The sequence below is a fragment of the Pontibacterium sp. genome (assembly GCF_964228735.1).
In the GTDB taxonomy this organism is placed as follows: Bacteria; Pseudomonadota; Gammaproteobacteria; order Pseudomonadales; family Balneatricaceae; genus Pontibacterium.
This window is the reverse complement of sequence record NZ_CAXRBQ010000082.1, coordinates 1-55,180: the sequence shown is the minus strand read 5'-3', so window position 1 is coordinate 55,180 and position 55,180 is coordinate 1. Positions and strand designations below refer to the sequence as shown.

The following is a 55,180-nucleotide window of genomic DNA, read 5'->3' as shown; positions in this document are numbered from 1 at the left end:
AGACCTGTGTACGGATAATAAACCCGTCTTAAGTGCTGAATGTATAAATCCGGCCAGTGGATTTGGCTCAAAACACCGTTTATTAGACGCAACCTTATTTTCTTCGGGGTTTGTCCCGGCTGAATTTCGGTTATTTGTGGCCATCCAGTCCGGGATTATCCGGATTGTCATTGCTGTTGAAGTTTCTGCAGGTGTATTCTGATGACTCGGGTGTACGCCGCACAAAAATAAAAATCAGCGTCCGGTACCGGTTATGGATCTTGATACGAAATGCATACCTCTGGGTCACATCCAGACCTACTTTAATCTGAAAAAGTCGATTGAAGTCGATGCCGACTGGCTAACGAAGCGGACGGGAATCACTCCGGATAATCCGGATGATCTGATGTCTGCCATCACAGGGCTGGATCCTAAATCTATGCTTCAGAAAGCGGGGATCGATCCCGGTGATGAAGATGGGGTCGGTATGTTTGTGTCTGCCCGTCAGGTTCTGAAGCTGGTAGATCAGGTGGTGAGTGCGCTTGATATGCCCTATGTTGGATTGGCTATCGGAAACCTGATGACAGTGTCGCATCACGGAATGGCTGGCCTGGCAGCGGTGACTCAGCCAACGCTATGGGATTGCGGGCAGGCAGTGGTCCGGTTTTGCCGCGAACTGTTCCCGCCGCTTGAAATGAGTGTAACGCTGGATGGTGATACGGGCTGGTTCTGTATTGACGAAAATATTCCTCTGGCGCCCTATACACACTTCTTCGTTGAGCTGAATCTGGTCAGTTTTTATAATATTTTCCGCGATCTGGTGGCTAACGATCCTCATCTGATGCCCACGAAAGTTGAGCTGGCGTACGCAGAGCCCGAGTGGGGACATATCTATCGCCGATATTTTAAATGCCCGGTCGAGTTTGGTTGTCCGCAATCGAGAATTATCGGTAAATCCATGCTGGCAGAGCATGAACTTCCCCTGGCCAATCGCCTGATGGCCATGACGGCTGAAAAGTCGTTGTTTGAAAATATTCCGACGAAAGCAATGAAGTATCTGCCGCTCAGATTGCGACGGTTGCTGATTCGTTATTACGGCGCATTTCCTTCTCTCGAAGGTGCTGCCAGCGAGCTGGGAATGAGCGGACGTACTATGCGCCGTAAACTGAAAGACGATGGCACGTCATACCAGCAGGAACTGGATTTTGTGCGCCAGAAGTTCGCACGGGAGTATTTTGCACGCGGAGGGGATTCCATTACAGAGCTTGCTCACCTGTTGGGATTTGCTGATTCGTCGGCCTTTGCGAAAGCGTTTCGTCGTTGGACATCAATGTCCCCGAAAGAATATATGGCGTCTATTCAGGCCAGAACCTGAGAGCGCCGTTAAAAGAATTTCAGGCCTGGCCACATTCAACCGATCACTGTCCCGGAAGGGCAAGCGCCACGTTAACCTGCAGCGTTATGTTAATTAACAGGTTCGGAATCATCCGTCCGTTAATAAAAATAATGATTAAAGGTTATCACTTATGTCTGACTTCAAACTGAAGGCCAGTGCACTTGCTCTGAGCGCAGCGCTGATGGCTCCTGTGGCAGCACAGGCGGCTGTTGAAGGTCCATCCGGTATGGATTTCTACGATGTCCCATCCATTAACACAACGCAGAACGGCGACCTGATCTGGTACCGCAACGCGACAGTTAATCTGGGTGCGGGTGCTGCACTGGCTAAAGCGTACAACGTTATGTACCGCTCCACTGACTCCCTGGGTGCTCAGAACGCTGTTACCGGTACGGTTCTGCTGCCTAGCACTGACTGGACAGGTGCTGGCGATCGCCCGACTCTGAGCTATGCCGTGGGTACTCATGGTCTGGATCAGAGCTGTGCGCCATCTATGCAGCTGCAGGCGGGTACGGATTATGAAATCCGCAACATCCGCGCGGCACTCGAAAAAGGTTACGCGGTACTGGTCACTGACTATCAGGGTTACACCACGGGTGCGACACCTACCTATCTGGCAGGTGAGTCTCAGGCACACGCTGCACTGGATATTTTCCGCGCTGCGTCTCAGATCCCACACGCTGGCATCGACCTGAATGCGCCTTCTGCTGTCTGGGGCTTCTCTCAGGGCGGTCAGACGGCAGCCTGGGTTGGTCAGATTGCCGACGAATATGCGCCGCACCTTGATCTGGTTGGTGTCGCTTCTGGTGGAACGCCTGCAGACTTCCCGGTTGTGGCTGATTACCTGAACGGCAGCACCGGTGCTTCCTTCCTGCTGGGCGGTATTATCGGTCTGGCTGAGCAGTATCCTGCAGACATCCCGGTAGATCAGCTGGCCAGCGCCAACGGTAAAGCCGCGATCGCTGACTACAAGACCAAGTGTACTTTTGAGTTCCTGTTCGACTACATGAACGAGTCTCTCAGCTCTTACACTGTGGGTAATAAAGATCTGGATGAGCTGCTGCAGATCCCATCTATAGGTCAGCGTATCAATGAACAGAATCTGGGCGGTGAAGGTGCAGACGTGCCTGTGCTGTTGTACCACGGTACTGCGGATGAGTTCATTCCGATTGAGCAGAGCGTCGAGCTGAAGAAAGACTACTGCCGTCGCTTCGACAAAGTGACCTACGATGTATACCCAAGTGAGCACATCGTAACTCTGTTCCAGGCGGCACCTACAGTTCTGACCTGGCTGGATGAGCGTTTTGCTGGACAGGACCCACGTAACAGCTGTTACAGCCTGTCTGCAAACCCTGTGTCTAACGCGAATCCTGGTGGCGGTGACTTTATCGTGACTCTGGATGAGTGGAACCTGGATGCAGAACTGCACCTGGCAACACTGGATCAGACGGTTGAACTGCCGGAAGATACAACGATTACTGCCGATGCAAACATCACTGATGAGAGCTTGGTTGGTGATCTGTACGTTCCGGACTTCTACGCCAAGCTGAAAATTCTGATCAACCTCACTGTCGGTCTGTCAGTTGAGCCAGTAGGTCAGATTGAAGCGACTACTCAGCTGAGCCGTGACGGCATTCTCGCCATCAACGGTTCTACTCAGGCGAACGTACTGATCAACACCGCTGGTTTCAGCTGGCTGCCGATCCCGTTCAACTGTAAAACCATTGAACCTGCAACCTTTGACCTGAACTATCAGGGTCCTATCTCTGATTTCGGTGCCGGTGGCATCGTGTTTGAAGGTGTGACTGAGTTCTCTGAGCTTGAGTGTGGCTGGATGACCGCACTGTTTAACAGCCTTGTGGCTGGCCCTGGTCAGCAGTACAGCTTCCGCGTTGTACCGCCAGCACCAGAGCGCCTGTAAACAGTCGCTGCCAGTGGCCGGGGGATTCCCCGGCCATTTTTCCGTCACAATCACAACCCAGAGGTGGTCTATGTTTAAGCCTTTAACACTCGGTCTCTCGGTAGCTGTCGTTGCAGCGATCACAGGTGGTTATCTGTTTACGCAATCAGATGATCTGGTGAAGGTTGCAGGGCAGGGTGTCACAGACAACAGCGTGGCAATAGCAACGGAAAGCTACAGCGCAGAACAACTGTCTGTTATGAGTCCTGATACTTTGATTGACATGCAGAAAGATGCGCTCGCTGCAGCCAGGGAAGATTCGTCGCGGGAAACTGATCTCACTTCGGTGAATGGTCGTCCTGAATTTGTCTCTCCGGCAGAGTGGCTGATTCTTAACTCAGTCTCTGCTCAGAATGAAAACCCTGATACTGAATTACTCCGTCTGGTCAATCTGATCCGGTTTAATAAACGCCTGGAGTTGTGGCAGAAAGAAACTGACCCCCAGCAGCGTGAAGCCCTGGCAGACGCAGTTCTCAGTCTGATTCCCGCGCGTGTTGTGAATCAGGATATGTCGAAAGAAAAAGCACAGTCACTCCAGTACCGGGTACTGTCCTCCGTATTAAATGACCCGGCCGAGCTGAGAAAGCGGGCGGGTGAAGAAGCCGCCCGGATTGGCGTTCAGTTCGGTTTTGATCAGGCATCTTCCTGAAGTTCCCTTTTAAGGCGTGGGTCCGGCGGCCCCGCCTCTTTTTTATCCACGTCTGAATAATCCGGTTCTGTCATGCATTCGAACTGCGAATTCTCTATAATCGGCGCAGTTTGATTTTATCTGAGACTTATCATGACTGTCCGTACCCGCGTAGCGCCTTCGCCGACCGGCGATCCTCATGTAGGCACCGCCTATATTGCCTTATTCAATCTGGCTTTTGCCCGCCAGCATGGTGGTCAATTCCTCCTGCGTATTGAAGATACTGACCAGGTACGAAGCACCCCTGAATCAGAACAGGCAATTCTCGATAGCCTGCGTTGGCTGGGTGTCGAGTGGGATGAAGGCCCTGACGTCGGTGGTCAGCATGGGCCTTATCGCCAGAGTGAGCGTCGTGCGATCTACGAGGAGCATGTGCAGCAACTTCTGGATAAGGGGTTTGCGTTTAAGTGCTACCGCACAGCAGAAGAACTCGATGCACTGCGCCTGCAGAAACAGGAAAGCGGACATCAGACGGCGCTTAAGGTCTCTGATCTCGAGCTGCCAGCAGATGAGGTTGCCAGCCGCGAAGCTGCTGGTGCTCCTTATGTTGTCCGGATGAAGGTGCCAGAAGAGGGGACCTGTGTTGTCCAGGACATGCTACGTGGCGATATCGAGCTGGACTGGTCTCAGGTCGATGCGCAGATTCTTCTGAAGTCTGATGGTATGCCAACGTATCATCTGGCGAACGTGGTTGATGATCACCTGATGGAGATTACCCACGTCATCCGCGGTGAAGAGTGGATCAGCTCTGCGCCTAAGCATAAGTTGCTGTATGAATACTTTGGTTGGGAAATGCCGAAGCTCTGTCATATGCCGCTTCTGCGTAATCCTGACAAGAGTAAGCTCAGTAAGCGTAAGAACCCGACCTCGATCATGTTCTATGAGCGCATGGGCTTTATGCCAGAAGCGCTGCTGAACTATCTCGGGCGCATGGGGTGGTCCATGCCGGACGAGCGCGAGAAATTCTCCCGCAACGAGATGTTTGAGCATTTCGATATTCAGCGCGTATCACTTGGTGGCCCGGTGTTTGATGTTGAGAAGCTACGCTGGCTGAACAGTCTGTGGTTGCGTGAACTTTCGCCGGAAGCGTTTGCTGAGAAGTTTGCGGCCTGGGGACTTCGCCCTGAGCGGACACTGCCCGTGATTCCTCATATTCAGCCCCGTGTTGAAGTCTTCTCTGATGTTGCACCTCTGGCCGGGCATTTTCTCGCTGGGATGACTCCGCTGACAGTGGATGATTTTGCTCATAAGACATTGGATCAGGATAAAACAGTCGAGATCCTGCAGTATGGGCTGTGGCAGCTTGAATCTGTCCGTCACTGGTCAAAAGAAAGTATCGAAGAGGCTCTGTTCGGGCTGGCGCGTCAGATGGACGTGAAGATCCGTGACTTCCTGTCCCCATTCTTCATGGCCATTGCTGGTACCACATCGACGATTTCTGTACTGGATACCATGGCGCTGCTGGGGCCTGATATGAGCCGTTCCCGTGTTCGTCATGCGGTTGAGGTTCTTGGTGCGCCAGGCAAAAAGAAACTGAAGAAAATGGAAAAAGACTATCAGTCCATGGTGGCTGCTATCGCTGCGGCAGTAGCGGATCAGTGATCGGGTGGCAGACGGGTGGGGGATTCCCATCCGTCTGTAAGTTATTGTTTATCTGAATTATTTCCTATCTTGATGTTGACACCCATAGGGTGCGTGAGTAAGATACGCGCACGTTTTGAGACGGGGCCTTAGCTCAGCTGGGAGAGCGCAACACTGGCAGTGTTGAGGTCAGCGGTTCGATCCCGCTAGGCTCCACCAATCCTTCCTATCTACTCCTATTCTCCTTTGTTTATATCCTATATCAAGACTGTTAAGTGTCTTTGGATGTATCCTGTTATCTCTTTCTGAACTTAATTTTGTCTACTTGAGTCGTGCGTGGTCAGTATGAGTCTTTCCGCAGAATCTGACGGTAAATTGCCAGAACTAAATGCGCGTATTCGTTTGCAGTTGGGTGAAGATATCGCTCTTGGGCCGGGTAAGGTCGAGTTGTTAGAGCTGATTGAGGAGACCGGTTCGATCTCCGCCGCCGCACGCAGAATGGGTATGAGCTACCGACGTGCGTGGTTGTTGGTGGAAACGATGAACCGCTGTTTTGCTTCCCCATTGGTAGAGACCGCGCAGGGCGGCAAAGGCGGTGGTGGCGCGGGTGTTTCTGAGATGGGGCAGCAGGTATTGTCCCTGTACCACCAGTTGGAGGAAAAACTGCAAGTGTCCGAGGAGATGCAGCAAATCAGTCAGTTTGTTGCTCAGGATATTCACTTAGACTGAAAACTGTTCTCGTCTAGGGGGTGGTATGGCTAACGCTATATTCATCTGGATATAGCGATAAAGTGTACGTATAGTGGTCAATATTGAATCAACATAGAGGTGCTGTGTGTTACGGGCAGTAATTATCATCTTGGCGCTTTCGGGTTTGCTGAATGCAACTTCGGTATTTGCTGGACGTGTGACGGTGGCGGTTGCGGCGAACTTTACCGGCGTGGCTCGCGAGTTGGTGCCTCTGTTCGAGCAACAAACGGGGCATCGGGTAAAACTGAGTTACGGCTCTACCGGTAAGCTCTATGCGCAGATTCAGCATGGAGCACCCTACGAGGTTTTTCTTTCGGCAGATGTGGCGCGCCCGCAGCGTGCAATAAAGGAAGGGTTGGCCGTGAAGGGCACTGATTTCACCTATGCCAAGGGCAAGCTGGTGCTCTGGAGTGCAGATCCTGACCTGTTTGATCAGAGAACCGGGCCGGAATTTCTGGCTGCTGGATCATTTGCGCGTTTAGCTATCGCCAATCCTAAAACCGCACCCTATGGTCAGGCCGCACTTCAATACTTGCAAGCGCAGGGGTTGTGGCAACCGATAAAGAAAAAGGTCGTGCGCGGAGATTCCATTGCTCAGACCTTCCAGTTTGTTGCGACCGGCAATGCCCAGCTCGGTTTTGTTGCCTTGGCCCAGATTAAAAGCTGGCAAAGTGGTACAGGAAGTCTTTGGGAGCCGTCTGAGCAGCAGATTGCGTCAATAGAGCAGCAGGCGGTGTTGCTCACGCGTGGAAAGGAAAATCCTGCTGCGCACGCATTTGTGTCGTTTTTGAAATCAGATAAAGCTCGTGCTGTGATTCAGAGTGCGGGTTACGGTGTCTTTGAAAGAATCGCTAAGGAGTAGGTGTTGGAATTTGACTGGCAGCCGGTTTGGCTCACGTTAAAGCTGGCAGGGATTACCACATTTACCTTGATGTTTGTGGGTACGCCGATTGCCTGGTGGCTGGCCCGCACTACACATTGGCTTAAACAACCGGTTGCTGCGGTAGTTGCGCTGCCTTTGGTGCTGCCACCAACGGTACTTGGATTCTATCTCCTGTTGCTGCTGGGTCCCCAGGGTATGGTAGGTGAGATTACCCAAGCGCTTGGATTGGGCACGTTGCCGTTTACCTTCGCCGGTCTGGTGGTGGCCTCGGTGTTTTATTCCCTGCCGTTTGTTGTTCAGCCGCTACAGAATGCGTTTGAAGCGCAGGGTGTTCGTATGCTGGAGGTCGCTGCTACATTGCGTGCCTCCCCTTGGGATCGATTCTTGACGGTTGCGGTGCCTCTGGCGCGGCCGGGCTTTATGACCGCCGCGGTGTTGGCGTTTGCGCATACGGTGGGTGAGTTTGGTGTTGTACTGATGATTGGCGGCAATATCCCGGGGGAAACCAAGGTACTATCGGTTGCAATCTACGATCATGTGGAAACACTTGAGTATGACCAGGCGCACCTGCTGGCAGGTGGTATGTTGCTGTTCTCTTTTGCAGTTCTACTGGTGTTGTACATGGTCAACGGTCGCCTGAACAGGAGTGTGCGCTGATGCAGGGATCCGTGGGAGGGGCGCAAACCATCGAGGCCAAATTCAAGGCGATCCTGGGTGGATTTACATTGGACGTGGACCTGTCACTCCCAGCAAAAGGTGTTACGGCGCTATTTGGGCATTCCGGATCGGGTAAGACAACTCTGTTGCGCTGTATTGCCGGTCTGCACAAGGCGGAGGGCGATCTCAATGTGGGTGGCGAGTGTTGGCAGCACGCCGGGTATTTTCAGCCTGTGCACCAGCGCCCACTGGCCTACGTGTTTCAGGAGGCCAGTCTTTTCCCCCATCTCAGTGTAAAACGAAATCTGGAATACGGTTATAAGCGCATCCCGCCAGAGGTACGCCAGATCAGTTTTGATGAGGCGGTTCAATGGTTGGGGCTTGAGATGATGCTGGATCGAATGCCTGACAAACTGTCCGGCGGAGAGCGACAGCGTGTGGCTATTGCTCGTGCATTGCTGACCAGTCCTCGGGTACTCTTGATGGATGAACCGCTGTCCGCGCTTGATCATCGTAGCAAGCAGGAGATTCTCCCCTATCTTGAGCGGCTGCATGAGATGTTGTCGATCCCTATCCTGTACGTAACCCATTCACCGGATGAAGTAGCACGGTTGGCGGATCATCTGGTGGTGCTTGAGCAGGGTAGGGTTGTAGCATCCGGATCGTTGAGTGATACCTTATCGCGTATTGATCTTCCGGTGTTTGTGGGTGAAGAGGCAGGTGTGGTGATTCGGGCGCGTATCGCAGAGCGTGATACGCGTTGGCATCTGAGTCGTGCGGAGTTTGACGGTGGCAGTTTATGGTTGCCGGAAGAGGGGTTGGAGATTGGCAGTCGCTTGCGTCTTCGAGTGCTTGCACGTGACGTGAGCATAGCACTGGATAAGCACGAAGATCAGAGTATGTTGAACCTTATACCGGCAATGGTGACTGAGCTGGCTGAGCGAGGTCGCCCAGGTGTTGTGATGGTAAGGCTTACTGCAGGTGAGACAAAGGTTCTTGCCCGGCTTACGGCGCGTTCTGTGGATAAGCTGCAACTGGTGGTGGGGAAGCAGGTATGGGTACAGGTTAAATCTGTCGCTGTCCTCGAATAATTCGCAGAACGATGTCAAAAATATGAAAAAAGTGTTGACGTAAAATCTGCCTGGGGTATTATACGCCCCGTCTTCGGGAGACGAGCTGGCAACTAGCTCGGATTTGAATAACTTGCTGATTTATAAGTAAGTTATTTGAAAGCTGAAGCATCAAAGCTCGAAAGAGTCCTATGCGTCCCATTCGTCTAGTGGCCTAGGACACCGCCCTTTCACGGCGGTAACAGGGGTTCGAACCCCCTATGGGACGCCATTTCTTCTGCTCTTGTTCAGGGCGAAATTACCTTCAAAATATTTATCTTAGCGTGTGAATAACTCTGTCTTAGAGTGATTTTTTGCGTATGAGCACTGTTTATCCACAGAGTTTTTCTGGTCTGGATTAGCCCGGCTTTGTCTGATGTTGTACAGAATGAAAAGTGCAGGAGAGCGTGTGCTGGGCGACGGGTGGGGTGTGTCGCCCGGGCCGTGTTCTGGCGGTGTGTTAGCTGTCGTTTTTCTTGAGGAGAAGGGAATAGGTTTTATCCTTTTTCTCCTGACGGAACAGTTTTACCAACTGGAAATCCAGTGCAGGAGCAAACCAGATTAGTGTCTGGCTATCCTTGTTGTCTTTGTAAACCCGCTCAACTCGAATCGATTTGAAATTGCCTGCCGGAGTTTCAATGGTCTCTTCACCGGCCACGGCAAAACTATAGGTTTTGAGTCGGCCGCCATCGGCAACTGCGTAGGTAAACTCTTTTTTACCTGCAGCTACATCAGCCTGCAGTTGCAGTTGGTAGCTCAGCTTATCCAGTACGCCTGGTTGAATCTCCATTTTCCAGGGTTTGTTTTCTACATCGTTGGTCACGGTCTGGTTTTGCCAGTCAAAGCTCAGGTTAGCCTTGCGAGTTTTGCCGAGAACCTTGCGATTGTAGGTGTACTGGTGAGGTGTGATCTGGTTTTGATCAACAGAGAACAGACTGGACTCTTTAATGCTGGCGAAAAATGCCGATGCCTGCGACTGCAGCAGCCATTGCTGCTGTTCGTTTTGACTGAGGCTGCGCGTGCTTTCGCCTTTCAGTGAGACAGAGCCTTCCGAAACCACAGTGTAGGTGGCCTGGAAGGCTTTGATTGCACCTGAGTCTGCAGCGTAGGTTGCAGGGCTAAAGATGATCGCAGTTGCCAGTGTGGCTGTGCACAGGTGGGTGATCGTCTTTCTCATGGTGTAATCCTTATCTCTATGATGCCATTACGGCTGGAACTGAATGCCTTCAGCAGGGGCTGGCTGGCCGTCGAAGATTACGCCTTCCGGAGTCCAACTTACACGCTCTGCGCAGAACCATTCTACCGCCAGAGGGTAGATCTGGTGTTCGCGCACGTGCACCTTTTGCTGCAGGCTGTCACTTGTATCATCCAGTTCGATGCTTACTCGTCCCTGAACAAGTGATGGGCCGCCGTCCAGTTCTTCGGTTACGAAGTGGACCGTGCAGCCGTGTTCCTGATCACCCGCATCCAGCGCACGCTGATGGGTGTTCAGGCCTTTGTATTTCGGTAGAAGGGAAGGGTGGATGTTGAGCATCCGACCTTCGTAGTGGCGTACAAATTCCGGTGTCAGGATGCGCATGAAGCCCGCCAGTACAACCAGATCCGCATTGTAGCTGTCGATCAGCTCCATCATCGCTGCATCAAAGCTCTCGCGGGAATCAAAGGCTTTGTGGTCCAGTACTTCAGTTGGGATGTTGGCATTAGCTGCGCGCTCAAGGCCGAATACACCGGCCTTGTTGCTCAGAACTGCTGCCACTTCACCATCGATGCGACCGCTCTGGGTCGCGTCGATGATTGCCTGAAGGTTGGAGCCGCTGCCGGAGATCAGGACAACGATCCGCTTTGGCATGAATTACGCCTCCGTGCCGCGCAGTTCTACCTGCTCTTCGCCGTCAGCTGCGTTTTCGATAGAACCGATTACCCAAGCGTCTTCGCCCGCGGCTTTCAACACGTTCAGGGCGTTGTCCGCTTCTTCTGCAGGAACACAGATCACCATGCCCACGCCACAGTTGAAAGTGCGGTACATTTCGGTGGTTTCAACGTTGCCCTGTGCCTGCAGCCACTGGAACACGGCTGGCAGTTCCCAGGAGTTCAGATCGATAACTGCTTTAGCGCTTGCAGGCAGTACACGAGGGATGTTTTCCAGCAGACCGCCGCCAGTGATGTGAGACAGGGCGTTAACCTGGCTCTCTTTGATCAGCTTCAGCAGGGATTTAACGTAGATACGGGTTGGCTCCATCAGGGCGTCAGCTAGAGGCTTACCGTCGATGGTTTCGTTCAGGTCAGCACCACGTACTTCGATGATCTTGCGGATCAGGGAGTAACCGTTGGAGTGAGGACCGGAAGATGCCAGACCGATCAGCGTATCGCCGACTTTAACCTTGGAGCCGTCGATGATCTCGTCTTCTTCTACAACACCGGTACAGAAACCAGCCAGGTCGTAATCTTCGCCTTCGTACATGCCTGGCATTTCAGCGGTTTCGCCGCCTACCAGTGCCGCACCTGCCAGTTCACAGCCTTTGCCGATACCGGTAACAACGTCTGCTGCAGTATCAACGTTCAGTGCGCCAGTTGCGTAGTAGTCCAGGAAGAACAGTGGCTCAGCACCCGCTACAACCAGATCGTTTACACACATTGCTACCAGGTCGATACCGATAGTGTCGTGTTTCTTAAGATCCATCGCCAGGCGAAGCTTGGTTCCTACGCCGTCAGTACCGGAAACCAGTACTGGCTTGTTGTAACCCTGTGGGATACGGCACAGTGCGCCAAAACCACCCAGACCGCCCATAACTTCAGGACGTGCAGTGCTTTTAGCCACACCCTTAATACGGTCAACCAGGGCGTTACCAGCGTCGATATCAACGCCAGCATCTTTATAGCTCAGAGAAGTGTTGTCAGAACCGGTAGACATGGAGTAGTAAACCTTTCACCTACGTGAGGACAATTGGAGATAAATTTTCGCGTGTATTCTATCAGCTTGATGGTAGCCGAGCCATGTTGTGATAAAGTTTAGGGCCGAAATTAGTCGATTCGCGTGATTTGAGCCGATTCATGGATAGTATTCGTGTCGTTTTCCTCTCCGTTCTGCTCCTGATCAGTCCGTTTGCCACGGCTGGTGTAGCGGAAGATCTTTACAGTAGCGAGCAGCTGGTTGCCCAGCAATACGGCGAACCATCCACCAAGCTGGTGCGTCAGGGGCTGCAGGATGTGCTGGTCAAGGTAGCCGGCAATCGCGATATTCTCTCGCAGCCGATCATTCTGGAAGGCACGCGCAATGCCAAACAGATGTTGCAGCAGTTTGGTTACCGGGCCGCGCAACGGGCAGTTGAAGCCAATGGTCAGGCTCAAATCGCCTATGTCCTGAAACTGGATTTTGACCAGGTCGCTGTGGATAACCTGCTGGCATCGGCGGGCGAAAAGCCACTGGGGGCGGTACGTCCTTCATTGGTGGTCTGGCTGGCCGCTCAGCAGCAGGGGCAGCGTGATTACCTGTCACCCGACGGTTACATTTACGACAAGGTCAGAGCGGCCGCTGCCAAGCGTGGTTTACCGCTGCGTCTGCCGCTGCTTGATCTGGCGGATCAGCGCACACTGCCGGTCAGTGATTTGTGGGGATTGTTTGAGTCCTCTATCTCGGACGCTTCTGCCCGCTACAAGGCGGATGCGATCCTGGCAGGACGTCTGATTCAGATATCATCCGGCAACTGGAGTTACCAGTGGTTGCTGATCAGCGGTGAAAACACGCAGCGTTTTTCCGGGTCCGGCGCCATCAATCGCGAGCTGCCCGAGGTGATCGATCAGACTGCCGATAAACTGTTTTCCGCATTGACCAGCAGCGGTTACAGCTATCGCCTGGAAGGTTTGGAAGTACGTATCAGTAACGTAAACACCCTGTCAGACTATATTGATATTGTTGATTACATGCGCTCATTGCCAGCGGTGACTTCGGTGCACACGGTGGCGATGCAGCAGAACACATTGCAGTTGTCGATTGAGCTGGACGGCAATCTGGAGCAGCTCGAGCAGCTCCTGAGCCTGCAGCCGCAGCTGGTGCCGGCAGAAACCACTGGCGAAGATCTGACCGGGTTGACCCTAAACTATCGCTGGCTGAGATAACAGATCATGCTGACCGGATCGCAACGCTGGTTTTTGCTTGTTGTAACACTGATACTGTGCGGCGGTGTTTATCTGTTGGCGCCTATCCTAACGCCGTTTCTGGCAGGTGCACTGCTGGCCTACCTGACCGATCCAATGGCCGATCGGCTTGAAGCATGGGGTTGCTCCCGTACCACCGCCGTTGTGATCGTCTTTGCATTTCTGACGGTCGTGATGACCATGATCTTTCTGTTGTTCCTGCCTAACCTCGGTCGCCAGATCCAGGTGTTGGTGCAGCAGATCCCTCAAGTCTTCCATCTGGTCGAAGCGCGTTTCCTGCCATGGTTACAGGTCAACATGGGCATTGATCCAAACGCCTTTGATCTGAACATGCTGAAGCAACTGATCCTGAAAGACTGGCAGAAGACCGGTGACATCATGGCGCAGATCGCAGCGGGTATTACCCGTTCCGGACTGGCACTTGCGGGCTGGGCGGCCAATATGGTGTTGATCCCGGTTGTGACCTTTTATCTGCTGCGCGACTGGGATGTGATGATGGATAAGATCCAGCGTCTGCTGCCGCGCAACGTCGAGCCCCGTGTTTCGCTTTGGGCAAGAGAGTGTGACGAGGTACTTGGTGCCTTTATGAAGGGCCAATTACTGGTGATGTTTGCCCTTGGGGTGGTATATGCAATAGGCCTATGGATCGTAGGGCTTGATCTCGCGCTGCTTATTGGTATGCTGGCGGGCCTTGCGAGTATCGTTCCCTATATGGGATTTATTATCGGTATCGCGGCAGCGCTGATAGCCGCCCTTATCCAGTTTAACGATCCGACCGTCCTCTTATGGGTGGCTCTGGTTTTTGGCATCGGACAGATGCTGGAAGGGATGTTGCTTACCCCGCTGCTGGTTGGTGATAAAATAGGTTTGCATCCGGTTGCGGTCATCTTTGCCATCATGGCAGGGGGCCAGTTATTTGGGTTTGTGGGCGTGTTGCTGGCATTGCCGGTAGCCGCAGTGATTATGGTGTTGCTACGCCACCTGCATGAAGGTTATAAAGGAAGCAGTCTTTATGCCCATGATGAGCCCGAGGATAGTTCGATCTCTTAAATGAACAGTCATATTCCGTTTCAGATTCCTCTCAGCGTTAGCCTGCGCGATGACACGCGCTTCGAGAACTTTGGCCCGCAGGGCAATGAGCTTGCGTGTGCGACGCTGAAAGCCGCCGCCGGTGGCGATGGGGAACAATTCCTCTACATCTGGGGCGATGAAGGGGTGGGCTGCACACACCTGTTGCAGGCGTGCTACTACCAGGCACAGGACATGAAGCGCAGCGCGGCGTACCTGCCGCTGGATGAACTGGAGCTAATGGGGCCGGCTGTTCTGGCAGGGATGGAACGCCTGGATCTGGTTTGTCTGGATAACGTGCAAAAGGTTATCGGTGATGCAAAGTGGGAAGAGGGGCTGTTCCACTTCTTTAACCGCATGCGTCAGGAGAATAACTGCCTGGTGATGGCGGCAAATGCCGCACCGCAGAAGCTGGGTGTTCAACTGCCCGATCTGCTGTCTCGTATGACCTGGGGTATTACCTCGCAGATCCATCCGCTCGCAGAAGAATATAAACGTGATGTATTTGTGCGACGCGCTGCATCCCGTGGCATTGATCTGGCAGAGGACGTAGTGAAGTACCTGTTCTCCCATACCAGCCACGATATGAAAGACCTGTATGACCTGCTGGATAAGTTGGATCAGGCATCACTCAGCGCCAAGCGTAAAGTGACCATTCCGTTCGTGAAAGAGGTGACAGGGATGTAATCCCTGTCCCACATACTATCTCTGTACCGCTTTTAGCGCTTCGCAAATCCTTTCCACGTTTTTCTCGTTGATACCCGCGACATTGATGCGTCCACCCGTACCGACGTAGAGCGAATAATTTTCACGCAGTGCTGATAACTGAGCCTCGTTCAGGCCAAGATAACTGAACATGCCGCGCTGGTGGTTGAGGAAGTTATAGTGCCACGCGGTGGTACCGTTAAGAGAATCAGACAACAGTTTGCGGCATTTGGAAATGCGGTGACGTGCTTTCTCCAGTTCCTTACGCCACATCTGCCCCAGTTCTTCGCTCTCGAGTATCGTACGTACCACCGATGCGCCGTGTCCCGGCGGCATGTAGTAATTGCCGCAGATTAGATTCAGAGCTTCGCTGCGCACATCGTCGCAGATCGCTTTCTCTTTGCACTTGATCAGCAGGGCGCCGGTGCGTTCAAAATAGATGCCAAAGGTCTTTGAAGCGGAGTAGGTGAGCATCCACTCTGCGTGGCTACGCTCGATCACGCGCAAGCCGAGCAGGTCGCTTTCAAGGCCGGTGCAAAGCCCATGATAGGCCAGGTCCAGCAGCGGGGTGACGCCCAGATCGGCCAGCAGTGCAGAGAGTTGCTCCCACTGCTCGATATTCAGGTCACAACCACAAGGGTTGTGACCGGCAACCTGGATCAGCACCACATCGCCGGGAGCAGCGTCTTTCAGATCGTCTATCATACCCTCGAAATCCAGGCCTCGGGTGCTTGGATCAAAGTAGCGGTAATATCCCAGGCGTAAACCGGCTGAGCTGAAGATGGGGCGGTGGGTTACCCAGGGTGGGTTGGAGAGCCATATAGTAGCCCCCGGATTGGCGTGTGCGATTAGATCACCTGCTACACGCAGTGCGCCGGTTCCACCCGGTGTTTGCAGTGTGCATAGGTTTTGGGCCATGTCCGGTTGGTTGCGCAAGGGATCGTGCAGTAGAAGGTCGGTGATTAAGGCATTAAAGCGCTGGTCCCCGGCAGGGCCCAGGTAAGCTTTACTGGCCTCCTCCTTGAGCAGGATCGCTTCTGCCTCTTTGACCGCTTTGAGGATAGGGGTGCGTCCTTTGTTGTCGCGATAGACACCGATGCCTAAGTCAATCTTCTCAGGATTGGGATCGGCGTGGTATTGCGCCAGCATCATCAGGATAGGATCGGTAGGGCCTACTTCAATCGCTTGCAGCATAACAAAACCTCCCTTATGACTCTCTGTCAGCTTAGACCATAGGGGGGCGTTGAAAAGTTCTGTGATTTTATACCGGTCGCGAAACCCAGCTGATCCTGTATTGAATACCGATCTCCTCAAACACGTTTAACCAGCGTTTCTGGGAGTTCTGTAGCTGATCACCTGGGCCTTTAACCTCGACCAACAGGTATTCATCCGTGTGGGGATGCCAGACGAACAGGTCGGGAAATCCGGAGCGGTAGGCCTGATGGTCGAAGCAGATGCATCGCAGGATCTGCAGCAACTGGTTGGCAGGAATTCTCTCGCACAGTGCTGCCAAGTGCTGCCGGTCAAACCGTTTCCAATTTATAAACGGATTGGCGAGCCCATCGCTCTTCGCAAACTGCCTTATCGCTTCATCATAAAGATCAAGGTTTGCTAGTGCGTTCAGGCGGGCATTGAACATTGCTTCGCGCCGTTTGGCAAAATCCGGGCTGTTAAAATCCAGTGGTGCCTGTTGGTACGGATGGCTGAAAGCCCCGGGCAGTGGTGTGAAAATTTGTTGCCAGAACAGCAGTCCAAACAGGGCGTTGAACAGTTCGTTTTCACACCAGATTCCCTCGTAACCGAGTGACTGATAGTGGGTGATGACCTGCTCTTCCACCCGGTCGCCGCCATCCGGCAGGCAGAGCTGCTCACTCTGAAAGCTGGTTTTAGTTGCAGATACCGGCGGTCCACCCAATTTACGTTTTATACGCGGCGTAAAGCTTTTACAAAATGCCTCCTCTTCCGCATTGAGTGGGTGTTTAGACAGGGATTCGCAGGCATGCAGCGCAGCTGAATATTGCTCTGCCTTAAACAGGGTTCGGACATACCGCTCTCGGTTAGGTGGCAGGGTGGCGCTTCGGTAGAGGGGAATTGCAGATTCGAGATCGCTGCTGCGTTCGAGCAACTGACCGGCGGCTTTGATCAGGCGGTTACGTTTGTGCTCCAGGCGCTGGCACTCTGACGCGGCAGACATCGTTGCCAGCATATCTTCGGAAGGTTGTTCGCCTTCCTCCAGACATTCGCTGATGCGTTGCAGGTGCAGGTACTGGTCCAGTTCTTCCGGGTTGTTGAAGGCGCGGGTGGCCCGATCCAAAGGGTAAGGTTCAAACCGCATCAGGCCCAGATCGGTCACCACAAACTGGGATAGGTCCTGGTAGAGGTTGCCGAAGTAGATCAAACGAAAGCGTTCGATGCTCTCACGTCCCAGTGGTTGGTACACCTGTTCGGGTAGTAGTGTTTGCCATTGTGTCGCGTCGGCAGGCTGGCCTTCGAGTCGTGAGTCGAGAATCTCAATCAGCTCAGATTTACGTCGCGAGCCTTTCTGTTGCAGTGCTGATTTCAGTTCTTGTGCCGTCATCAAGGCGCTCAGTTCGTGGGCACTGAGTGTCGGGTTTAATACCAGTAAATTCTGGCGGTCCAGTTCATTGGCAGCCTGCTCCAGATTGGGAATCTCAGGATAGTTGAGCTTGCTAGGGCGAAAGTACATCGCTCGGCGGCATATAAGGCGGATGTACAGCTGTTGTGCGGGTTGCGATAGTTGTTGATAACGCGTCAGGAGTTGATGATCCTCTTCGTGTAGCAGGTCCAGATGTAGCTGCTCGATCGTGTCGAGGAGTTGGTTAAAGTTATGCAGATAGTAGAGCGGATCAACCTCTACAGTCGCTGGATTTCCCACTGTGTTGTTTCCTGCCAGTTATTGGCGAAAGGTTACCTGGATCAATAAATTGTACGGATAATTCCCAGGCTAGGGGAGAACGGCAGCTAAACTAAGCTCAAATAAGTATGAAAAAGCGGATTGCAATTCATACAGCGCTGCCGCAAGATCCCCACCTTTTTGAGGCCAGATCTATGTACCGCATCGTTGAGGAAAACGAAGAGTTTGTACTGATCGACAAGTTGCCGGGTTTCTCCGTACACAAAGACCAGGAAGACACAGGGCTGACGATGCAGCTCAAGGCTGACCGTGGTTATGACGAACTGATGCCCGTACACAGGCTCGATAAGGTGACCTCCGGTTTGATGTTGTTTGCCCGCAATCATGCCGCTGCCTCCGAACTCTCCCGCGCGTTCAGCGAACATCTGGTTGAGAAGTACTACCTGGCGTTGTCGGACCGAAAGCCGAAGAAAAAACAGGGCGCCATTATCGGGGATATGACCCGTGCCCGCCGTGGAGCCTGGCGTCTGGCCAAGACCCAGATCAGGCCCGCCGTTACCCAGTTTTTCAGTGCTTCTTTGAAGCCGGGCATCCGGTTGTTTTTGCTAAAGCCCCTGACCGGCAAAACTCACCAGATCCGCGTTGCTCTGAAAAGCATCGGTGCACCAATTATTGGTGATCCGCTTTATCACGAACAGACTGATAGCCCGACTGATCGCACCTATCTACACGCCTACAGCCTGAGCTTCCCCTTCAAGGGGGAAAACTACCGCTTCACGCGCCCGCCGGAGGTTGGAGAGCTGTTTGACCAGGATTGCCGTGACCTGATCGCAGAAGAGTACGCTGAGCCCTGGGCGCTGATATGGCCGCGCATTCAGCAGCACCTGCCCGACGGTGAGGATGCTGGTAGCCGCAAATAGATCACAGTATGATTGGCGTCTTCTGAAACATAGCCGGAGTTGAGCGATGAGCGAACGCATTGAGCGCGATTTTTTTGCCCGTGACGCAGAGGAGCAGAAAGCTTTTCTGGAGCAGACATGGTGCGATAACTGTATGGAAGCCAACCTCGGCATGGGTGAACCGGTTGAGTACGAACTCAACGATACCGTTTTCATCGAAGGCAAGTGCAGCAAGTGTGGCGAGGTCATTGTGACCGAGCTGACCGACGAAGACTTCTGATCGCGATTGGTTACAGAGAATAGCAATACCGTGTCCGACTTTGATAACCGCTTTGGTGGCACCCGCCGCCTGTATGGCAATGATGCCACTGAGTTGTACCGTCGCTCCCACGTCTGTGTGGTCGGCATCGGCGGTGTGGGATCTTGGGTAGCAGAGGCACTTGCCCGCACGGCGATCGGCAGGATTACCCTGATCGACCTGGATGATATCTGCATTACCAACACCAACCGTCAAATCCACGCACTGGACGGCAATATCGGCCGCTCCAAGGTGGAGGCGATGGCAGAGCGTATGCGCCTAATCAACCCGGAATGCCAGATCGATGAGGTGGAAGACTTCATCACCCGTGACAATATTCCCGAACTGATCACCAACGACTTTGATTACGTAGTGGATGCAATTGACAGCGTGAAAGAGAAAGCTGCGCTGATCGCCCACTGCAACCGCCGTAAGATTCCGATTGTCACTGTGGGTGGCGCTGGTGGTCAGACCGATCCAACCCGCGTGGAAGTGGCGGATCTGTCCAAAACCTCCCAAGATCCGTTGGCGGCCAAGGTGCGCAACTACCTGCGTCGGCATTACGGTTTCAGCAAGAGCGGCCGTCGTTTCGCGGTGGAGTGTGTGTACTCCTCCGAGCAGCTGGTTTATCCACAACCGGACGGTTCGGTGTGCCAGCAGAAAAGTATTACCGACGGTAATACCCGTCTCGACTGCTCCGGTGGTTTTGGGGCGGCAACCTGTGTCACAGCAACCTTTGGCTTTGTGGCTGTATCACGCGTTCTGAAAAAGCTCGTCGAGCGCGCTGAGCGGCAAGGCAAACTCTGATCTTTGCCGGGAACGGCACCCCGTTGCCGTTCCCAAACGTGCGTTTTAATTCCTCCCTTTCCATTCCTTTTATTGCTCAATAACTTAGCAATCTGGCCTGGGATTTGCTGCGTCACCTTTACCTGATCCGGAGGTGATGTATGCAACTCAACAGACCGATGCCCGTTTTATCCACCGAACCGTTCCGCTTTGATCCGCTGCAGCAGGACCGCGGATTTGCTCAGATGTTTCAGCAGGAGATGGCGGTGAGAAGTACCACTGAAACAGAGGCCAACGCCGTGATGGCGCTGACCGGCGCAGAAGAATCACTGTTGAGTCATTGGGAAATTCCGGACTACAAGAGGATCTTCAATGCCCCGGAAGCGGTTATGCGGGAAACGGCGGCGGACTTCGAGCGCTTTGAAGAGCGTGCCCGCCAGGTAGCCCACGAGATGATGCGCTACGACATCCAGGCGATGGTGGATATCCGCTTCGGTGTCGGCGGCATTTCCACGCGTCTGGAAGATGATTTCCTGATATCTGATCTATCGATGATGCAGCTGTGGGGCGTCGAGCAGCAGATATTTGGCTGGGGGCAGAGCAACAGCCGCTTGCTGCAAACGATTACCGGACTGGGCGTGAAACACAGTCTGGCGATGGCAGTCAGTGCACTTGAACGCGAGCAGGGCACTAACCGGCAACAGGCGTCCGCAGCCGGAATGCTGGACGACTATGTGCGTCAATTGATGCTGATGGCCGGCAGTAGCACGGGATTTAATGCTGTCATGCCTTACCAGCTAGGGACACAGGGGTGTGACCTGAGCTGTGCCTTGGGCGGAGAGTTTAACCCCCGCCAGGCTTCACCTGCAGAGCTGCGTGGGGCGGCACAGTTTCTGTTTCAGCAGGGCCGTGTGGGGATTGAAACGTTTTCTCTTATGACACACGCCCATCAGCTGTTGGGTCTGGAGCGGGATGGAGGTGCTGTAGGAAACACCAGTGAAAAAGTGGATTGGGTGCGCGCTTTTGATGATTTCTTAGCACAGGCACCGTTGTACGGTATGGCACGTACGCAGGTGCAACTGACACGAGAATCGCTGCAGAGCCTGTCTGTAAACAAACCTGTAATCTGATCCTGCTGTTTTAACTGATAGTTAAGTTAGCGCCTGGATAGATCAGCAGCAGGCGCTAATTAATAATTGAATAGGCATTCAGGTTTGTACTAGTCTAGCGCTATTATTCGAAGATTCTTAGGATGCTTGGCTGTGCAGGCGCTCAAAAAACGAGCTGATTTTTTTATCCTGATTATCAGTGCTGTGTTCGGAGCGGCCATTTTCCTTGGGTTGTTTTTTCTTATCAGTGCCGAGGCGACGGAAAAGCAAAAAACATCGGCTTCCCGTGTGCTGACCATGATCGAAGGCGTGTTTGACGACACCGTCATGGCACTCGATTCCCTCAATACAGAAACCTATTCCAGATGCACCAACGTTACGCTGTTGCGTATGCGTCAGGCGGTCTTTCGTTCACAGCTAATCAAGGACGTGGGCTATTTTGAAGGCAAAGACCTGGTGTGTACCACCGGGTTGGGTATTCTTCCTGCTCCGTTCTTTGGTTCCTATCCCACATTCAAAGCGAAGGCGTTTGATGTGTGGATCGAACACGAGTTGATACTGTTTGACGAGGCGTATCACGCAATCCTCCTAAAAAAGGGTGACTTCAACGCGGTATTGCGCCCGGAAGACCTGGAGAGTGATATCCCCTCGGAATACCAGTGGGAGATCTCCCTGTTTGGCAATAACACCTACTACCATCTGCTGGGCCAGAAACAGCTGATCGCGGATGTGGACAGCGCTCCGTCGGCGCCACTGGCCATGGTGCGGGACTATAAAGTGTGTAGCGTTATGCACCCAGTCTGTATCGCGTCACGCCTGACTCCAAGTCAGTTTATTCGTCTCTACGAATCGTCCATTGTGTTGATCAGCGCGCTGGCTTTCCTATCGTCGCTCTGTCTCTTCGTCTTTCTGAAGCGTGCGCTCGCCCGTTACCTGTCTCTCTCTGCACGGGTGCAGCGAGGATTTCGTAGTGGCTCGTTTTATGCGCAGTTCCAGCCAATTGTGGATCTGACCTCCGGACGTGTGATTGGTTGCGAAGCGTTGGCACGCTACCAGGATTCCTCTGGCCTGCTGTTCCCGGATCAGTTTTTGCCGGTAATTAAACAGCAGGGGATGACCTGGGCATTTACGAGTTTTATGCTGCGCGATGTGGCTGAACGACTACAGAGTATTGGGCCATTACCCGATCAGTTCAGGCTCAGTGTGAACCTGTTTCCCCAGGATATCACCGAACAGAACGTGAATTGCCTGATCAAGAATGATTACTTCCGTGGTATGAACGTGCAACCGATCCTTGAAATCATCGAGGATGCGGAACTGCACGATACCGAGTTTCGTTCGTTGTTTCAGAAACTGACCGATGCCGGTTACCTGATCGCCATCGATGACTTCGGTACCGGCTACTCAAGTCTGGTGCAGTTAAAGAAAACCAACTGCCATATCCTGAAGATGGATCGCAGCTTTGTGACCGACATCGAAGAGGGCAGTATCCGCTCCAGCCTGGTACCGCACATTGTGGCTATTGCTGAAGAATTGGATGCAGTGATTGTCGCTGAAGGGATCGAGAACGATATGCAACACCAAGCCCTAAAGGAGGCAGGGATCCGCTTTGGACAAGGCTGGGCGTTTGGCAAACCGATGCCTGAAGCGCAGTTGAAACAGACACTGCTTCAAACTGAGGCGGGTGAAGTTCAGGTGTCTGAGACCTGTTTACGTTAGAAAGTCAGGTGAAATCGGGGCTGGCATCTGAACCTACCCCGGTATAACCGCTTATGTGCGATGGCGTGGTAATGCCAGCGACAATCCGCTGGTGATCAGCAGGAACAGCGCCGAAACCCACAGGCAGGCTTCCAGACCGTAGGCCTGGAACATCCAGCCGGACAGCAACGTACCTATCAGGCGGCCGGCGGCGTTGGCCATATAGTAGAAGCCTACATCCATCGAAGCGCCATCTTCCTTGGCGTAACTGACGATAAGGTAGCTGTGCAGCGATGAGTTGATCGCAAACAGCACACCAAACAACACCAACCCACCCAGTAATATGAGTTGTGGGCTCCATTCTAGACCAACAGTGATCAGTGCCGGGATTGCCGTGAGCGCCAGCGCCCAGCGTAATGCGCTTATCCCATCCGGATGCTTGCCGCTGCGACGGCCGGTAATCCAGGGGGCTGCGGCTTGTACAAAGCCGTAGGCGATCACCCAGCTGGCGAGGAAGCCACCTACCGCCCAGTGATCCCAGCCAAACACGCTGCTCAGGTAAACCGGCAGGGCAACCACAAACCAGATGTCGCGGGCGCCAAACAGGAACAGGCGCGCCGCAGACAGCTTGTTCACGGCTGGGCTGGTGGAGAACACTTCGGAAAATTTCGGCTTGTTCTTCGCCTTGCCCAGATCCTCTTTCAGCTTGATCAGGCTCATCAACAGAACAAGCGACAAGCCACCGATCATAATCCAGACGGCACCGGCAAAACCCGCCAGCGTGAGCAGGGTGCCACCCAGGAAGAAACCCACCCCTTTCAGGGTGTTCTTGGAACCGGTGAGGAGTGCGACCAGCTTGTACAGATGGCCTTCCACCTGGCCGTCCACTTTGGCCTTGGCCAGCTGCTTCACCGAGCTTTTGGCGCTCATCTTGTTCAGGTCTTTGGCGATCCCCGACAGCGCCTGCGCGGCCATCACCCAGGGCACGGTGAGCATACTGGCCGGCACCGTGAGCATCAGCAAGGCAATGACCTGCAGGCTGAGGCCGATGTTCATGGTTTTGTTCAGGCCGATGCGGGCTCCCAGCCAGCCGCCAACCAGATTGGTAACAACGCCGAAGAACTCGTAAAACAGGAACAGCAGCGCGATCTCCAGCGGGCTGTAGCCAAGCTGATGGAAATGCAGCACCACCAACATGCGCAAGGCACCGTCGGTGAGGGTGAACGCCCAGTAGTTACCGGTTACCAGCAGGTACTGGCGTACCTCCGCTGATAAATTGGAGATAGCGCCGATCATCAACCCGCCGCCATGATGTGTTTCGCCAGCTCAACCGTGCGGTTTACGTAACCCCATTCGTTGTCGTACCAGGCGTAGATCTTCAGCTGGGTGTCGTTCACCACCATGGTGGACAGGGCATCTACGATGCTGGAGCGCGGATCGGTGCGGTAGTCGATCGATACCAGCGGACGCTCTTCATAACCCAGTACACCGTTCAACTCGTTTTCTGCCGCTTCCTTAAACAGCGCGTTCACCTCGTCGATGGTGGTGCTGCGTTCCAGCTCAAACACCATATCGGTCAGGGATGCGTTGGCCAGCGGGATACGCACCGCGTGACCATTCAGGCGGCCTTTCAGGTCCGGGAAGATCTCGGTGATCGCCTTGGCAGAACCGGTGGTGGTTGGAATCAGGCTCATGCCACAGGCACGGGCGCGACGCAGATCCTTGTGGGGGGCATCCAGAATGGTCTGGGTGTTGGTGATGTCGTGGATGGTGGTCATGGAGCCGTGACGGATGCCCAGCTTCTCGTGTACAACCTTGATCACCGGCGCCAGGCAGTTGGTGGTGCAGGACGCAGCAGTCACGATCCGGTGTTCAGCCGGTTCAAACAGGTCATGGTTGATACCCATCACCAGATTCAGCGCGCCTTCCTCTTTCACCGGTGCCGTCACCAGCACACGCTGTATGCCCTGATCCAGGTAGGTGTTCAGCACATCCACTTGCTTGAATTTGCCGCTGGCTTCAATCACCAGGTCACAGCCGGACCAGTCCGTATCGGCAATGGCGCTGTTGCTGCTGAAGCGCAGAGTCTGATCGCCAATCTGGATGTTGTCGCCTTCAGCAGTGGCTTCGTGCCGCCAGGTGCCGTGCACGGAGTCGAAGTTTAGCAGGTGGGCAAAGGTGGCAGCATCACCCGCCGGATCGTTGATCTGTACAAACTCAAGTTCCGGGTAGTCCCAGCCAGCGCGCAATGCCAGACGGCCCATGCGGCCAAAACCGTTAATACCTACTTTGATGCCCATGGATATTCTCCAGAAATATTGGGGTTATATATGAAATTTCACATATGTTATTTGCCATATGTTTTTCTGTCCAGCGTTGTGGTGCCGTTCATCACAAATTCATCTCAATGGTATGAATTGAATGACGGGCTCGCTGAAGTATATACGGCTTATAGAAAGGCGAATGACACGATGCCATGGGGTGTGAGTAGGGCGGTTGGAATTGGGGGCTGTAGATAAAAAGACCCCTCCCTGATGGGAGGGGTAGAATCTGTGTTAACTCTGCGAGTGGACAGAGTTGAAGATGGGATGCGGAAAGTGTTCATCGAAGAGATCACTAAACCACGATTTCAGTATGGTACGGAATGTTGCAGTGCAACACTGTACTTTGGTCTATAAAACAATAACTTTTAATTTTTCTGTCGTTGTTTGTGTTGCAAGTGCTTACTCGACGATCACATCTTCACGGTAGCGGAATGGGTGTGCGTCGTAGGTACCCATGATGCGCACTTCACGGGCAAAGAAGTCCAGCTCCTGCAGCGCGTATTGCATCGATTTCTGGTTTACGTGGCCTTCCACATCCAGGTGGAAGCTGGATACGGTCATGGTGTCGGATGCCATGTAGCTCTCCAGCTTCACCATGTTCACGCCGTTGGTACTGAAACCACCCAGCGCCTTGTACAGGGCCGCTGGAATGTTGCGTACGGTGAACATAATGGTGGTCATGTATTTGTTCTTTGGATCGAACTCCGGCACAACATTGTCGCGGGACAGGATCAGGAAGCGGGTGGTGTTACCGGCTTTATCCTGGAAGTTTTCACGCAGCACCTCCAGGCCATACAGTTCTGCCGCCAAGCTGGAGGCGATCGCTGCATACTCTTTCTTACCGGCTTTCGCCAGTGCTGCCGCAGAACCTGCGGTATCCAGGCTTGCCACCGGTTGCAGGCCCAACTCTTTGGTGTGTTCCAGACACTGTGCCAGTGCTTGTGGGTGGGAAGATACAGTTTTCAGATCTTCCAGCTTGGTGCCCGGCAGGCCCAACAGGCAGTGGTTTACCGGTTCGAAGTGCTCACCCACGATGTGCAGCTGGGTTTTTGGCATCAGGCGGTAGATCTCTTCTACACGGCCGGCAGTGGAGTTTTCCAGCGGAATCATCGCCAGCTCAGCCTTGCCGTCTTCCACCATAAACATCGCTTCTGCAAAGGTTTCGCAGGCATGTGCTTCCATCTCCGGAAAAGCACGGGTGCAGGACAGGTGGGAATACGCGCCGGGTTGGCCCTGGTAGGCGATAATTTTTGCTGAGTCGCTCATGATGTAATCCGTACAACCAAGAATAAAAAGGGGACATATTATCGCACAGGCCCCGGGATAACTGGAAAAAAATTGCCCCTTTGGTAAGGTGGCGACTCCATTCTACATCGAGTTCGTGATGACCCCTGAACGCCAGCAGAAGTTGCTGAGCACGCTGTTGCGTCGCCAGCCGGACCTGACCCTGATCGCCGATCGTGTGCATAAACCCCGCAACCTGGCGGCATTGATCCGTAATGCCGATGCGGTGGGTATCCATGAGATTCACAGTATCAATCCGAAAGAGGGTTATCCGCTCTATCGTGGCACAACACGCGGGTCCGACCGCTGGGTCAAGCTGCGCTGCCATGAGACCTTTCAGGAAGCTGCCGATACGGTACGCGCCAAGGGGATGAAGATCTACGCGGCACACTTGTCTGACAAGGCGGTGGACTACCGGGAGATCGATTACACCGAACCCTGTGCAATTCTCATGGGTGCGGAGAAATACGGTGTCAGCGCAGAGGGGCAGGAACTGGCGGATGAACATATCATCGTGCCGATGATGGGCATGGTGGAATCGCTGAACGTATCCACGGCGGCCGGGATTATTCTGGTGGAAGCCCAGCACCAGCGCATGAAAGCGGGGTTGTATGACGAGTCCCGTCTGCCGCCGGAAGAGCTCGCTTATACCCTGTTTGAATGGTCCAACCCGATTATTGTCGATTTCTGCCGAGAGCGCGGCCTGGCTTACCCGGAATACAATGGGATGGGTGAGATGGTGGATGCGGTTGGCTGGAACAAACAGGTTCAGGCCGGTGAAGCTGCGCGCTTTGAGTGGCCGAAATTCGATTGATTTCAATACAACGGACAGAGTCTGACAGCAGGATACGGAGATAAGGTTTGAAGCAACGGCAGCCACGGCCCATTTACGATTTTATGGTGATTGGCGGAGGCATCCTTGGGATGTCCACCGCGATGCAGCTGCAGGAGGCTTATGCCGGTTGCACGGTGCTGGTGCTGGAGAAGGAATCTGCACCGGCGAAACACCAGACCGGCCGCAACTCCGGTGTAATCCATGCCGGGGTGTACTACAAACCGGGCAGCCTGAAAGCCAAGTTCTGCAAAGAGGGCAACCGGGCGACCAAAGCGTTCTGTGACGCGCACGGCATCAAGTACGATGAGTGCGGCAAGCTGCTGGTGGCGACCGACGCCCTGGAGCTGGAACGGATGCAGGCGCTGATCGATCGCTGCGCGCAGAACGAGCTGGAGATCGAGGTACTGGATCAGCAACAGCTGCGGGCGCGCGAGCCCAATATCAATGGTGTCGGCGCGATCTTTGTGCCTTCCACCGGTATCGTCAATTACGCGGAAATTACCCGCAAGATGGCGGAAGTCGTACAATCCAAAGGCGGCAAGATCCTCTACGAAACCGAGGTGCAGGGGCTGGAGCAGTTTGCCGACCGCATCACCGCGTATGGCCACGATGACCGTTACCACGCCCGTTATATGGTCTCCTGTGCCGGTTTGCAGTCCGATCGCATTGTGCAGATGCTGGGTAAAGAACCGCACTTTCGCATCATCCCCTTCCGTGGCGAATACTACCTGCTGGACCAGGCCCACAATGAGATTGTGAATCACCTGATCTATCCGATTCCTGATCCGGACCTGCCGTTCCTGGGCGTACACCTGACCCGCATGATTGACGGCACGGTAACCGTTGGTCCAAACGCCGTGTTGGCGTTCAAACGCGAAGGGTACGAGCGCAATTCGTTCAGCCTGAAAGAGAGCGCCGAGATGTTGCAGTACCCGGGGCTGTTGCGCTTGCTACGCAAACACTTCCGCGCCAGCCTGAGTGAGCTGAAAAACTCCCGCAGCAAACCGGGCTACCTGAAGTTGGTGCAGAAGTACTGCCCGTCACTGAATGTGGACGACCTGAAGCCCTATCCTGCCGGTATCCGTGCCCAGGCGGTGACAAAAGACGGCAATCTGGTGGATGACTTCCTGTTCGAAAGCACCCAACGCACACTGATTGTGTGCAACGCGCCATCGCCAGCGGCGACCTCGGCAATCCCGATCGGGCAGCATATCGTCGAGCGCCTGTCGCGACAGGTAGATGATGTGTATTGAGTAAGATGTACGAAGTGTCTGTTTGGCTAAACAAGAATGTAGCTACATGCACAGACCAATGAGTCTTTGCTGAATGCAGTCACTTGATACAAAATGACGAAACACTGTTCTGTACATAAGGATTCGTCATGCAGTCGTCGTCAATCACAGACTTTCATGCCAAATATTTCGCTTTTGAACTGACTCGCCAGCGTAGAGGTGGTGATATCGGTCGGTTGGGAAGCTCTCTCTTTGATGCAACCGTTGATCTAAATCCCCACCAAATAGATGCAGCACTCTTCGCACTTCAGAACCCCTTGGTAAAAGGCGTTGTACTTGCGGATGAAGTTGGTTTGGGGAAAACCATAGAAGCGTCTTTGGTTATGGCACAGCTTTGGGCGGAAAGAAAGCGCCATATTGTGGTTATTTGCCCGGCGGCGTTACGAAAGCAGTGGGCGAATGAACTTACTGAAAAGTTTCATCTACCAACGCAGGTTTTGGACAACAAAACTTGGACGCGGCAGCGACAGCAAGGAATAGTCGATCCCTTTGACCAACCTGTTATTTCGATATTTTCCTATCAGTTTGCTAAACGTATGGAGCAGCAGCTTCGTCAGATACCATGGGATCTGGTGGTTATAGATGAAGCACACAAACTCAGAAATGCGCATCAGGACAGCAATGTTATTGGTAACTGCGTTCGTGAAACCTTTGCTGGCTGTAAGAAACTCTTACTAACAGCGACACCGTTACAAAATAGTTTGTTGGAGCTGTATGGACTCTCCACCATCATTGATGAAAACCTTTTTGGTGATAAAACCAGCTTCCGACAGCAATATATGCGCAGTGAGAGTGACCTGTTCGGGCTGAAAGGGCGACTGGAGGAGTTTGTTCATCGGACTTTGCGTAAACAGGTTTTGGAATATGTGCCATATACCGAACGTAAAGCCCATACCTGTGAGTTTGTCCCGTCAGAGGATGAGCTACGCCTGTACTACTCGGTTTCAGCTTATCTGCAGCGCGCAGACAGTTATGGTGTACCGTTACAGCAACGGCATCTTGTTACTCTGGTTGTACGAAAGCTATTGGCGTCTTCTACAGCGGCGGTGTGTAAAACATTGGATAGTTTGCTGAAACGGCTGCGAAAGCTGGAAGAAAAGAGCTGTTTGTCAGCCGCAAATGATGAATGGCCGGATGACCTGTTGGACGATGATTTTGACGATGAACTGCTAGAAGCGGCTGAGGAATCAGCGCAATACAATGTTACGCAGCCTGTTATCCCTATTGATCTGGACAAACTGCGCGGTGAAATTGCCGAACTGGAGCAGTACAGGGCTCTGGCAGGGCTGATCCATGATGATGCGAAAGCGGAAGCGTTGCTAACGGCCTTGTCTCAGGGCTTTGAACAGATGGCGCAACGTGGTGCAGAACGTAAGGCTGTGATATTTACCGAGTCCTGCCGTACCCAGGATTATCTCGCCAGTTATCTGGAGCGCCATGGTTACGGTGGAAAGGTCGCACTGTTTAGCGGCAGTAATAATACCCCAGGTTCCCGTGCAATCTATCAACGCTGGCTGGAAAAAAGCCGGGGCACCGATCAGATTACGGGCAGCCGTGCGGTGGATATGCGCACAGCGATTATCGACCATTTCCGATCTGATGCAGAAATCTTGATTGCGACGGAAGCCGCAGCTGAAGGTGTAAACCTCCAGTTCTGTAGCTTGGTAATCAACTATGACCTGCCATGGAATCCACAACGGGTTGAGCAGCGCATTGGCCGTTGTCATCGTTATGGCCAGAAACACGATGTAGTTGTTATCAACTTCCTGAACACCCGAAATGAAGCTGACCGAAGAGTGTTGGAACTGCTCAGTCACAAGTTTCAGCTTTTTGATGGTCTGTTTGGGGCGTCGGATGATGTTTTGGGCAGTATCGAATCGGGGCTCGATATCGAAAAACGTATTGCAGCCATCTACAACGAATGCCGTGATCCTGTAGAGATACAAGCCGCGTTCGATCAGTTACAGCGAGAGCTGGAAGACGATATAGCCAAGCGGATGGATGAAACCCGCGAAAAACTGTTTGAGCACTTCGACGCTAATATTCACGACAAACTCAAAATCCGTCACGAGGAAGCGCAACAGCAATTGGACCAGATGGGGCGTATGTTCTGGGAGTTAACGCGGCATGTGCTGTCTTCGCATGCGAAGTTTTCGCCTTCAAATTTGTCGTTCGACCTCGTACAGTCACCGAACAGCGTCGCTATATCCGAAGGCTTGTATCAACTGACCAGTAAGGATAAGCACCAGCCCGCATTAGAACACGCTTATACCTATCGCCTAGGGCATCCGCTGGGGGAGTGGGTCTTAGACCGTGGCAGACGACTGGATGCTGTAACTGCTCGGGTGAAATTTAACCTGTCGGCCTTTAGCAAAAAACTTTCTTCTCTGGATGGCTTAAAGGGACAGTCTGGATGGTTGGAGCTGAATCAGCTTCAGCTATCAAGCTTCCAGAATGAAGAGCACCTTGTATTTACCGCATTTACCGATGATGGGCTAATGCTGGACATGGAGCAGTGCAGTGACCTGTTTTTGCTTCCGGGGAACGCGGAATCTGTTGCTGAACAACAACCGCCGCTGATGCTTGCAGAAAATGCCACGCGTCAGCTTGACGCTAAACTGAGTAAGTTGCTGGATGAAAATAATGAATACTTCCAGCGGGAACGCGACAAGTTGGAAGCCTGGGCCGACGATCAGATGAAGTCGGCACAAAAACAGCTTGATGATACCCGTGCCGAGCTAAAACAAGCCAAGAAACTCTCCCGTCAGGCACACACCATTGGTGAACAAAAAGAAGCACAGGAAGCGATCAAGCGGCTAGAGCGTACCCAGCGCCGCCAGCGCCAGGAGATCTTCGATGTGGAAGATGCTATTGAGGCGCGTCGCGACCAGCATATTGATGCTTTAGAACAGCAGATGCACCAGAAAAGCAGTACCCAAAAGCTGTTTACCATCCGCTGGCGAATTGTGTAACCAAGAACACAGCTTCTGTGTTCAGAGGAATATGTCTGTGAGTCGATACGATGTAACAAGCAGTGAAGGCGAGTATCAACCCGGTGGCGAGGAAGGTGTACTTCGGAATCGGCTCGGCCTGACGCTTAAGCAGGACATTGACGACGCAGAAACAGAGCTACTGGACGCACTGTACTTAGTGGTGTTGGAGCAATCGTGGGCCACACTATCTATGTCTGATATCCAGCGATGGCATCGACAGTGGTTGGGCAACCTGTACGATTGGGCAGGTGAAACCCGCACCGTTAATATGAGCAAAGGAGATTTTCACTTTGCCGCTGCGGGTCAGTTGCCTGCACTTATCAAACAGTTTGATAAGCAATACCTAAGTCGTTTTGAGCAGTTACCGGATCTGGCTGATGACGAGGTCGTGAACCTGCTGGCCGAAAGCCATGTGGAATTTATTCTGATTCATCCGTTTCGCGAGGGGAACGGCAGGATATCCCGCTTGTTACTGAACGTGATGGCGCTGAAAGCAGGATTCCAACCGCTGGATTATCAGCTGTGGGAAGAAAACAAAGCGTATTACTTTAAGGCGATACAGGCCGGTGTGGGTGGTGATTACCAGCATGTAGCACGGCTTGTGCGTGATGTACTGGAGCAACAGGCTGGTGAAGACTAGTGCTCACAGAAATTATTGATTCAACAAGTATGAATTAGCTCGCCAGGGCTAACTGTGGAAAGCGGCGTTTGCCTGACTTCAGGCGGGCTTCAATTTTGGCAGAAGCTTCACCGGTTTCAATGGCACTGGAGCTGGCCACAGAACGGCGAATCTGATCCCGGTTAATCTTGCGTGAAGCCTGTTTGGGTTGGCGTGTCATAATCACCTCGCTAACGTATCTAAGTAGTATAACAAAATTGCTTGGATAAGCCTAAACCGGCTTGTTTAAGCTGCGCTAGCCATTGGGCTTCACTTCCCGCAGAATACCCCGATTTGTATCTGTATATCGCCGCGCAGTTCGCTTTCACAAAGGCGGCTAATGTGCGGCAACACGCTGTATCTATACCAAGGATCCCCGCATGACCGACTCACAACCGCTCAGTTCCAATCAAACACAGGTGATCAAGGCCAATCAGCGCCGTGAAACCTTTGCCGGATTGCTGCGCGAGATGTTTCAGCTAAACCAGCCTGAGCTGGATTTTGGCCTCTATCGCATCATGCACGCCCGCAAGGATGACATTAATCGTTTTATTGAACGTGACCTGCCACGCATCACTCAGGAAGCGTTTGCCAGCTTTGCCAGCAGTGACAAAGCCGAGCTACAAAGAGAGTTGGCCAAGGCCGTTGCTGGCGCACGGGCGCTGGAAGTAGATCCCGATAGCTTACCCAAAGTACAACAGCTAAAAGCGCAACTGAACGATGGCTTTGATCTGGCGCGGGAAGAGGGAGAAGTTTACGACGCACTGGTTACTTTCTTTAAGCGTTACTACGACGAAGGTGATTTCCTCTCCCGTCGAGTCTATAAAAACGGCACCTACGCTATCCCTTATCAAGGGGAAGAGGTGGTTTTGCACTGGGCCAATAAAGACCAGTACTACATCAAAAGTAGCGAAACCCTGCGCGATTACAGCTTCCGACTGAATACCCGTATCAGCGAAACCGATCCCAACCCAATGCGGGTGCATTTCAAGCTGGTGGACGCTGACGCCGGTGCCCAGAACAACAACAAAGAGAGCGACAGCAGCAAACGCGTCTTTATTCCGGATGCCGAACAGCCGTTCGAGCTGATCGAAGGCGAAGCCAACGAAAACGGACAAGCGTTTCAAGAGTTACAACTGCGTTTTGTATTCCGTGCTGCAACCTTGGATGACTGGCAAACCAATAACGCCACGTTGAAAGCGCTGAGCAAAGCCACAGCCGCCGCGAAGAAGAAACCGCCGGTACAGGGTGTGCTGGTATCCACCGCTGTGGAATGGTTGTTAAGCACCGAGAGCCAACTGCCTGTTGAGTGGCAGGAAAAACTGGCCCTGCCCTACACCAAAGCCAACGGCGAACAGGCAGAGTACAGCCAGCTGCAGGGCCAGCTGAACAACTACACCAAGAAAAACAGCTTTGACTACTTTATCCACAAGGATCTGGGCGGGTTCCTGACCCGCGAGCTGGACTTTTATATCAAAAATGAACTGCTCGACTGGGACGATCTGGCGAGTCTCAAGCACAATACTGCTCGCCTGGCACCGCTACTCAGCAAAATTGAAGTGATCCGGACGTTGGGTGAAAAGATCATCGCCTTTCTGGCCCAGCTGGAAAACTTTCAGAAAAAGCTCTGGCTGAAGAAAAAGTTTGTAACCGATACCCAATACTGCATTACTCTGGACCGTCTGGCGGACCATGACGAGTTGCTGGCGCTGGTATTTGACAACCGCGCTCAGCGCGACGACTGGGCCAATCTCTATGCGCTGGATCTGGAACAACTGGCGCAAGATCTTCAGGAAAAATCAGTAGCGCAGCTTCTGGAGCAGCCTAAGTATCGTTTTTTGATGCTGGATACTCGTCACTTCGATGAAGCGTTTAAAGCCCAACTATTGGCGACCATCGACGATCTGGATGAGCAATGTGATGGTCTGTTGGTGCATTCGGAGAATTTCCAGGCCCTGAACCTGCTGCAGGAGCGTTATAAGGAGCAGGTTAAGTGTATCTATATTGATCCGCCATACAACACTGGCAATGATGGGTTTTTATACAAAGACTCACTGAAGCATTCCAGTTGGGCTACGGCAGTAATGAATTCGGTCAGTGTTTCTCGTTCGTACCTCAAAGAAACGGGTATTCAGTTTGCGAGTATCGATGACAGTGAAATGGCCGCCTTCAAAGTTATGTTAGATGGAGCGTTTGGCGAGCAAAATTTTATCGCTAACATTATTTGGGAGAAGAACTTCTCCCCAAGGAATACAGCAAAGTACTTTTCTGAAAATCACGATTATTTGCTGTGTTATGCCAAGAATGCCCAGGAATTCAATATTGGTCTTCTACCTCGAAGCCAAGAAGCCATTGATCGCTATTCCAATCCCGACAGCGATCCTAGAGGTGTGTGGACATCTGGTGATCTGACAGCAAGGAATTTTTACTCTGAAGGGACTTACGAAGTAACTGCTCCAGGAGGTAATACATTTCGCCCTGCAATTGGAAACTATTGGCGAGTCTCAAAGGTTAACTTCAGTAAGCTAGATAAAGAAGGCCGCATCTATTGGGGAGAGAGCAAGAATAATATGCCTCGTCTGAAGCGATACTTATCTGAAGTAAAAGATGGTGTCACTCCAGTTACAATTTGGAATTATAAGGATGTTGGGCATACCCAAGAAGCTAAGCGGGAACTAGTTTCAGCATTTAGCTTTGAATCTAGTGGGGAAGTTTTCAACACGGTCAAGCCAACTAAATTAATTAATCGAGTCATAACAACTGCGAATCTGGGAGCAAATGACACGGTACTTGATTTTTACGCTGGCTCTGGCTCTACAGCTCATGCAGTCGTTAACTCAAACCGCTCTAGCAAAAGCCGCCGCAAATTCGTATTGGTCGAGATGGGCGAATATTTTGACCGGATACTCAAACCCCGTATCCAAAAAGTGGTTTACGCAGAAAACTGGAAAGCTGGTGCACCTGTGTCGGACGATACCGGCAGTTATAACGGCGTGTCCCACTGCTTTAAAACCATCCGTCTCGAAAGCTACGAAGATGCCCTTGGCAATCTGGCGTTGCAACGGGATAAAGGCCAGCAAACCCTGCTGGAAGCCCATGAAAACTCCGAGCTGGACAAGGCCCGCCAGAGCTATGTGATGAACTATATGCTAGAGGTGGAAACCCGGGGTTCTGCTTCTTTGCTGAATACCAAGCTGTTTACCGATCCTACCCAATATCAGCTGAATGTTCGGTCCGCCAGTGGGGATGAAACCAAGGCGATTAACGTGGATCTGCTGGAAAGCTTTAACTACCTGTTGGGCTTAACAGTGGAGCATATTGCCGCACCGCTGCACTTTGATGCCGAGATCAGCCAGACCGAGCTGGGCCGCTGGCAGGCGCAGGTGAAACGTAGCGAGCAGGGAGCCTGGTGGTTCCGTACCGTTTATGGTGTGAATCGTGCCGGGCAGAAGGTGCTGGTGGTGTGGCGCAACCTGCCGTCCGTGTTGGCGGTTCAGCAGGGCGCAAATGATGAAAAGGCGCTGCTGAAAGACAATGCGGTGCTGGACGCGGTATTGATCGAAAAGCTGAATATCCGTCTGAGTAGCAGTCAGGATGATGAGGTGGATATCCTCTACGTGAACGGTGACCACAATATCGCCATTCCAAAAAACCGCCGTGGAGAGATGATGAAGGAAGCGCGCATTCAGCTGATTGAGGAAGCCTTCCATCGCCTGATGTTTGCCAACACTGAATCCAGCGTACTGTAAGGGGGCGGTATGGCGACGGCAATAAATACCGCAAAGTCGGCGGCAAAAACCACGGGTGTGCGCGCCAAGAAAGGCAAAAAGCAGTCGCTGGAGTTTCGTCATCATCTGGTGCTTAATCAGTGGCTGTTTGGTTTGTTTGGTTTTGAGGCGGTGTCCGGGCGTTATCCGGTGGATAAGCAGGACCGGCGTGAAGCCGCTACGCTGGAAGCCTTCCGTGACCGCTTCCAGTTGATGGGCGACGTGACGGGCCGCAATGGTGATGGCGTACACAAAATCATTGAAGCGATGATTCAGCACTTTGATAACGGTCCGGGGCAGATCGCCACCGGACGTATCAAGCTGACTGAAGAGCAGTTGCTGGACTACGACCGTCATATCAAACAGATCACCGACAAGATCAATCAGGCTCGCCTGACCGCCGGTGAAATCGAGCTGGAGTGGAAATACTTCCAGTATCTGGCCCTGCTGTTTACTGAGATCTATCTCGACTACTTCTTTACCCGCCCGGAAGAACTGCTCAATGAGTTGAATGAACAGATTCAGCGCTGGAATACCCACTGGGTAGATGAACAAAAGGTGAATCACAAACCGCTGGAGCTGTTAAACCCGGATGATGATCTCTGGCCCCAGTTGGGCCGTATCGCCTTCTGGAACGCGACCGGATCGGGTAAAACCCTGTTGATGCACGCCAATATCCAGCAGTTTCGCTATTACCTGAAACGCTTTGGCAAAGCAAAAAATATCAATCAGATCATCCTGCTGACGCCCAATGAGGGGCTTACCCGACAGCATCTGCAGGAGCTGAAAACCTCGGGTATCGAGGCCACAGAGTTCAGCAACCGAGGCGGACAGAGCGATCTGTTTGCGCAGAATCCGGTGCAGGTGATTGATATCAACAAGCTACGGGAAAGCGAAAAAAGTAAAACCGTAGCGGTCGATAGCTTTGGCAGCAATAACCTGTTGCTGGTGGATGAAGGTCACCGCGGTACTGCCAGTGGCGGCGGTACCTGGCTGGACTACCGACAGCGCCTCTGCGAACAGGGTTTCTCCTTTGAGTATTCGGCGACCTTTGCGCAATCGGCCGGGCAGCACGAAAACCTGCGTCAGACCTACACCAAGTCGATTCTGTTTGATTACTCCTACCGTCACTTTTACAGCGATGGTTACGGCAAGCAGTCGCAGATTCTCAACCTGGAGAAAAACCAGGATGGCGAAGACGAATACCGCTATCTGGTGGCTTCGCTACTGAGTTACTACCAGCAGTTACGCCTGTTTGATGATCAGCCTGATCTGTTTAAGCGCTTTAATCTCAGCCGACCGCTTTGGGTGTTTGTGAGCTCTAAGGTCACCGCCAATTTGAGTAGCGGCGAAGCCTCCGACACGGTAAAAGTGCTGCAATTTGTAGATCGGGTACTGAGCCAGCGTGAAAGCACCATCAACGCGATAGATGTGTTGCTGAAACAGGGAATGGAAACCGCAGGCGGTCGCAATCTTTTGGATGGTCGTTTCAATTATCTGAAAGAGCTGAATCTCTCAGCGGCTGATCTCTATCTGGATATTCTGGAGCGGATTTTCCATTGCAGTGGCGGTCATCTGTATGTGGAAAACATTACCGGCGTGGCGGGTGAAATCGCCTTGCGCGGTGGTGTTTCGGATACTCCATTTGGTGTGATCAATGTGGGCGATGACAGCAAGCTGGTGAAGCTCTGTGAAAAGCATGATCTGGTGACGCAGGATGCCCGATTCAGCGCTTCATTGTTCAATACCATCAATCAGGACAACTCGCAGATCAACCTGCTGTTAGGCTCCAAGAAGTTTACTGAAGGGTGGAGTAGCTGGCGTGTATCCAACATGACATTGATGAACGTAGGCAAAAAAGAGGGTGCCCAGATCATTCAGCTGTTTGGCCGGGGTGTGCGCCTGAAAGGTTTCCAGACAACGCTGAAGCGCTCGGCAGAACTGGTTAATGAACTGAAACAGGTTGGGTTAGAGCGTCCAAGGCATATCGGCATCTTGGAAACTCTGAATGTGTTTGGTGTGAAGGCCGATTACATTCAGCAGTTCCGCAAAGAGTTGGAAGATGAAGAGATTCCGGTAAATCAGGGGCTGGTAGAGTATGAGTTGCCACTGAAAGCGATAGATAACCTGCCACAAAATCTACCGGTTATTCGTATTAAGCCTGAAATTGCCGGTAAAGCGATTGGTGGTTCGGGTACGGCCTTTCTTGAGCTGGCTGAGCAGGTGGAGCTGTTTTCGCCATCAGAGTTTTTGCTGAAGGGGCAGACTGAGGCGTTTAATTATTTCTGTCAGTTAGCAAGAGTGCAGCTAGACTTTTATCCGCGTGTTGGGAGCTTCGCCACAGATGAACAGGGTGAGCGACAAGCTAACCGACAGAGACAGCGATTTACTAAAACTCATCTGGCTCTTATGGATGAAGAGGCCCTCTATTTTGAACTGCTGGCGTTTAAGCGAGACAGACGCTGGTCCAATCTGACTATCTCCCAACAGCGGGTGTGCGAGATTCTTGCGGATGATAGTTGGTATGAGCTTTATGCCCCCCAATCTGTTATGGATTTGGGTGATCTCAGCAGGCTGGATCTATGGCACGAAATGGCAGGGGCGTTGCTGCGTAAATATTGCGAGAAATTTTATGGCTTCCGTCGCAAGCAGTGGGAAGCCGATAAACTTGAATATCGCCCGATTACTGAGAACAACAAGTATCTGTTTGGCATCACTGACAGCGCGCCCCAGGGTAGTTACACACTGACGCTGGACTCTGTGCGCCATGAAATGCTGATCAAACAGCTGGATAACCTCAGAGGTCATGTGTTGGCTGGAGACGTTAACCGCTGGAAAGATCAGGTACTGGAAGGGATGGAGTTTCTTTGGTGTGAGAGGCACTTCTATCAGCCACTGGTTGCCGCAACCCAGGGGTTAGATTTTCAGATTAGCCCGGTAGCACTGAATAAAGGTGAAGCGAAGTTTATAAAGGATCTGCAGGCTGCATGGGAGCAAGATGTTTTTGAAGGCTTTGAGTTGTACCTGTTACGCAATCAGACAGGGCAAGGCGCTGTAGGTGTATTTGTGGATGGTGGCTTCTACCCTGACTTTATCCTGTGGCTGGTACGTGATGGTAAACAATATGTGGTGTTTGTTGACCCCAAAGGCTTGCGTAATCACACGCCGCAAAGCCCGAAAGTGCAGTTCCATAAAACCATCAAAGAAATTGAAGGGATGCTGGCTCTGCAAAGCTCCGCTAATGCGGCAATTCAGTTGGATGCGTTTCTGATCTCCAACACTCCTAAGGCAACTTTGTTGGGGGACTGGCGTGACGATAGAGGTCAGCCGGTAACCGAGCAGCAGTTAGAGGACTGGAATATCTTGTTTGAGCAGGATGGTGTAGACGCCATTCGGACGCTGTCGGAAAAGATCACAAGCTGATTAAAGTGCAGCAGTAGCTCACTGCTGGAAAACCAAAAAAAGCGCTGAACTCAGCGCTTTTTCTTTGTTTTGCTCTTGGCGGCTTTCTTCGCCGCAGCCGATTTTTTCTTCTTCGGCTTGGTTTTCTTCACCTCTTTAGGCATCGCCCGTGTCGGCTCCAGCCCTTCGATAGTGGCTTGTGCGATCTTCTGGCCGGTATAGCGCTCGATACGGCCCAGGTTGAGCCAATCGTTGCTGTCCACCAGAGACCAGGCAAAACCCTGACCGCCATCACGGCCACTGCGGCCTGCACGGTGTACGTAGATATCACCCCGGCGTGGCAGATGCAGGTTGATGACGTGGCTGATATCCAGCAGATCAAGGCCACGGGCGGCGACATCGGTGGCAACGATCACTTTCAGGCGACCACGACGCATCCGCTTCAGGCGGGCAGTGCGTTCGCCCTGGGGCAGTTCACCGTGCAGGCCGTCACACATGATGCCCAGGCCACGAATAATCTGCACCCAGGTATCCACCTGCTTGCGGGACGCGACAAACACCAGCGCCTGCTTGATCTCGCTGCGGGTGATCAGGGATTTCAGCAGCACCTGTTTGTGATCCTCGTTGTCGGCAAGATAGACCGTCTGCTGGATGTTACCGGCGACACCACGCGGTGGTGCCAGGGTGAGGGAGCGGGATTCGTTGTTCAGCAGGTCCTGCGCCAGTGCTTCCACCTGTCCACCTTCCAGGGTGGCGGAGAACATCAGGGTCTGGCGGGTGATGGGTGTCAGGTCGGCGATCTTGCGGATGTCACCGATAAAGCCCATATCCAACATGCGGTCCGCTTCGTCGATGGTCAGCATCTGTACCACGGAGAGGTCCAGCCAGCCTTTTTCATCCATCTCCAGCAGACGGCCCGGTGTCGCCACCAGGATATCCACACCTTCGCTCAGCTCTTTCTGCTGATTACCGTACGGTACGCCGCCTACCAGCATGGCGCTGCGGATATCGGTCAGTGCGGTCTGTTTCTTGATCACCTGCAGGATCTGGTTAGCCAGTTCACGGGTTGGCGTCAGGATTACAACGCGTGGTGCATCCAGCGGTTTCTCCTGCTGATCGAGCAGGTGCTGTAGGGCAGGCAGCACAAATGCCAGTGTTTTACCGGAACCGGTCGCCGCACAGGCCAACAGGTCCACACCCTCCATGATGGCTGGAATCGCCTGCTGCTGAATCTCGGTGGCGTCGATAAACTCGTTTTCCGCGAGGGATTGCAGCAGTTCTAGATCAAGTTCGAGGTCGATAAATGACATGGTATGGACGTGTTACCTGTAGGCAGTGAGTCTGATGGCAGTTTAGCTGCCGCAAAAGCGGAGATTATACCGGTTGCAGCTCGTCTGCATACCATTGTGTTAAATGATTGAGCAGTTCGTCCCGCTGGGCGATCAACGAGGGGGCTAGCTGTTGCGCCTGGGCGTGTTTCCCTTGTGATGCCAGAACCACCATCTGCGCCGATTGGGCATGGATCGCCTTGTGGATCTTATCGACCTCCTGCCAACGCTGGGTGTGCCCAAAGTGAGCGTGGCCGTCGCCAATAAGCCACTGGCCAAAACGGCAGTTGATATGGTCCTGCACGTCGCTTGGAATCACTTCGTGGGTTTCCCGGTTCACGTAGGCCAGAATGCGGCTGACCCAGCTGCGGTGGTCCACGCTGGCGGCCAACAGGGGAAAGTTCTTGATCGGCATCGGATTGGTGACCGAACCGCTCCACTGGACTGGTGGTGTGAACTGGCGGGCCCATTCCGGAAAGAGCGTCGCAGGCATTGGTGCTGCAATGGCGTAACCTTGTGCCACCTCACACCCCAGATGCAATAGCATCAGGCCCTGTTCGATCTTTTCCACACCTTCGGCAACTGTGTTGAGGCGGAAGGCAGTGGCGAGACCAATAATGCCCTCCACAATCGCCAAGTTATCGGGGTCGTCAATGATGTCGGCTACAAAACTGCAGTCGATCTTGATTGCGTCCGCTGGCAGGCGTTTAAGGTGAGTCAGGCTGGAGTAGCCCGTGCCAAAATCATCGAGCGCAAAACCGACACCCCGTGCGCGACAGCGGCGAATGATCTCGCTGGCGCGGGTAATGTTTTCCAGTGCGGTGGTTTCCAGAATCTCCAATTCCAGCGCGGATGGGGGCAAGGTAGGATATTGCGCCAATAGTGCGGATAGCTTGTCGACAAAACCGCTCTCCTGCAGGAATTGGCCTGAGATATTTACACTCAGCGTCAGGCGCAGGTCATGCAGGTGCCATTCGTGCAGTTGTTGCATACCCTGTTGCAGCACCCACTCTTCCAGTTCAGCCATCAGTGGATCGCCGGTTAGCAGGGGCAGGAATTCGTTGGGCGACAACAAGCCACGCTCCGGATGTTGCCAGCGCAATAGCGCTTCAGCACCCAGTACCTGGCCTGTTTTCATATTGACCTTGGGTTGGTAGTAAAGCTCGAAGTCGCCATTTCGCAGTCCCAGAGCAGCTTGGCGGATCAGCTCCTGGCGCTGGTTTTGCACACAGTTCTGCTGACTATCAAACAGGTAGTAGCAGTTACGGCCCTGCTGTTTGGCGGCATACATCGCCTGGTCGGCATGGCGTAACAGCATATCGGCATCACAGTCATCATCGGGGAACAGCGTATAGCCGAGGCTGGCCGAGATCGATATCTGGTTGCCGCGCAAACGGTATGGGGCGGCAATGCGGTTCAGGATGCGTTTCAGGGACGCTTCGGCTTCCTGACGGCTTGCGTGGCCTGGTAGCAACAAGACAAATTCGTCACCGCCGAGACGGGCGATGGTGTCTTGGGCCCGTGACGCATGGCGCAGTCGGTTTGCTACCTCGATCAGCAACTGGTCTCCCACATCGTGGCCCAGCTCGTCGTTCACCGGCTTGAAGTGGTCCAGATCCAGATAACCGATCACCAGCAGTTTGCCGCTGTTACGGGTTTTCTGCAGTGCAACCTGCATCCGCTCGGACAGCAGGGTGCGGTTGGGCAGGTTGGTCAGTGGATCGTAATACGCCAGGTGTTTCAATTGCTGCTGGCTGTACTTCAGATCGGTCACATCCAGCCCTTCGACCAGAATGTAATCGACGTCGTTGTTGTCGTTCAGGATCGGCTGGAAGCGGCAATCGCAGTAGCGTACCTGCTTGCGCGAATCCAGGTGTTGGGTGTCCAGACGGCTGGTTTTACCGTTGCGAGTGGTGGCCAGTACCTGTTGCAAGCGTTCCGTTTGGCTCAGGTCGTCGCAGCGCCAAACGGTTTCCCAGATTGGACTCAGCAGCACTTCGGAGCGGCTGTATCCGCTCATTTTCAGGGCTGCTGCGTTTATCTCCAGCACGCAGCCTTGCGCGTCGAGTAACGCAAGGAAGATGTTGGTGGTATCAAAGATCGCGTGCAGTTTGTGCTCGTAGCGTTTGAGCTCGGATTCGTTCAGCTGGCGCTGGCGCCGCATCTCGCCGGCAAACTCGATCTCGATCTGATGCACAATGTCGTGTTCGGTTACCAGTCCCAGCACTTTGTTGCTCTGGTCAACCACCACCAGGTGACGGATGTTGTGTGCCTGCATCGCTTCCAGTGCGACCGGTACGGGGGTGTTGTCGGGGATGGTGTGCACCCGTTTGACCATCACCTCGTCAAGCAGCGTGCTGTTGTTGACCCGGTCACTGTTGTAGAACTTAACCGCGTCGTTCTCTGTCAGGATGCCGCAGGGGAGATCGTTGTCGGTCGCCACGACACAGGTGAAGCGGTGGGTAGCCATGGTCTGTATCGCACTGCGCAGCAACGTATTGCGAGCTACCGTGAGTGCGCTGTTGCTCATCACGCCACGGATATCTTTCAGGCGGGAGATAAAGTTGGAGCTGAGGTGGTTGCGAAAATCACTCTCGCTGATAATCCCCTGAGGATCGCCGTTGTCGTCCAGCAGAAGCAGGTGGCGGATATTGTGGAATGCCAGCAGATGGTATCCGTCGCGAAACTCCGTACTGGCTGGTGCTACAACCACCGGTTTGCTCATCACGTCGCCGATCGGCGCATCGGCGGGCATATCAGCCGCGAGGGCCTTGAGCACATCGCGCTCGGTGATGATGCCTGCGGGCTGGTCCGGATTGTTGGGATCAACTACCAACAGTGAACTGGTACCGGATTGATGCATCAGTTCGGTGGCTTCCGCCATGGTGGCTGATGTTCGCAGTTGATAGAGCGGGTGGCTCAACAGGTGCTCGAGTTTCTTCACAGTCATCGCCCAGTTCCTACTACACGGCAGCTCCGTTTTCTGACTATCGGAGCTACTTGGGTTGATCAATCTTCGTTCCATGGGAAGATCGCTGGACGTGAGACAGCGCTCGATCTGTTGGCGGTTTTTTTAACCGTTCCTTCCTTCACGACCGATTTGACTATGATCGGCCCCTTCCCTGGCATAAAGGTATACCTGAATTTCAGCGCACTGCACTGATTCTCCTCGGTTTTGGGGCGCTATCATACGAGATTGTCCTGATACGGGAAAATTCTTCCGCAATTTTGAACTAAGTTTTGTAAGGCGAGGGTGAAACGCCTATCATTGCCGCCCCTCAGATTTCACTTCAAAAAAACGGAACACAGTACTTTGGCAAACTCCCCTTATTCTTTAGGTCAGCGTTGGGTCAGTAACACAGAAGCTGAGCTGGGTCTGGGTGTTGTAACCGACACCGACGGACGCCGCGTAACATTGGCGTTTCCTGCGTCGGAAGAGGAACGCACCTACGCCGTCGATAATGCGCCCATCAGCCGTGTGGTTTACGCGCAGGGTGAAACCGTGCGGACTATCGAAGGCGTATCATTCAGCGTTGAAGACCGTCACGAAAACAACGGTGTATATCTGTATGTGGGTTCGACGGAAGAGGGAGAGTCCGTTGTTGTACCGGAAGCCGAGCTGAATGCATTTGTTCAGTTCAGCAAACCTGCCGACCGCCTGTTTGCCGGCCAGATCGACAAGTTGAAGCGCTACCGCCTGCGCCTGGATACACTGGAGCAGATGCACCGCCTGCAGCAATCCGGCGTGACAGGCCTGCTGGGCGCACGTGTGCAGCTTCTGCCACACCAGTTTTACATCGCCAGCCAGGTAGCAAACCGCCACGCACCACGTGTACTGCTGGCTGATGAAGTAGGTCTGGGTAAGACGATCGAAGCAGGCCTGATCATTTTGCATCAATTGATCACCGGCCGTGCCCAGCGTGTGCTGGTCACCGTACCCGACAGCTTGCTGTACCAGTGGTTGGTGGAGATGCTGCGTCGCTTTAATCTGCGCTTTACCGTACTGGATGAGATGCGCTGCATCACCATGGATATGTCCGGCATCGACAATCCGTTCGAAAATGCCCAGCTGATCCTCTGTAGCCAGTCCTTCCTCAGTGAGAACCCGGAGCGTCACGCTCAGGCGGTGGCGGCACAGTGGGACCTGATGGTTGTGGATGAAGCCCACCACCTGGGCTGGAGTGAGGAGGCCGCGAGCCATCTGTACTTGGCGATTGAAGCGCTGGCACAACAGATTCCGGGTGTCCTGTTGCTGACTGCGACCCCTGAACAACTGGGGCTGGAAGGTCACTTTGCCCGCCTGCGCCTGTTGGACCCGGATCGTTACAACGATCTGGCTGAGTTCCGCGAGGAGGAGACCGGCTACCGTCAGGTGAGCACACTGGTGGAACACCTGCAGGAAGAGAACGTTGCCCAGCGTCTGGAAAGCGACGAGGGGATGCAGAAGCTGGTGGCAGATTACCTGGATCAGGAGGCTGTGGATAAACTGCTGGCAGGCCTGCACAGCGAACAGCAGGATGAGGTGATCCGTGATTGCATCAACAAGCTGCTGGATCGCCATGGTACCGGCCGCGTGTTGTTCCGTAATACCCGTGCTGCCGTAGAAGGATTCCCGGACCGTGCCCTGTCCACCTACCCACTGGACGCGCCAGACGTATTTAAAGCCCATGAAGTAGGTCAGAACATCGAACACCTGCTGCACCCGGAACGTATCCTGGGGGATGACTGGCTGCAGAGCGATCCACGTGTGCCGTGGCTGGAACAGTGGCTGAAAGAGCACCGTTATGAAAAAACACTGCTGATCTGTGGTAGCAAACAGACCGCGATTGCGCTGGAAGAACACCTGCGTCTGCGCGTGGGTATCCGCTGCGCGGCGTTCCACGAAGGCCTGACGCTGGTTAACCGTGACCGTGCAGCGGCGTACTTTGCCGACGATGAAGACTCCGCTCAGGTGTTGATCTGTTCCGAGATCGGCAGTGAAGGCCGTAACTTCCAGTTTGCCCAACACCTGCTGATGTTCGACCTGCCGCTGAACCCGGACCTGCTGGAACAGCGTATCGGCCGTCTTGACCGTATCGGTCAGAAAAACACTGTGCAGATCCACGTACCGTTCTACATCGATAGCGCCCAGGAAACCCTGCTGCGTTGGTACAACGAAGGTGTGGATCTGTTCAGTCGCCCATGTGCCGCCGGTCAGCAGCTGTTCCTGAAGTTCGCGACCGAGCTCTACACCCAGATGGACGACAGCCAACGTGATGAAATTCAGCTGGAAAAACTGCTGGAAGATACCCGTCACGAAACAGGAGCGGTGTTGCAACAGCTGCAGGACGGTCGTGACCGCCTGCTGGAGCTGAACTCCTGTGACCTGCCGCGTGCCCAGGATATCCTGGCGGAAGTGGAGCAGACCGGTGACCGCCTGGCACTGAGCGACTACATGAGCAACGTCTTTGACCAGTTTGGCGTAGAGATGCAGCCCCACGGTCCGGACTCTGTTGTGCTGCACCCAACCGATCACATGTTGCACGAGCACTTCCCGGGACTGCCGGATGAAGGCATGACGGCAACTTTCAGCCGCACCGAAGCCCTATCCCGTGAAGATATGAACTTCATGACCTGGGAACACCCGATGGTGGAAGGTGTGATGGAGATGATCCTCGGCAGCGACTTCGGTAATACCGCCGTCTGTACCATGAAGCTGCCACCACTGCAGCCGGGTACTCTGCTGCTGGAAGCAGTGTTCCGTGTCAACTGCGCCGCGCCCAAAGCGATGCAGGTATCCCGCTATCTGCCAGCCGGTACCATCCGCGTGGTGATCGACAGCAATGGTAACGACCTGAGCAAGGTACTGACCCAGGCGCACTTCGATAAGCTGGGTGAGCGTGTACCACGTGCTACCGCACAGAACCTGGTGCGTCATGGCCGGGAGCAGATCCAGGAGCTGCTGGATCGCGCTGAAGCGGTGGCGAAACCACAGCGCGAGACCGCCTTGCAGGACGCAACCGATCGGGTCGAGCAGTTGTTGGGCGGCGAAGTGGAACGCCTGCAGGCTCTGGCGAAGGTGAATCCGAACATCCGCAGCGAAGAGCTGGTTCACCAACAGGCACAGAAAGACGATCTGTTGGGGTATCTGGCAGATGCTTCCCTGAACCTGGATGCGATTCGCGTGGCGCTGGTCACCAACGACTAACCACCATACAGCGGGGCCAATCGGCCCCGTTTCTTTTGGCTTTCCTCAAATCTGTAAACCTAGATTTACACATGTGTAAATTTCATGAAACAGCTGTGTAAATATTGATCTATACTGACTCGCAAGATTCATAATTGGACGTCTGGAGGCGGCTTAGTTATGGAAGAAAAGCGTAAGCACAGGCGAGTCAGAACCTGCTATCAGGTTCGTTTATCACATCCCTGCCGTGGCAGTTGGCTGGGACTCGTGACGAATATGTCGGAAGGTGGTGTGTACGTAACCGATGTTGACCCCAACGAGTTCTCTATAGGGATGGAGCTGGAAGCGATGGTCTTTGGCAAAGGGTGGGATAAAGCGATGCCAACCCTGGCCATGCGGGTGATCAGGATCGAAGATCGGGGTATTGCACTGATGTTTCTGGAGCATGAATTCCCATTGATGGACACCGGTTGTATACCTGAGCAGGATCAACCTCCCTACCTACGATAGTCTTTCTCTCTCCATAGCCGTGCCGGAGTCTGTCCCGGTACGGCCTCAATCTTTCCCAATTGATGCATAATTAAACTACTTGCCAGCGGTTCACGTAGAGCGAGAGAGTGTGTATGGAATCGGGAGAGGGATGATGTCAGTGCTGGAGGTTTCCGGTCTTTGTAAGTGTTTTGAGGTGGCTGGCACATCGCAGTCGATCCTTCAGAATCTCGATCTTCGCATGGACCGTGGCGAACTACTGATGCTGCTCGGCCCCAGTGGATCCGGCAAATCCAGTCTGCTCAACCTGATCGCCGGGGTGGATAAACCCGATGCCGGTACCATTCGCATGCTGGGGCAAGACCTCACTGCGCTGGATGAGGCCGGTCGCACCCGCTTCCGGCGTCAGCATATCGGCGTGGTGTACCAGTTCTTCAACCTGATCCCAACCCTGACGGTGTTGGAAAACATCCTGTTGCCACTCTCGCTGAACGGCCGTCTTGATGAACAACCCAAAGCAGAAGCGCAGCTTGAGGCGATGGGATTGACCCACAAACGCAACCAGTTTCCCGAACAGCTATCCGGTGGTGAGCAGCAGCGTGTGGCGATCTGCCGTGCCCTGGTGCACAAACCGGCGCTGCTGCTGGCCGACGAGCCGACCGGTAGCCTGGACAACGACACCGCCGACCTGGTGATGGCGCAGATGCTGGATACGCTGAAGCGCGAGAAGATGACCACCATTATGGTGACCCACAGCGAAGCTCTGACCCAACACGCAGACCGTGTACTGCGACTGCATCGGGGCAGGCTGGAGCAGGTGAGCTGATGATCTTCCGCGCCAGCTTACGTCACTTCCGTCATCACCCCTGGCAACTACTGCTGCTGTTACTGGGTATCTCGCTGGGTGTTGCAGTGGTGGCCGCGATTGAGATCACCACTGACAGTGCCCGCCACAGTTTCCGGGAGGCGCAGTTGCAGATCTACGGCCGTGCCACTCATCGTATCCAGGCCCAGCAAAGAATCCCCGAATCACTGTATGTGTCGCAGAGACGAGAGCAGAGCCATTGGCAAAGTGCACCGGTGATCAGCTCGGTGGTCAAAACCAGCGGCGATGAGCACCTGCTGATGCAGCTGATCGGTGTTGATCCGTTGCGGGAGCAGGGTTTCCGTAATCAGCTTGGCCGGATCTCAGGCAGCGATATTGGCTTTAGCGATTTGCAAACCTCACCCGCTGTGGTGATGGCGCGCGCCACTGCTGCAGAGGTCGGTGTGGGGCTCAACGAGCAATTAACGCTGATCACCGCCAACGGTACACAGACCGTTACCCTGGTGGGATTGCTGGAGGATGCGGGTGATCCGCGTCTGCAGCAACTGTTGCTGATGGATATTGGTCAGGCGCAGCGGATGCTTGGGATGGAAGGTTATCTGTCCCATATTGATTTGATATTGGATGCAGATGAGGTTGCTGCGGTAAAAGCCTGGTTGCCGGGCGGGGTGCAACTGGAGGTGACTGAGGCGGCGTTGTCTGAGCGGGCGCAACTTGCCAGTGCACTCTACTTCAACCTGCAGGCGCTCGGGTTGCTGGCGCTGGTGGTTGGCCTGTTTCTGGTATTCAGCAGTGTAAGTTTCTCCCTGAGTCAGCGTCGTCCAATCTTTGCCCAACTGCGCACCCTCGGCTTAACGGTGAATGAGTTATACCGTTACCTTGCGATGGAGTTGCTGCTGATTGCTACAGTGGGGACCTTGGCAGGGCTGTTGTTGGGCATCGTTTTGGCCCAGCTGTTGTTGAGCTTGATGCTGAATACCCTGTCTGATCTGTACGTGACCTCGCCACTCTCACTGCTGCTGTTGAATCCCCTGTCCCTCGGCAAACTGGTATTGATGGGTATCGGAGGCTGCATGTTGGCAGCCTGGAAACCCTGCCAGCAACTGGCGCACGTACCACCGGCATCTTTGCAGCAACGTTATCTGCAGGAGCAAACCGCGTTGCAGCAGAGTCGGCAGTTAGGCCGATACGGTGTGCCTGCGTTGGTGTTTATTGCCCTGGTGCTGATGCTCTGGCAAGGCAGTGGCCTTTGGGGAGCGTTTGCTGGTATTGCTGCGTTGCTCCTGGCGGGTGCCTGGCTGATGCCCGCGGCCCTGACAGGGTTAAGTCATCTTCTGGAACGACAGCTTGCGGGTACACAGCTGGCGCTACGAAAGCCGGTGTTGCTGATGCTGATTCGTGATAACCGGCGCAATTTGAGCCGCACCGGGATTGCTGCGATGGCCTTGATGATTGCGATCAGTGCTACCGTGGGAATAGGTGGCATGGTCAGCAGTTTCCGGGATGCGGTACAGCTGTGGCTGACGGAACGCCTGAACGCGGATCTTTATGTCTCCCAAAGCCGTGTACTGCCAGGTGTGCGCAAAGCACTTCCATCTGAATTCATCACCGATGTGGCGTCCCTGGAGGGGATTGAAGCGGTGGCTACACTACGCCGTGTTCAATTGAGTGTCGGTGGGCGGCCGGTGAACCTATATGCTTCAGAACTGCCGCAACCAATGCGTCCGGCTTATCAGTTTGTAGCCAGTGATCGGAATGCGATCTGGCAGCGTCTTGCCGAACCTGACTCTGTACTGATAAGCGAACCGCTGGCGAATCGGATGGGACTTCGGGCCGGGGATCAGTTGGTATTAACTACCAACGCCGGAGAACGCGATTTTTCGGTGGTAGGGGTGTACTACGACTACGGCAGTGACAGCGGGCGTATTCTGATGCCCGCAACTACCTTTATCCGGCACTGGTCGGAATCACCCTACGGCCTTGCTCTTTATTTGGCGGACTCAGGTCGGCTCGATGATATTGAGCAAGCTATCCGCGAACGCTGGGGCGGGGCATTGGATCTGAGGCTGCAGCGTTCTTCGCTCCTGCTGCAGCGTTCGGTGGAGGTGTTTAACCGCACTTTTGTGATTACCGATGTGCTGCGCCTGTTGGCACTGGTGGTGGCCTTTGTCGGGATTCTGAGCAGTCTGCTGGCGATCCAGCTGGAACGCCAGGAGGAGGTCTCGCTGCTGAAAGCGGTAGGGCTGAACCGGCTGGAACTGGTCTCCCTGCTATTGGGGCAATCTCTGTTGCTGGGGCTTGGCGCCGGTCTGCTGGCGATACCGGTGGGCGAGCTATTGGCGTGGGGATTAACCCATGTGGTCCAGTTGCGTGCTTTTGGCTGGAGTATTCCGTATCAGCCGGATCTGGCCAACTGGCTGACGGCGCTGTTGTTGTCGGTGTCCGCCGCAGGACTGGCCTCACTTTATCCGGCTTGGCGTTTCGCCCATCAACGGGGGATCAGGCGATGGGAGTGAGAGGAACAGATATGTTTAAGCGTGGCTTTTATCCCATTGTCGGACTGTTGATACTGGTGCTGCTGTTAGTGGTGGGTTTGTATCAGCTGTTGGATAGCTCTGATGAAAAACCTGATGCGGGAGGTGGTTTGTCGCTAACCGACTTCCTGAGTGCTGGATCGGAGAATGAGGAACGTTTTGCCAAGGCCCAGCCGGATTATGTGCTGAGCTTTCCTGAGGATCACCTGGCCCATCCGACGTTCCGCAGTGAATGGTGGTATCTCAACGGCAACCTGCAGCACCGGGATGATCCAGCGCAGCGCTTTGGTTTCCAGTTCACCATATTTCGGCAAGCGTTGACCAAGCAAGAAGGAGCTGCAGTGTCGGGTTGGTTGGCACCGCAGTTTTATATGGGCCACGCGGGCTTGGGAGTATTCGGGCAGAATAAACACCTGACGGCAGAGCGGTTCTCCCGCCGGGGACCGGGGTTGGCAGGCACTCAGGCTGAGCCTCTATCCGTTTGGCTGGAAGACTGGCAACTGCAGGCGGAACAAAACGATAACCTGTTTCCAGCAACGGTGACAGCGGGTGCGTTGGGCAATGCCGTGGGTGAATCGTTCAGCTACCGTCTGCGTTTGGTACCGGAGAAACCACGTGTGTATCAGGGGGAAGAGGGCTACAGCCCGAAACGTGAAGAGCCGGGTTTTGCCTCGCACTACTACTCCTACACCCGTTTACGGGTTGAGGGTGAGCTGGAGCTGGCCGGTGAATCCATCCCGGTCACCGGTGCAGCCTGGTATGATCACGAGTGGAGCAGCAACATTCTGGCCGAGTACCAAACCGGCTGGGATTGGTTTTCGCTGCAGCTGGAAGACGGGCGTGATCTGGTTTTTATGGAGTTACCCGCCCGGCCTGGTTCCGGCAAAAGCAACTTCAGGCAGGTGGCGCTGTTTGATGTGCAGGGTGAACGCCTGCCGGTCGATGCGCGGTTGATACAGCTGGATGTGAGTGATCACTGGCGCTCACCCAGCGGGATTCGCTGGCCTTCCGGTTGGCGCTTGCAGATGCCCGATCACGATCTGGACCTGACCATCACCCCCCGACAGAAGAATCAGGAGAATAATCTCTCGGTGCGTTACTGGGAGGGCGCGGTTAAGGTGACGGGAAGCCACAATGGCCAGGGCTACGTGGAGCTGACCGGTTACGAGTAGAATAGCGCCAAGTCCAACCGGCACCTACACTGAACACAGGTCATAACGTGGAGTAGAGCCATGCGAGTATCAGAGCTAAGGGATCTGGTCGCAATGGATCAGATTCGTGAGGGCCTGCTGAAGACCAGTCAGGACGGTTGGCAGGTTGCTCTGGAAGATTTTGAAGGGCACCAGTTTCCGCTTACCGATGCCACCGGGCGGGTCAAAACGTACCATTCACTGGATCGTGCCACTGATATTCTGAAAAGCCTGGGTGTACGCAAAATGTGTATTCAGGAACGATTCTGAGATTCAGTTGCCTGATAGTTTTCCTAAACAACTGTTAAATCAACATACTCCGATGCGCCGATTGGGTGCGCATCGGCGGTAACTCCGCTATTCTCCCTTTATGAGCAATCACTTACCGGTCCCGACCGCCTCCCATAGTAACTTGCTCGTGTGTCATGGATGCGACCATCTGTTTGAAGATATCCCCTGTGAACACGGCCAACAGCTCAGCTGCACCTATTGTGGTGAAGTGCTGAAGGTCAGCCATCGTAACTGGCTGATGCAGGCGGCTGCGTTTACCGCAACCGGTGTCATCCTGTTTGTTCTGAGCCTGATGTTTCCCTTTATTGATTTGGAAGCGGCAGGGCAGGAGCATTCCACCCGTATTCTCAGTGGCGTGACGGCGTTGCTCGAGCGCGAGCAATACCTGCTGGCGTCACTGGTGTTTATCACCATCTTCCTAATGCCATTGGTGGAGCTGGCAGGTCTGGGGTACGTGATCCTCTCGCGCCTGTTAAACATCAAACCGCCAGGGTTGGCGCGGGTACTGCATCTGCTGTTTGTGATCCGCCCCTGGAATATGATGGAGATCTTCTTTATTGGTGTACTGGTGACCACCATCAAGCTGGGGGATATTGCCACACTGATTCCCGGCGTTGGTCTGTTCGCCTTTGCCGCGCTGATCGTGGTGCTGATTTACAGCCACACTCACCTTGATCGGGAAGCACTCTGGCATTGGCTGATGTGGGAAAACCGGTTTGTCGGTCGTGAAGGTGAACGCCTGATCGGTTGCCACGGTTGTGGAGCACAGGTGGGGGAATCCCTGCTGGATGTGAACGACCACTGTCCGCGCTGTCACAGCACCGTACGCAAACGTATTCCCGATAGCTATCAGCGCACGCTGGCGTTGCTGATCGCAGCAACGGTGCTTTACCTACCTGCGAACCTGTTACCGATTATGACCACCGTACAGTTGGGGCGGGAGAGCAGTGATACCATCATGTCCGGTGTGGTGCACCTGTTCCAGGCTGGCGCGATCGGGATTGCGCTGGTGGTGTTTGTCGCCAGTGTGATCGTGCCGATCGCCAAGATCTTTGCCATTGCCTACTTGCTGTGGGCAGTGAAGCGAGGACGTAAAGGCAACCCACGCAAGCAGGCGCAGCTGTACCGGGTCACCGAGTTTATCGGTCGCTGGTCGATGATTGATGTATTTGTTGTCACCTTGCTGGTGGCGTTGGTGCAGTTTGGCGTGTTGGCCAATATCGAACCCGGCGGCGCGATTCTCTGTTTTGCCGGCGTGGTAGTGTTGACCATGCTGGCCGCTGAAACTTTTGATCCAAGATTGATATGGGACGCCCATAGTGACTGAACAACCGAAGGTATCCAAATCCAGAACCCTGTCACCGGTCTGGTTTATCCCTCTGTTAGCGCTGGTGATCGCCGGTTGGCTGGCGGTGCGTGCTTGGCAGGAACGCGGACCAGAGATACAGATTGAGTTTAGTGGTGCCTCCGGTATCGAGGTGGGCAGCACCAAAATCCGTTATCGCGATGTTGAGGTCGGCACGGTTAAGCAGATCCAGCTGAGTGAAGATTTTAATCGCGTGGTGGTGACCGCCGAAATGGATGCCTATGTTTCACCGCTGATCAACGACCAGAGCAACTTCTGGGTGGTGTCACCACGGGTATCGCGTAGCGGTGTAAGTGGCATCGAAACCCTGCTGTCCGGTGTGTATATCGAGATGGACTCGGGCGGTGAAGGCGTGGGCGAATCGCAAAGTAGCTTTATCGGTCTGGAGGAGCCGCCGTCTGTGCGTTCTTACGACAAGGGCAGCAGCTATCTGCTGGTGGCGGATACGCTGGGATCGCTGGATATAGGCTCGCCGGTGTTGCACCGGGAAGTGCCGGTGGGTGAAGTGACAGGCTACAAGCTGCTTACCGATCAGAGCAAAGTGCAGATCCGTATCTTTGTAAAAGACCCGTTTGATGACCTGATCCGCGAGCATAGCCAGTTCTGGAACGTGAGTGGGCTGGGCGCCACCATCGGTTTGGAAGGGGTTGAGCTGGATGTGGCCTCACTCAGTTCCCTGATTGCCGGCGGTGTGGAATTTGATACGCCGCCGGATCTCAGTACCAGCTCGGTGCAGGCTGATCCCGGCCGTACTTTCTACCTGTTTGCCAACCGGGATGCGGTGAGCGAAGGTGCGATCTCCGTGTCGTATCCGTTTCTGCTGCGTTTTGCCGGTTCCGTACGTGGTCTGAAGGTTGGGGCACCGGTGGAATATCTGGGCATTCAGGTGGGCCGTGTGGAGCACATTGCACTGGACTACGAACGCCGTGAAAGCAGTGGTGTCAACGTGTTGATCGCTATCCAGCCTGAACGTATGGGGCAGGGGGTTGTGCCAACAAAAGAGCAGGTGCTGGAGTCTATGGATCAGATGGTGGCGCGGGGCATGAAAGCCCGCTTAAGCTCCGGCAGCCTGATCGGTGGTTCCCTGTTTGTGGATCTGGTGCCCGATGCGGGTGAACCGGGTGAGATCGTCCAGTCGGGCGACTATCTGGTGCTGCCAACCAGCGATAACGAGTTCAGTCAGCTAACCCGTCAGCTCAACTCGATCATGGACAAGGTACAGTCGCTGCCGATCGAAGAGATTGGCGAAGACCTCAAAAACAGCCTGAAGGGGCTGCGTTCGGTGATTGGCGATCTGGAAGATGCGCGTTTGGGCGAAAATGCCGGGGGGGTGCTGAAGAACCTGGAGCTGGCCACCGATGGTTTGGATGGCACGGTTGATCAGCTGGAGCGTACCCTGCGTTCACTGGATCAGACGGTAGCGCCGGACTCTGCGCTTAGCCACACCCTGACCAGCGCATTGGATGATATTGCCGATGCCGCCAAATCGATGGAACAGCTGACCGATCAGCTGCAACGTTATCCGGATGCGCTGTTGCGTGGCCGTGAGGAAGACAAGGAATAAGGACGATGTTGTTACGCACCGCTTTATTGAGCGTACTTGCCCTGGGAATGGTCGGTTGTGCAGCACAGCCGCGGACTCAGTTCTATGATCTGACCGCTGCAAGTGAACCTGCCACGCAGCGTTTGCCACCATCGGTTTCATTGGGGATCGGGCCGGTCACGTTGCCCGAGCTGCTTGATCAGCCGGGCGTGGTCAGCCGTAAGGGCGGCACGGTGGTGAATGTAGCCACCTACCATATCTGGGCGGGGGAACTGGAACCGGCTTTTACGCGGGTG

43 protein-coding genes and 2 tRNA genes are annotated in these 55,180 nt (G+C 53.8%); 34 read left to right on the top strand and 11 right to left on the bottom strand.

What is annotated here, in order from left to right; translation table 11 throughout:
- The 11 genes from ACEQ15_RS09070 to ACEQ15_RS09020 form a co-directional block, all read left to right on the top strand.
- A partial coding sequence (locus ACEQ15_RS09070; protein ID WP_370278822.1) for a hypothetical protein occupies positions 1–202 on the top strand: 202 nt, incomplete at its 5' end.
- Positions 203–253: 51 nt separating this feature from the next.
- The gene (locus ACEQ15_RS09065; RefSeq protein WP_370278821.1) at positions 254–1,354 is read left to right on the top strand and encodes an AraC family transcriptional regulator; all 1,101 of its coding nucleotides are present in this window, start codon (positions 254–256) and stop codon (positions 1,352–1,354) included.
- Between the two features lie 151 nt (positions 1,355–1,505).
- Complete coding sequence (locus tag ACEQ15_RS09060; RefSeq protein ID WP_370278820.1) at positions 1,506–3,296, top strand: lipase family protein; 1,791 nt, start codon at positions 1,506–1,508, stop codon at positions 3,294–3,296.
- Positions 3,297–3,366: 70 nt separating this feature from the next.
- Positions 3,367–3,984 carry a hypothetical protein gene (locus tag ACEQ15_RS09055; RefSeq protein WP_300425262.1) on the top strand — a complete coding sequence of 206 codons (618 nt, stop codon included), beginning with the start codon at positions 3,367–3,369 and terminating at the stop codon, positions 3,982–3,984.
- 132 nt (positions 3,985–4,116) lie between these two features.
- The gene (gene gltX, locus ACEQ15_RS09050; RefSeq protein WP_370278819.1) at positions 4,117–5,625 is read left to right on the top strand and encodes a glutamate--tRNA ligase; all 1,509 of its coding nucleotides are present in this window, start codon (positions 4,117–4,119) and stop codon (positions 5,623–5,625) included.
- 122 nt (positions 5,626–5,747) lie between these two features.
- Positions 5,748–5,823 (top strand) — tRNA-Ala (locus ACEQ15_RS09045).
- 126 nt (positions 5,824–5,949) lie between these two features.
- Positions 5,950–6,333: a winged helix-turn-helix domain-containing protein gene (locus ACEQ15_RS09040; RefSeq protein ID WP_370278818.1), complete on the top strand. Its 384-nt coding sequence runs from the start codon at positions 5,950–5,952 to the stop codon at positions 6,331–6,333.
- Between the two features lie 106 nt (positions 6,334–6,439).
- Entirely contained in the window at positions 6,440–7,216 is a 777-nt protein-coding gene (gene modA / locus ACEQ15_RS09035) for a molybdate ABC transporter substrate-binding protein (protein WP_370278816.1), read from the top strand.
- 3 nt (positions 7,217–7,219) lie between these two features.
- Positions 7,220–7,894 carry a molybdate ABC transporter permease subunit gene (gene modB, locus ACEQ15_RS09030; protein WP_370278815.1) on the top strand — a complete coding sequence of 225 codons (675 nt, stop codon included), beginning with the start codon at positions 7,220–7,222 and terminating at the stop codon, positions 7,892–7,894.
- A complete protein-coding gene (modC, locus tag ACEQ15_RS09025; protein WP_370278813.1) occupies positions 7,894–8,985 on the top strand; it encodes a molybdenum ABC transporter ATP-binding protein in 1,092 nt (363 codons plus the stop codon). Before modB ends, modC begins: the two co-directional genes overlap by 1 nt.
- 174 nt (positions 8,986–9,159) lie before the next feature.
- A tRNA-Glu gene (locus tag ACEQ15_RS09020) sits at positions 9,160–9,235 on the top strand.
- Positions 9,236–9,463: 228 nt separating this feature from the next.
- Here the strand turns inward: ACEQ15_RS09020 and ACEQ15_RS09015 are convergent.
- The 3 genes from ACEQ15_RS09015 to purM are packed head-to-tail and all read right to left on the bottom strand — an operon-like array spanning position 9,464 to position 11,914.
- Entirely contained in the window at positions 9,464–10,180 is a 717-nt protein-coding gene (locus ACEQ15_RS09015; protein ID WP_370278812.1) for a DUF3108 domain-containing protein, read from the bottom strand.
- A 27-nt stretch (positions 10,181–10,207) separates the two neighbouring features.
- The gene (purN, locus tag ACEQ15_RS09010; protein WP_370278811.1) at positions 10,208–10,852 is read right to left on the bottom strand and encodes a phosphoribosylglycinamide formyltransferase; all 645 of its coding nucleotides are present in this window, start codon (positions 10,850–10,852) and stop codon (positions 10,208–10,210) included.
- Positions 10,853–10,855: 3 nt separating this feature from the next.
- Entirely contained in the window at positions 10,856–11,914 is a 1,059-nt protein-coding gene (gene purM / locus ACEQ15_RS09005; RefSeq protein ID WP_370278810.1) for a phosphoribosylformylglycinamidine cyclo-ligase, read from the bottom strand.
- Between the two features lie 140 nt (positions 11,915–12,054).
- On the opposite strand from purM, the gene ACEQ15_RS09000 reads away from it, so the two are divergent.
- The 3 genes from ACEQ15_RS09000 to hda are packed head-to-tail and all read left to right on the top strand — an operon-like array spanning position 12,055 to position 14,913.
- Entirely contained in the window at positions 12,055–13,119 is a 1,065-nt protein-coding gene (locus tag ACEQ15_RS09000; RefSeq protein ID WP_370278809.1) for a DUF2066 domain-containing protein, read from the top strand.
- A 6-nt stretch (positions 13,120–13,125) separates the two neighbouring features.
- Positions 13,126–14,208: an AI-2E family transporter gene (locus ACEQ15_RS08995; RefSeq protein ID WP_370278808.1), complete on the top strand. Its 1,083-nt coding sequence runs from the start codon at positions 13,126–13,128 to the stop codon at positions 14,206–14,208.
- On the top strand, positions 14,209–14,913 hold the full coding sequence (gene hda, locus ACEQ15_RS08990) for a DnaA regulatory inactivator Hda (protein WP_370278807.1): 705 nt from the start codon (positions 14,209–14,211) through the stop codon (positions 14,911–14,913).
- Positions 14,914–14,928: 15 nt separating this feature from the next.
- On the opposite strand, the gene ACEQ15_RS08985 is transcribed toward hda, so the two are convergent.
- Together ACEQ15_RS08985 and ACEQ15_RS08980 are read right to left on the bottom strand one after the other, a co-directional pair.
- Positions 14,929–16,125 (bottom strand): aromatic amino acid transaminase, encoded by a 1,197-nt coding sequence (locus ACEQ15_RS08985; protein ID WP_370278805.1) that lies wholly within the window; start codon positions 16,123–16,125, stop codon positions 14,929–14,931.
- Positions 16,126–16,192: 67 nt separating this feature from the next.
- The gene (locus ACEQ15_RS08980) at positions 16,193–17,827 is read right to left on the bottom strand and encodes a VRR-NUC domain-containing protein (RefSeq protein WP_370278804.1); all 1,635 of its coding nucleotides are present in this window, start codon (positions 17,825–17,827) and stop codon (positions 16,193–16,195) included.
- 173 nt (positions 17,828–18,000) lie between these two features.
- Here ACEQ15_RS08980 and ACEQ15_RS08975 point away from each other — a divergent pair, with 173 nt between their 5' ends.
- The 5 genes from ACEQ15_RS08975 to ACEQ15_RS08955 all read left to right on the top strand — a co-directional run bounded on the left by ACEQ15_RS08975 (position 18,001) and on the right by ACEQ15_RS08955 (position 22,617).
- Complete coding sequence (locus ACEQ15_RS08975) at positions 18,001–18,726, top strand: TIGR01621 family pseudouridine synthase (RefSeq protein WP_370278803.1); 726 nt, start codon at positions 18,001–18,003, stop codon at positions 18,724–18,726.
- Between the two features lie 46 nt (positions 18,727–18,772).
- Complete coding sequence (locus ACEQ15_RS08970) at positions 18,773–18,985, top strand: hypothetical protein (RefSeq protein WP_370278802.1); 213 nt, start codon at positions 18,773–18,775, stop codon at positions 18,983–18,985.
- Positions 18,986–19,015: 30 nt separating this feature from the next.
- The gene (tcdA, locus tag ACEQ15_RS08965; protein ID WP_370278801.1) at positions 19,016–19,810 is read left to right on the top strand and encodes a tRNA cyclic N6-threonylcarbamoyladenosine(37) synthase TcdA; all 795 of its coding nucleotides are present in this window, start codon (positions 19,016–19,018) and stop codon (positions 19,808–19,810) included.
- A 140-nt stretch (positions 19,811–19,950) separates the two neighbouring features.
- Complete coding sequence (locus tag ACEQ15_RS08960; RefSeq protein ID WP_370278800.1) at positions 19,951–20,919, top strand: hypothetical protein; 969 nt, start codon at positions 19,951–19,953, stop codon at positions 20,917–20,919.
- Positions 20,920–21,051: 132 nt separating this feature from the next.
- On the top strand, positions 21,052–22,617 hold the full coding sequence (locus tag ACEQ15_RS08955; RefSeq protein WP_370278799.1) for an EAL domain-containing protein: 1,566 nt from the start codon (positions 21,052–21,054) through the stop codon (positions 22,615–22,617).
- 51 nt (positions 22,618–22,668) lie between these two features.
- Here ACEQ15_RS08955 and arsJ read toward each other — a convergent pair whose 3' ends face one another.
- The 3 genes from arsJ to ACEQ15_RS08940 form a co-directional block, all read right to left on the bottom strand.
- Positions 22,669–23,892 carry an organoarsenical effux MFS transporter ArsJ gene (gene arsJ, locus ACEQ15_RS08950; protein ID WP_370278798.1) on the bottom strand — a complete coding sequence of 408 codons (1,224 nt, stop codon included), beginning with the start codon at positions 23,890–23,892 and terminating at the stop codon, positions 22,669–22,671.
- Positions 23,892–24,896: an ArsJ-associated glyceraldehyde-3-phosphate dehydrogenase gene (locus ACEQ15_RS08945; RefSeq protein WP_370278797.1), complete on the bottom strand. Its 1,005-nt coding sequence runs from the start codon at positions 24,894–24,896 to the stop codon at positions 23,892–23,894. The genes arsJ and ACEQ15_RS08945 overlap by 1 nt, the downstream gene beginning before the upstream one ends.
- A 423-nt stretch (positions 24,897–25,319) precedes the next feature.
- Positions 25,320–26,186, bottom strand: a complete 867-nt coding sequence (locus ACEQ15_RS08940; protein ID WP_370278796.1) for a prephenate dehydratase — start codon at positions 26,184–26,186, stop codon at positions 25,320–25,322.
- 118 nt (positions 26,187–26,304) lie between these two features.
- On the opposite strand from ACEQ15_RS08940, the gene trmH reads away from it, so the two are divergent.
- From trmH to ACEQ15_RS08920, 4 genes are all read left to right on the top strand, one after another.
- On the top strand, positions 26,305–27,018 hold the full coding sequence (trmH, locus tag ACEQ15_RS08935) for a tRNA (guanosine(18)-2'-O)-methyltransferase TrmH (RefSeq protein WP_370278795.1): 714 nt from the start codon (positions 26,305–26,307) through the stop codon (positions 27,016–27,018).
- A gap of 71 nt (positions 27,019–27,089) precedes the next feature.
- Positions 27,090–28,292, top strand: coding sequence for an L-2-hydroxyglutarate oxidase (gene lhgO / locus ACEQ15_RS08930; protein ID WP_370278823.1), 1,203 nt, complete (start codon positions 27,090–27,092; stop codon positions 28,290–28,292).
- Positions 28,293–28,420: 128 nt separating this feature from the next.
- Positions 28,421–31,303 carry an SNF2-related protein gene (locus ACEQ15_RS08925; protein ID WP_370278794.1) on the top strand — a complete coding sequence of 961 codons (2,883 nt, stop codon included), beginning with the start codon at positions 28,421–28,423 and terminating at the stop codon, positions 31,301–31,303.
- A 37-nt stretch (positions 31,304–31,340) separates the two neighbouring features.
- The gene (locus ACEQ15_RS08920; RefSeq protein ID WP_370278793.1) at positions 31,341–31,964 is read left to right on the top strand and encodes a Fic/DOC family protein; all 624 of its coding nucleotides are present in this window, start codon (positions 31,341–31,343) and stop codon (positions 31,962–31,964) included.
- A gap of 34 nt (positions 31,965–31,998) precedes the next feature.
- Here the strand turns inward: ACEQ15_RS08920 and ACEQ15_RS08915 are convergent, their stop codons facing one another.
- Positions 31,999–32,163: a hypothetical protein gene (locus tag ACEQ15_RS08915; RefSeq protein ID WP_370278792.1), complete on the bottom strand. Its 165-nt coding sequence runs from the start codon at positions 32,161–32,163 to the stop codon at positions 31,999–32,001.
- A 199-nt stretch (positions 32,164–32,362) separates the two neighbouring features.
- Here ACEQ15_RS08915 and ACEQ15_RS08910 point away from each other — a divergent pair, with 199 nt between their 5' ends.
- Together ACEQ15_RS08910 and ACEQ15_RS08905 are read left to right on the top strand one after the other, a co-directional pair.
- A complete protein-coding gene (locus ACEQ15_RS08910; RefSeq protein WP_370278791.1) occupies positions 32,363–35,731 on the top strand; it encodes a site-specific DNA-methyltransferase in 3,369 nt (1,122 codons plus the stop codon).
- Between the two features lie 9 nt (positions 35,732–35,740).
- Complete coding sequence (locus ACEQ15_RS08905; protein ID WP_370278790.1) at positions 35,741–39,172, top strand: DEAD/DEAH box helicase family protein; 3,432 nt, start codon at positions 35,741–35,743, stop codon at positions 39,170–39,172.
- A 50-nt stretch (positions 39,173–39,222) separates the two neighbouring features.
- Here ACEQ15_RS08905 and ACEQ15_RS08900 read toward each other — a convergent pair whose 3' ends face one another.
- Both ACEQ15_RS08900 and ACEQ15_RS08895 read right to left on the bottom strand, forming a co-directional pair.
- Positions 39,223–40,461, bottom strand: a complete 1,239-nt coding sequence (locus ACEQ15_RS08900; protein ID WP_370278789.1) for a DEAD/DEAH box helicase — start codon at positions 40,459–40,461, stop codon at positions 39,223–39,225.
- Positions 40,462–40,525: 64 nt separating this feature from the next.
- Positions 40,526–43,429 (bottom strand): EAL domain-containing protein, encoded by a 2,904-nt coding sequence (locus ACEQ15_RS08895; protein WP_370278788.1) that lies wholly within the window; start codon positions 43,427–43,429, stop codon positions 40,526–40,528.
- Between the two features lie 363 nt (positions 43,430–43,792).
- On the opposite strand from ACEQ15_RS08895, the gene rapA reads away from it, so the two are divergent.
- From rapA to ACEQ15_RS08850, 9 genes are all read left to right on the top strand, one after another.
- Positions 43,793–46,666, top strand: a complete 2,874-nt coding sequence (gene rapA / locus ACEQ15_RS08890; RefSeq protein WP_370278787.1) for an RNA polymerase-associated protein RapA — start codon at positions 43,793–43,795, stop codon at positions 46,664–46,666.
- Between the two features lie 255 nt (positions 46,667–46,921).
- Positions 46,922–47,155 (top strand): hypothetical protein, encoded by a 234-nt coding sequence (locus ACEQ15_RS08885; protein WP_370278786.1) that lies wholly within the window; start codon positions 46,922–46,924, stop codon positions 47,153–47,155.
- 133 nt (positions 47,156–47,288) lie between these two features.
- On the top strand, positions 47,289–47,960 hold the full coding sequence (locus ACEQ15_RS08880) for an ABC transporter ATP-binding protein (protein ID WP_370278785.1): 672 nt from the start codon (positions 47,289–47,291) through the stop codon (positions 47,958–47,960).
- Complete coding sequence (locus ACEQ15_RS08875) at positions 47,960–50,476, top strand: FtsX-like permease family protein (protein WP_370278783.1); 2,517 nt, start codon at positions 47,960–47,962, stop codon at positions 50,474–50,476. The genes ACEQ15_RS08880 and ACEQ15_RS08875 overlap by 1 nt, the downstream gene beginning before the upstream one ends.
- Before the next feature lie 11 nt (positions 50,477–50,487).
- On the top strand, positions 50,488–51,666 hold the full coding sequence (locus tag ACEQ15_RS08870) for a lipocalin-like domain-containing protein (protein ID WP_370278781.1): 1,179 nt from the start codon (positions 50,488–50,490) through the stop codon (positions 51,664–51,666).
- Between the two features lie 60 nt (positions 51,667–51,726).
- Positions 51,727–51,954 carry a hypothetical protein gene (locus tag ACEQ15_RS08865; protein WP_282352386.1) on the top strand — a complete coding sequence of 76 codons (228 nt, stop codon included), beginning with the start codon at positions 51,727–51,729 and terminating at the stop codon, positions 51,952–51,954.
- A 100-nt stretch (positions 51,955–52,054) separates the two neighbouring features.
- Entirely contained in the window at positions 52,055–53,302 is a 1,248-nt protein-coding gene (locus ACEQ15_RS08860; protein ID WP_370278779.1) for a paraquat-inducible protein A, read from the top strand.
- The gene (locus ACEQ15_RS08855) at positions 53,295–54,905 is read left to right on the top strand and encodes an intermembrane transport protein PqiB (protein WP_370278776.1); all 1,611 of its coding nucleotides are present in this window, start codon (positions 53,295–53,297) and stop codon (positions 54,903–54,905) included. The genes ACEQ15_RS08860 and ACEQ15_RS08855 overlap by 8 nt, the downstream gene beginning before the upstream one ends.
- 5 nt (positions 54,906–54,910) lie before the next feature.
- Positions 54,911–55,180: membrane integrity-associated transporter subunit PqiC (locus ACEQ15_RS08850; RefSeq protein WP_370278775.1), on the top strand; the 270-nt coding region annotated here is incomplete at its 3' end.

Excerpts from the sequence above, each read along its gene's own strand:
- trmH (WP_370278795.1), top strand. The coding sequence starts at position 26,305 with ATGACCCCTGAACGCCAGCAGAAGTTGCTGAGCACGCTGTTGCGTCGC.
- ACEQ15_RS08910 (WP_370278791.1), top strand. The coding sequence starts at position 32,363 with ATGACCGACTCACAACCGCTCAGTTCCAATCAAACACAGGTGATCAAG.
- ACEQ15_RS09015 (WP_370278812.1), bottom strand. The coding sequence starts at position 10,180 with ATGAGAAAGACGATCACCCACCTGTGCACAGCCACACTGGCAACTGCG.
- ACEQ15_RS08875 (WP_370278783.1), top strand. The coding sequence starts at position 47,960 with ATGATCTTCCGCGCCAGCTTACGTCACTTCCGTCATCACCCCTGGCAA.
- ACEQ15_RS08865 (WP_282352386.1), top strand. The coding sequence starts at position 51,727 with ATGCGAGTATCAGAGCTAAGGGATCTGGTCGCAATGGATCAGATTCGT.
- ACEQ15_RS08895 (WP_370278788.1), bottom strand. The coding sequence starts at position 43,429 with ATGACTGTGAAGAAACTCGAGCACCTGTTGAGCCACCCGCTCTATCAA.
- ACEQ15_RS09060 (WP_370278820.1), top strand. The coding sequence starts at position 1,506 with ATGTCTGACTTCAAACTGAAGGCCAGTGCACTTGCTCTGAGCGCAGCG.
- ACEQ15_RS08905 (WP_370278790.1), top strand. The coding sequence starts at position 35,741 with ATGGCGACGGCAATAAATACCGCAAAGTCGGCGGCAAAAACCACGGGT.
- ACEQ15_RS08860 (WP_370278779.1), top strand. The coding sequence starts at position 52,055 with ATGAGCAATCACTTACCGGTCCCGACCGCCTCCCATAGTAACTTGCTC.
- ACEQ15_RS08870 (WP_370278781.1), top strand. The coding sequence starts at position 50,488 with ATGTTTAAGCGTGGCTTTTATCCCATTGTCGGACTGTTGATACTGGTG.
- ACEQ15_RS09065 (WP_370278821.1), top strand. The coding sequence starts at position 254 with ATGGATCTTGATACGAAATGCATACCTCTGGGTCACATCCAGACCTAC.
- ACEQ15_RS08885 (WP_370278786.1), top strand. The coding sequence starts at position 46,922 with ATGTCGGAAGGTGGTGTGTACGTAACCGATGTTGACCCCAACGAGTTC.
- ACEQ15_RS08915 (WP_370278792.1), bottom strand. The coding sequence starts at position 32,163 with ATGACACGCCAACCCAAACAGGCTTCACGCAAGATTAACCGGGATCAG.
- modC (WP_370278813.1), top strand. The coding sequence starts at position 7,894 with ATGCAGGGATCCGTGGGAGGGGCGCAAACCATCGAGGCCAAATTCAAG.
- ACEQ15_RS08985 (WP_370278805.1), bottom strand. The coding sequence starts at position 16,125 with ATGCTGCAAGCGATTGAAGTAGGCCCTACCGATCCTATCCTGATGATG.
- arsJ (WP_370278798.1), bottom strand. The coding sequence starts at position 23,892 with ATGATCGGCGCTATCTCCAATTTATCAGCGGAGGTACGCCAGTACCTG.
- ACEQ15_RS08880 (WP_370278785.1), top strand. The coding sequence starts at position 47,289 with ATGTCAGTGCTGGAGGTTTCCGGTCTTTGTAAGTGTTTTGAGGTGGCT.
- ACEQ15_RS08900 (WP_370278789.1), bottom strand. The coding sequence starts at position 40,461 with ATGTCATTTATCGACCTCGAACTTGATCTAGAACTGCTGCAATCCCTC.
- purM (WP_370278810.1), bottom strand. The coding sequence starts at position 11,914 with ATGTCTACCGGTTCTGACAACACTTCTCTGAGCTATAAAGATGCTGGC.
- ACEQ15_RS08925 (WP_370278794.1), top strand. The coding sequence starts at position 28,421 with ATGCAGTCGTCGTCAATCACAGACTTTCATGCCAAATATTTCGCTTTT.
- ACEQ15_RS08995 (WP_370278808.1), top strand. The coding sequence starts at position 13,126 with ATGCTGACCGGATCGCAACGCTGGTTTTTGCTTGTTGTAACACTGATA.
- ACEQ15_RS08970 (WP_370278802.1), top strand. The coding sequence starts at position 18,773 with ATGAGCGAACGCATTGAGCGCGATTTTTTTGCCCGTGACGCAGAGGAG.
- hda (WP_370278807.1), top strand. The coding sequence starts at position 14,209 with ATGAACAGTCATATTCCGTTTCAGATTCCTCTCAGCGTTAGCCTGCGC.
- ACEQ15_RS09055 (WP_300425262.1), top strand. The coding sequence starts at position 3,367 with ATGTTTAAGCCTTTAACACTCGGTCTCTCGGTAGCTGTCGTTGCAGCG.
- ACEQ15_RS09040 (WP_370278818.1), top strand. The coding sequence starts at position 5,950 with ATGAGTCTTTCCGCAGAATCTGACGGTAAATTGCCAGAACTAAATGCG.
- purN (WP_370278811.1), bottom strand. The coding sequence starts at position 10,852 with ATGCCAAAGCGGATCGTTGTCCTGATCTCCGGCAGCGGCTCCAACCTT.
- ACEQ15_RS08975 (WP_370278803.1), top strand. The coding sequence starts at position 18,001 with ATGTACCGCATCGTTGAGGAAAACGAAGAGTTTGTACTGATCGACAAG.
- ACEQ15_RS08945 (WP_370278797.1), bottom strand. The coding sequence starts at position 24,896 with ATGGGCATCAAAGTAGGTATTAACGGTTTTGGCCGCATGGGCCGTCTG.
- ACEQ15_RS08940 (WP_370278796.1), bottom strand. The coding sequence starts at position 26,186 with ATGAGCGACTCAGCAAAAATTATCGCCTACCAGGGCCAACCCGGCGCG.
- gltX (WP_370278819.1), top strand. The coding sequence starts at position 4,117 with ATGACTGTCCGTACCCGCGTAGCGCCTTCGCCGACCGGCGATCCTCAT.
- ACEQ15_RS08960 (WP_370278800.1), top strand. The coding sequence starts at position 19,951 with ATGCAACTCAACAGACCGATGCCCGTTTTATCCACCGAACCGTTCCGC.
- ACEQ15_RS09000 (WP_370278809.1), top strand. The coding sequence starts at position 12,055 with ATGGATAGTATTCGTGTCGTTTTCCTCTCCGTTCTGCTCCTGATCAGT.